This window comes from Williamsoniiplasma luminosum (assembly GCF_002803985.1).
GTDB classification, from domain to species: domain Bacteria; phylum Bacillota_I; class Bacilli_A; order Mycoplasmatales; family Mycoplasmataceae; genus Williamsoniiplasma; species Williamsoniiplasma luminosum.
In genome coordinates this window covers 461,371-519,041 of the sequence record NZ_CP024963.1, presented here as the reverse complement: position 1 = coordinate 519,041, position 57,671 = coordinate 461,371, and the positions used below count along the sequence as shown (strand labels likewise).

Sequence of the window (57,671 nt, the reverse complement as noted above, 5' to 3'; positions counted from 1 at the left end):
AGCAAGGTATTGGTAACCTTGATTAATTAAATCTTTAATAAAAGTATCTTCAAGTTGAGCTTCACTTTCATAATAATTATAGTTTTGCTTTTTAGAGACATATTCATTAACAACTGTATTAAATGTTGTTTCCATTATTATTTTTATATCTTTATTCATCTTTATTGTCCTTGTATAAATTCATATTGTCACTATCGGGTTTGTTATTTTCCATTTCTTTAATGTCTATTTCAACAAATCTAGCTTCAGAAAACGAACGTCCAGATACTAAACATTGACCAGGAGTTAATAAAGGAATTAAATTCAATTTTTGTTCATCAACATATGAATTCGCAATTTTCATTGCCCTCAAATCCGGTTCGCTAATAATTTTATGAATCATAAAATTATGCATTTGAGATAAGACACTTTGTGGAATATCGTGTAATCTTTGTGATGAAAGCGTAATAAATAATCCAAATTTTCTGCCTTCTCTAATAATCGTTTCAATAATATCAGCAATATTCGAATCTTCTTCATCAATGTTTTTGAATAAATTGTGTGCCTCATCAATTATTAAACATATGTATTCTTCTTGTTTATTTTCCCTATTTGTAATTTTTTTATGAATTAAACTCAATGAAAAAATTATGATCATATTTTTAATTTTATATTTATATTGTTGCAACGAAAAAATCGATAGTCCATTTATATTAAAGAAGTCGTTCATTTCTTTTGGATTCCTATCATCGTATACCAAATTAAAAACTTCATTAAATTCTTTAATAAATGTATTTGCTCTATAATAAATTGGCATTACTCAATCAGAATTAACATCATATTCAATAATGTAATATAGAATATAAAATATAAATATATTTAAATTTTTTATATTTTGGTTTTGTTCTTCTAAATCATTACATATATCATTTTTAATATCTTGTTTTAGTTCTTCGCTCTTTTTATCATCTAATCTAATACCGCTAAAAGTAGTTGATCCGCTTCCTCCTTGAGCTTTATTAATTTTGATTTTAGTTAATTTTTCTAAAAACTTTTTATATTCATTTGAATCATTTAAACTATAAAACAAATCAGTCAACTTAATAAGAGATTCAAAATTATTATTTTTGATTATGTTAAAAAGTATCTGTTCAATTGCGTCCTTAAAAGCTTTTGAATTTTCAAATTCTGTTTTTTGTGTTGTTGAAATAAATTTTTTTCAAGCTCTTTTTATTATTGGTGCTTGTGTTTTCTTTGTTGCATTAAAAACGTTTATTCATATATCTTCATCGAGATCAGAAAGTTTAATGTCTATTTTGATATTTTGTTCATTTTTATTTAAATAGATTTTTTTCGAATAACCTTCATCAAATGCAACAATTGCATTATTTTTATTGTATTCATTATTATAATCGAATAAAAATAATTTATTTTGCATTTTCATGTTTTTGGTTTCTTTTATAAAATCTCTATATATTTTAGCAAGTGTGACAGATTTACCCGATCCCGTATTACCAAAAATACCAATATGAGATGTAAAAAAACTGTCATAACTTGTAGTAACGTCAAAATATTGATTTTCAAGATCTTTACCAATAGTATATTTTTTCCCATCAATATGTTGATTGTATTTTATTTTTTCTAAATCATTTTTGGTTAATTCAAGAACCTCAGAATTTAATAAAATTGGTGAATTAAAAATACTAGCAGAAAATTGTTGTTTATAAGCAGAAATATAACCTAAGATGTTACATATCAGTTGTTTATACTTAATGTTGCCATCTTTATCTCTTACAATTTCCGAACTAATTATCTTTAGTATTATAGAATCAAAACCACTATAAATTTTCACCATAACATTTGGATGAGGGTTAAAATAATTAATGCTATTGTGTACTGGTTCACTAATATTTTCATAACAGTATATTGCTACTGTATTTTTTAAAATATCAATTTTATGTACATATCCTATAGGATTTTTATTTTCCATTTTCGTCTCCTAGTTTTTCTAAAATTAAACCAAATAATTCTGTTAAAAAGTTTAAAGGTTGAGATGTTTTTATAGTTAAAACGTTATTTTCTTCAACACTATTAAAATCTCCTTGTTCTTTTTCATCGTAATTAACATAAATAACTTGATTATTGTTACTTATTGTTTCACCAATTATTTGTTCAATATGCAGATCATTACCTGAATATCCTATTATAAAAACTAAATTTTTACCATGTGTATCCATTAAGAGTGTTTTCATTTTAATATAAGCTTCAAAAACTTGTTGATCCTCTAAAATATTTGCAAATTTAGTATTCGCAGGAATTATCGGTTTGTTCTTATTTCCGTGAATTTTATAAATAAAGTAAGATGGCAATATAATTTTTGTTTGATCGTTTCGAAAAGAAAAATCAATTATATTTGAATTTCAATTTTCATGGTCAATAACAAAGTGTGGCATTTTATTATTTACTAAAAGTTTTTGTAATAAATTGTCATAATTTAAGGTTCAAAAAAACACTTTTTTAATATAAGAATTATTGCCGTTACCATTAGAACTCTTTAAAACTATTTTTTTAAATTGTTTTAAAAATAAATTTATTTCTTCTAACTGTTTTGTTTTTTCTTCTTTATCTTTTTCATTATCTATTTGTTTTATTTGTTTCAGTATATCTTTATAAGTTTCATTATTGTCTAATGTCAAATCTTCTTTTAAACCTTCTAAAAAAGCTGTTTCTATATCCGTTCTCTTATTTGGATGCACTTGAATTTGTTCATTGATTCATTCTTCTATGTTATCGATTTTTTTGTCATCTTTTAAATTTAAAGTGTCTTTTATTTTTGCAATTGTATTTAATAAATCTTTTGCCAAAGGTAAGAAATTATTATTAAATCCAGCACCCAATATAAAATGGATACTTCTTGAGCTTAATAATTTCAAAAGCTTACTTATTAAATTATTTTGATCATTTTTTAATTTTTCTTTAATTGCCATTTTTTTCCTGTCCATTATTTAAAATTTTAGAAAATATTAAATTTAAATAATAATTATATTGTTTTTTACGGTAACAAATTTCATAAGGAATACCATTTTCAAATTCGTTAATAATTTGAATAAATTTCTTTATCTTTTCTGATGTATTTTTTAATAATTCAAAATTTTTATCTTGTCATTCATTATTCAATTTTATTTTTTGAGAATACAAATCTTGTAATCTATATTGTTTAGAATAATTAAAATTTTTCATACTTTTTTTAATGACTTCTATAAAAAAGTATGCTGTTTCTTCTGATAAAAATTCAGAATGCAAAACAATCACATTATCATCACAACTAAATTTATAATTTCTTCAAAATACATTCCCAAACATGTCAATAGTTATAGAGTTTTCAAAAATTTCTAAATCATTACCTATAAATTCAGCTATTCCTTCATTTTGAAAACCTGCAGTAACAAAAGGTATAAAACCATAAATTCTATGATTTTTAGTAAGTCTTTTTCCTCTCTTGTATTCAAAAACTTCTGGTAATGCCAATTCAATTTTTTTTGTTCTTAAATTTTGATCAATTAAACTGTTTGTGTAATATTTTTGTTGTATTTTTCTTTTTGTTAGTTCTGTTGTTAGTTCTGTTGTTAGTTCTGTAAATTTATCAAGTATACTAACTATTTCATTTTGAACTTCTAAAGGCGGAACAGGTATACATATATTTTTCACAACGCTGCTTTTGAGACCAGGAATACCAGCTGATTGTTTGGATTTCATAAAGTAAATTTCATTCATCTTTAAAAAATAATATAAAAATTTATTATTAATTATTTGAACATTTGGTTCAATATAAAAGCAATGTGCGTTAGCTCAAAATTTTTCTTTAATAAATTGGACATATCCTGCAGATTCACCACCTTGACTAATAATTATAGTGTTTTCCGATACATTATATTCATCAGTAAAACCTGAATGACTTTTTCCACCATTATAGGCTTTATACAAACCCTTTTTAGTCAATAAGGTTTGATTAAGTTGTTTACCTTTTTTTAAAATAGCTATTTCATCTAGTTTTTTATATTCAACACCATCAGGACATAATTCTTGAATTAACTCTTTTAATTTACTCATGTTTAATCCTCATCTGCTTCTATTTCAGCAATAATTTTGTCAATTTCTAATCTTAATTTTGCTGAACGTTCTGAAATTTCTTTAATTTCTTGATTTAAAACTTTAATATCAATAATTTCTGTATCCTCTTTTTCTTGAACATATGTATTTACAGATAAGTTATAGTCTTCATTCGCAATTTCATTGGCATCGACTAATTTAGACATATGTAAAACTTCTTTTTGATTTTTAAAAATTTCTAAAATCTTTTCAATATGTTCAGGATCTAATTTGTTTGCATTGTTTACTTTTCTAAATAGGTTTGAAGCATCAATAAATAAAACATTGCTATCTTTTTTAGATTTTTTTAAAACCATAATACAAGTTGAAATACTTGTTCCGAAAAATAAGTTGGGTGGTAATTGAATAATTGCATCAACATAATTATTATCAACTAAATATTTACGGATTTTAGCCTCAGCACCTCCTCTGTATAAAGTTCCTGGGAATGAAACAATAGCAGCCACCCCATCATTTGATAACATACTTAAAATATGCATTACAAATGCTAAATCTGCTTTTGATTTGGGTGCTAAAACTCCAGCTGGTGAAAAACGTGGATCATTAATTAAAACTGGGTCTGCATCTCCATCTCATTTAGTTGAATATGGTGGATTAGAAACAATCGCATCAAATGGTGCATCATCTAAATGTTGGGGATTTGTTAAAGTGTTTTGTCTTGCGATATCAAATTTATCAAAACCAACATTATGTAAAAACATGTTCATTCTCGCTAAGTTATAAGTTGTTAAATTTAATTCTTGCCCATAAAAACCATGAATTATATTGTCTTCTCCGATAATTTTAGAAAATTGTAATAATAAAGACCCAGATCCACATGCAGGATCATAAACTTTATTAATTTTATCTTTACCCACTAAAGTAATTTTTGCAATTAGTTCAGAAACTTCTTGTGGTGTGAAGAATTCACCCCCTGATTTTCCAGCATTAGAAGCATACATTGTCATTAAAAACTCATATGCATCACCAAAAGCATCAATTGAATTGTTAGTAAAATCACCTAAATCAAGATTAGCAATTCCTGTTAAAATTTGGATTAATCTTTTGTTGATTTCATTAACAGTATCACCTAATTTTTTATTGTTTGTATCAAAATCATCAAATAGACCTTTGAATTTCTTTTCACTATTGGTTCCAATACTTGTTGATTCAATCGCTTTAAAAGTTTTTTCAAGTGTTTCATTTAAATTCTCATCTTTAATTGCATTTTTAACAACGTTGTTAAATAGTTGAGTCGGATAAATGAAAAATCCTTTCGATTTTACTATTTCTTCTTTTATTGTTTTTGCTTGTTCATCTGTTAGTAATGAATAATCAAATGCTTTATTTCCTGAATTTCATTCATTTTGATTAATGTAGTTTGAAATATTTTCAGAAATAAAACGGTAAAAGATTGTTCCTAAGATATATTGTTTAAAATCTCAACCATCAACACTCCCTCTTAAATCATTGGCAATTTTTCAAATTGCATTGTGTAATGCTTCACGCTCTTGCGAACTTTTATTTTTTGTAGTCATAATTGACCTCCTTCTTTGTGTGCTTAAAATTTCATATAGAAATTTTTCATAAGCTATTTTATTTTTTGTTTGTTGGCAACATTAAGTCTAAGAAATATTGTTTTTGTCGCTCTCTTTTGTTTATATATTCATTATTGAGTGTTCTTTCTTGGTCAAATAATGAATTTAGTTTTATAACTTTTTCTTGAATATCTATTTCAGGTATATTTATTTCTAATTCTTGCAATAATGGAATTCTTAATATTCAAAATTGCATTGCAGAATTTCTCATTTTTTTAATTTTGCTTTTTATATGTTCACTATTTAAAACAATGGCTAAAAAACGCGGATCAATTGTTTTGTCTGTGACCCTTATAATTATAAATTGAGATGGAATTATGATGCCCTCTAAATCTTTATTTATATAAACAACAGAGTGTGGGGATGTTAATCCCATCAAAATATCCCCTTCTTTAGACATAAATTTTTCATTAATTTTTTCTTCTAAGAAAACATCATTAAATTTATCTTTAATAATTTCTACTTCTTTTGCCGAAGCTAAAGTAAAATATTTATAATGAATTGTATTTTTATTGGTAGATTCAGATGTTCCTATTCGTGAAATAATCACGCCTAGTTGCATATTTGTTATTTTTTGAATTTTTTTCAAATTTATCACCTTCTTTCTTGTAATATGCCCTAATAAAAATTTAACACAAAAAAAAGGAAAAAATATTTTTTTCTGAAATATATTTTAATTACAATAAAGCATTAACATTTATTTTTTATTAAATTGGCATCTAAAATAAACTAATCCAAAAATAAATAATAAAAAAGAAAGTAAAAACTTTCGAATTTAATATATGAATAATTAATTAAGTAGAAAAGTCATCAACAATTGTTTTAATCGAACAGAAATCAGCAATTTCTTTTTGTGCTGTTATAATTTTTCTAAAACTTCCTTCATCAATTTTAAAAAATTTTGATAAAACTCGACAAAATGAACAAGATCCTTAATCACCATAATAAATATTAAAAAAATCTTCAATTAAAATTTTATTACATTTATCAGATATATAAATATTGCATCTTGCTTTTGTTTTATTTGCCACAATTGTTACAGGCATTTTTCATGAAAAAACATTCAATTCTGACATAGCATATAAAATATTTCGCATTTTACTTGATGATATGCCTCCATTAAAGAAAATTGTAGCTTTATCCCTGTTAAATGGTGTTTCGAAATGTTTGCCAATGCGTTCTTCTGAATGAGATATTGCATATTCCATATTTTTTTCTTTTTCATAGATTTTATCAATATATCATTACTGAATTTTTAAAATAGCAAAATTCATATAATTATCATGCAATAAAAACATTTTTAGTCTTTGATTGTAATTCCAGCAGATTTTATATTTTGCCTCAGCTTTTCAAAGGCCCCACTATTTTTAATAGAATTGTCATATGCAATATAAATTAATCCATCAGTATCGCTTGGTTGTTCAATTTCACTCTTTTTTAAAATGGTTACATTATTTCTTCCTAATCTAGAAATAATCATTCCCATTTCTAAAATAACATTTTGCCTAGCTCTTGGTTTTGGTATAGGGTTAATACCATTGGTTGAAGCATATCCAACGTCATCTGGTGTTAACAACACTATTCCATAATGAGCCCCTTCTATATCATCAAGAACTCCTTCAATAATTGTTTTACCATTGGGGGGTTTATCTTGACTAACTATAGTTTCTAGGCCTCATTCCATTAAAATTACTTTCAATTCATTTTTGGAGTTTACATCATGACCATGTACAACATAAATTTTGTTTTTCTTTGAATTTTCTATTGCATTCGATAGATCCATAGAATTAATAATTTCTTCAAAATTATTACTATCTTCATCATTTGTTTTACCTTGTGATTGAACTTTTCCTGTTTTGAATACATTAAAAATTGCCCCTTTAATTGTTGTAATTTTTAAAGAAATTGACCCAACATTCATTTGAGTGATTCAACCAATACTTTCAACCTTTTTTTTCAAATTTGTTATATCACCATGATAATTCATTTATTTTGCCTTTCTTGAATCTATTAAAAATTCTTTCTTTTTAATCATTTAAACATATTTATTAATAAAAATGTGATGTATTTTTAAATAAATATATTTTTTCTTGTGATGTAGTACTTCTTTTTTTGAGACATATATATTTTACAACATCGATATTCTAAACACGGAAAAATAAATTCTACAATTTAAGAATTAATAGCGCTAGCGGAAGCTGGCGTTTTTCAATTCAATATTTTTTGTTTTCTTTTAAAATTATATCACTCTATATATTCTGATATACACTTATAAATTTCATCAAATTTCATTTTTGTAGTAGCTAGATGATTTAAATATTCTCCTTTTAAACAACCAAAGAAATATTCAGCTTCTCGGTTATCTAATGAATTCCCAACCCTTCCCATCGAGGTTTTGGCATTAATAGCTTTTAATCTATCAAGAACTTTATAACTAGAATATTGAAAACCATGATCAGAATGAAAGATAAAGTTTTTTCTTTTTAAACCATCAATTGTATCTAAAACGAGTTGGACGTTATTTGATTGAGACAATTTTCATGATTCAATCATTTTAGTTTTATGACTAATAGTAATCGATAAATAAGCAAAATTTTCAGCTGCATCAGCAGGAATATAGCTAACATCAGTTGCTATTATGTTGTCTTCTTCAGGATTAAAGTTTCTTCTTACAAGATCCTCAAATTTAACATCAGTATTTTTATTTTCCATTTTTTTTCTTTTTTTGCCTTGTTAAGCAAACTAAATTTCATCTAACCATGTAGTTTCTAAGGGTTCTTTCGTCAATAATGATACCTTCTTCCGCTAATTCGACTGTTATTCTTTTGCTGCCTAAAATTTTCTTGTTCTTCTTGAAAATGTCAGTGACTTTCTCTCTTAAATAGTCAAACTTATATTTTCTAACAATAAACACGGAAAAATAAATTCTACACTTTATAATTTCAAAGCACTGGCATGAGCCAGTGTTTTTCAATTCAGGGAGTTTATAGATTTTTGTGTAAATTCATTTTTACTCATTATTAAATTGCAACTGTCTTCATCATATTTTAGATAAAATGAGCTAAGCAAATCCTCATATTAGAGTATGTTAAAATGAACAATGAAATTTTAGTAATTATTTGATTTTCTTCTATTGCAAGATATACACAATATTTGTCCATTGGATATAATTGTTTTGCCACCTTTTGAGTGTGGCTTAATATGATCTGGTTCATAGTCATTAATATCATTAAGAACTTTATTACATATTTTGCATTCATGTTTGTCATTATTTCAAATAGTTAATTTTTCATCATAAGAAAAATTACGTTTGGAATCTAAATTATATGGCAATAAAACATATTCAACTTTTTCTATTCTTTTAGATACAAAATCATAACTATCAAATTTTATTCCACCACCCATTTGATCAGATAATAATTCAGCTTGTAAAATTACTATTTCTTTTTTAATTTCATTTTTAGATTCTATATAAGACTTAAAATTTTCAGTATTATTATAAAAAGCGCAAAATATAGATTCAAATATTGTATTAAAAGATTTTGTTGGAATAGTATCATTGCCTAAAATTTCAAACATTCAATCAATTACTAAATTGAACTTTTCTTGGATATTTGCAATATCATTTGTAAATTCTTGTTGTAAAATTTTGTTGGTAAAACTTCTTACATCTTTTCCCTTAGTTTTTTCTATGTGCAAAATTGCAAGACATCTTGTGATTAAATTTTCTACCTTGAATCTGGAATCATTTATTTTATTGTTTACCAATTCATTTATGTTTCTATTGTGAGATATATTTTTAACTAATTCTCTGTTTTCTGGAAGTGCTTTAGCCATCATTAATTCAGCTTTGTTCAGTTTTATACTTCCTTCATTTATTCTAATGAAGGTTTCTAACACCTTTTCATTTGTCATATCACCCAAATCGGTTATGAGTATATCTCTATTATCAAACGCAATTTTTTCTTGAGTGGACAAATCGGAATATTTTTTACCCTTAGTTGTTAAATTTGATAAATCATGTCATTCATATTCATTATTCATGTATTTTTCTATCGCAACAATTCTTTGTTTACCGTCAATCACTTCACCATTTGTCACTATTATAGGTGGTATATGATATCCATTCATTATAGAGTCAATCAATAAATCTCAATTTTTTTTCTTTCAAGCAACATTGCGTTGATATTTAGTTTCGTATTTATATTTTTTTTGAATTAAATCTTTTATTTTCATTTCCATGGGAACCCCTTATTCATTATTCATGCACATTGAAACGATTTGATATCTCCCAATGGTGTGTTAAATTTTATATTTCTTTGTATGAAGATAAACTCACATCTGTTCAATGTATTTCCCATTGATTGACTAAAAATAGTTGCACCGTACAATAAGCAAAATGGTTTTTTAAATGATTCACATCTTTCAATTAAAATTCTTTTTCCTGAAAAGGGTGGATTTGAAAGTATCATATCTCATTCTTCGTTTGGCTCATATTCATAAAAATCTTTTCCGTTTTCGATATGAGAAGAAATAATTTTATAACCTCTATGTTTTAATTGTTTAACAAATTCACTATCTTCTGTATCAAAAGGACATCATATAATTTTACTTTTGGGTATATTTAAGAAATTATCAAGTAGATCAATAATAGGTTCTTCTGGTGTGTAAAATTCATTATTAGATTTTTGCAAACCCAAAATATTTCTTATATTATATTTTTCTTTATTATTCATTTAACGAACCTCAACTAAAATGAATTTATCAAAAAAAAAAAAAAAACAAATTTTGCAGTCATATAGTCCTTATAACTGCAAAATTTTAGCAAAATGACTGATTATTTTCATAAATTAATGATTTTTCAAATTTATAACACATTCAAAACCAATAGAATTTTATTTTAAGACAATGCCTGAAGTGTACTAGCAGATGATCATAAATATTCATTAAATAACATATTATTAATATTCCCTTATCAAAAATGAACTATAATAAAAGCAAGGTTATTTTGGAGATAACAACAAAATCTATTCAATTTACGAAGATCATTTTTAATTAATTGAAAACTTGTTGAAATTTTCTTCTTTCTATATTCATATCACCAAAAACATTAATTTTAAAAATATAGAAAATAATTAATAATAAGAACCAAAAATATAAACTATGCAATTTAATAATCGGATTTAAGATCATTTATTTAAAATTAAACATTTTAAATAAACGCTTAACAATCTAATAATTTAAAACAATTTTAGAACATCTAAAATTGTTTTAAAAATTTTGCATTCACATAACTAATACCGATTTTCAAATCATATATCTCAATAAAATAATAGAATGCATTTTTTGTTGTATATCTTCACTTAGCCCAGATTTTGAAAATTAACATCAAATAAATTATTAGATTTCAGGACATAAATTAAGTTCTCAAATTTAATTTATTTTAAAAGAAATGAGAGGATATTTTAAAATATGAAAAAATTATTAACCCTACTTGCAAGTGTTGGAGTTGTTGCGAGGAACAACTGCTTCGGTTTTTGCTTGTACGAAAAAAAACCAAAAAATAAATATTAATACTAGAATTCACAACACAAATTTAGGTGAATTAGATAACAACAACGAACAAACGATTAGAAGAGCAATTATGGATAAAAACCCAGATCCTAATTCAACATTTACATTTAACATTAAAGACATTACAACCACAACTGCTAAAGTTGAGGGAACTGGAGATTACACTGGAACAGTTGATGTTACATTTACATTGAAAAATGATATTAGTACATTCATTAAAGTGAAAGCATTAGGTGAATTGGAAAACGATCAAGAAGCAACCATTAGGAACGCGATTAAAGCCAAAAATCCCGGGATTGAAACCGTTACTTTTGATCTAAAAGACATCACAATCTCGACTGCAAAAGTCGAAGGGACTGGAGAATACACAGGAACAGTTGATGTCACATTTACAATTAAAAAAGATCTTAGTTCGTTCATTAAAATTAAAGAATTAGGTAAAATCAATAATAATCAGGAAACAACAATTACAGATGCGATTATTAGTAAAAACCCCACTGCTCAACAAGCAACTTTTACCATTACAAATATTCAACCAACCACTGCCAAAGTAACAGGGACTGGAGATTTTATTGGTGAAGTTGATGTCACATATAGTATTGCCAAAGATATTTCAACACTTGAAAAGACTTTGCAAAACATTTTAAATCAACATGATGAAACACTTCTGACGGTTGCTGAAATCCAAACTTTGATGAAAACAGCAATTCCTGATTCCGATGGAATTGGGGTTGTTCAAACCCAAGTTGACCCCACGATTGGGGCAGTTGGGTTTGAATTTAATGGCGAAAAAAGCGTAAATTATTTTGGAAAATTAGATTTATACCAAGTTTTGCATAAAAATACTAACAACAAAACAATTTATCTGGATCCTAGCACAGGCAAAATTAGTCAAACTGAAGACGTTGCCCAACTTGCTAATGCAAAACAAATTTTAAATATTGGATGAGATATAACTAGTAAGGCCTCAATTTATAATTTACCAACAACAATTGTAAAAGTGCCAAATTACATCAGTACAAACATCCAAAGTATTGCCAGCTTGTTTAAAGGTTTAGGCCAAATTAGTGATATTTCTGGTTGAAATACTTCAAATATTACTAATATGTCACATTTGTTTGAAAAAAATCAAGCCTTTAATGGGGATATTTCAAAATGGGATACATCAAATGTCTTTGAAATGGAATCGATGTTTCATGAAGCAAAAAGCTTTAATGGGGATATTTCAAAATGGAATACTGCTAAATTAACTAGTATGAACGATATTTTTGGATCTGCGAGTGCTTTCAACCAAAATATTAGTGCTTGAAATACTACTTTAGTCACTGATATGTCATATGCCTTCGCTGATGCAACTGCCTTTAATCAAGACATCTCTAAATGAAACACTGCAAAAGTCACTGATATGTCTTACATGTTTTCAAACGCTAATGCGTTTAATCAAGATTTGTCTAAATGAAATGTAGCTGCTGTTACATCTCATGATAACTTTGCGACTAACCCAAATTGACCAAAAGAAAAACAACCAAAGTTTAAATAAATAACTTAGGTGTGTGATTGTCAATTCAATTGATAAAAAAGCGATAATTTAATTAAAAACTCATTCACATTTTGAATGAGTTTTTAATTGATTTCAAAATGAACACACATAATTAAAACCCAATAATCACCAAGTATCTTAATTAAATCAAAATTATTAAATTTATTTACAATTCTGTGTCGTAAATAAAGAATTCTTATTTTGAAGTTGTAGAATATACGCAAGGCTATATGGGAAGGGTGTAACCCCAAGGAGAATATATGAAAGCATTAGTAATTTGCAGCGCACTCGGAACAGTATCCAGGAGCACAAGCAGCTACAGCACCAATCAGTAATTTAATTGTTCAACCAACAAAAATAAATTACAAGAATATAAACCAATATAGAGATGAGTTAATGAATGTGTTCAATAAAGAAATTAATAACTTGAACGAAAACATCATTAAACAACAATTTTTAGCAGCAATTAGCATGAAAAATGAAACATTTTTTATCAATCAAGATCAATTGCAAAACATTAATAATATTAGAATTATTAATGTTTTAAAGGATGTCAGAATCAATGAAGTTTTAAATAATTTATATCAAAATAAAACACTTGTTTTTGAAAACAATCAAGCAAGGTTTAATTTAATTAAACCATCAGTACTTAAGGCTACTCCTGGTTTTTCAAGAGAAGACCACTGGTATTGATTTGGGTACACCAAATGATTCTTTGATGATATATTAACAAAGAATATTGCACACACAATTACAGGTAGTACCTATAATACGATTACTGTTGATTTAGAAAAATTAGTTCCAGAATTAGGTTCATGAGTATCTTCAAAATTAGGTTTTACCATCATGACTAATGGCGGATCCAAATACCTTAAATCTGTAGATGCAGGGAATAATGGTATCTGATTTAGTACTTTTTGAGGTGTTCAATATGGTCCTTGAGGACAATAATCAAAACATATAAAACAGACAAAAAATAATAGAAAAACCAATTCACAAAAGCAGTTTAAACTGTACAAATTAAAAATGGAAGTGCAACACTTATGAGACATTTGTCTCGTGAGGTGCACTTCATTTTTAATTTGTACTAGGCTAATATTTCTAAAGTGTTGTTTTTTGAATAGTTACAAACATTTTTTTAATTAAAATAACAAAATAAATTTTACACAAAAATATATAAATTTCTGTTTTGAAATTTACACAAAAATATTTAAAAACCGTACTTTTAAAATAGTGCCCTTAAGTTAACACATTCTTTATTTTTTTAAAAGTTTTGTTGCTTTTTTTTATTTTTTAAAAGATAATGAAACTGAAATATTTTTAATGAGAACAATTAATCAAATAGATTAAGGATAATATAGATGGAAAAACTTTTTAATGAAAGTTTTGTTTTTTTAGATACAAAAATTAAAGATATTAATGATTTATTTAATACCTTTTCTCAAATTGCATTAGACAACAAAATTTGTCATGATAAAAATTTATTAATAAAAGAGTTTAAAAATAGAGAGAGCCTTTCTTCAACAGGACTTGAAGATGGGATAGCAATACCGCACGCCAGAACCAACGCCGTTGATAAAGCTGCTATTTTTTTTATTCGCTTAGAAAAAGGAATTGAATGAGAAACATTCGATAAATCAAATGTAAATATAATTATTATGCTTTTCATTCCAGAAACGCAAGGTAATTATTTAGATATTTTAGCTAATATCTCTCAAAAATTAATGCAAGAAAATTTTAGAGACGAGTTAAAAGCAGCTAAAACTAAGAAGAAAGTTATAGAACTTTTATCTTCTAATAACTTAAAAGAAACTGAAATTCAAGAAATTTCAGACCCTGAAATAAATGTAGAACAAAAATTAATTGTAGGTGTTTCTGCTTGTCCAACTGGGGTTGCTCACACTTACATGACTCGAAAAGCTTTGATTAAAGCTGCTAATAAATTGGGGTATGCGATAAAAATTGAAACCCAAGGACAAAAAGGGATTGAAAATCATTTAAGTGATGAGGATATCGAAAAGGCTAGTGCAATTATTTTAGCAACTGATATTTCTATCGATGATGATCGATTTAATGGTAAAAAAGTTTATCAATCTTCAACTAAAAAAGCATTAATGAATCCGGAACAAGAATTAAAAAATGCTTTAAAAACCGAAAATACACTAGACAAAGGTTTTACCATTGATAAGAAAAAAATCAAAAAAGAAAAACAAAGTTGAGTACAACACTTGTTATCAGGGATTTCATATATGATTCCTTTTATTGTATTTGCCGGACTTGTTTCAGCAATTCTTGCTGGAATTGCTAATGCTGCTCATTTAACTATTTCTGATGGTGCCAAACCAGATGCTAGTGGTACATTAAAATTTATGTATACATTAAATGAAATTGCAAACATCGGATTCTCGGTTATGATGGCAATAGCTGGTGCTTATATTGCTAACTCTATTTCTGGAAGAGCGGGAATTGCTCCAGCATTTATTTTAACAATGTTAGGAAACAACCCAAAATTAGTTTGACAAGGATATTTTGAAAATGTTATGGTTCCTAGTCAAAATGTTCCTAATACCCTTGTGTCAATTAATGAAGTTATGCAACCATTAAACATTTTTGGAGCTGTAATGTTTGGTTTGGCAGTTGGGTATACAATTAAATGAATCAATACAAAATGAAAAATTCACAACGTGATCCAACCAATTATGCCAATTATTATTATCCCTGTGTTTTTAACTTTAATATTTGCAATTATTTTTATTTTTACAATTGGTCCGGTTATTGGAATTACAATTGGTTATTTATACCAAGGATTATATATTGTAGAAACATCAAGTGTTGGAATGCCAATTGTTGGATTGCTTCTAGGACTCTTGGCAGGTGTTGATATGGGAGGACCAATTAACAAAATCGCTTCTTTTGGAGCGACTGCTATGATGAGTGTTGATGGAGGTAGTGCAATGGGAGCATCAGCTGCTGCATTTGCTGTAGCTCCACTTGGAGCTGGATTAGCTACATTTATTTTTAGAAAAACATTCAAAGATGATAAAGAAAAAGGGATTAATGCCACAATCTTGGGAGTAATGGGTGTTAGTGAAAGTGCAATACCATACGCTATTAAATACAAATGAGCAGCAATCATCCCAAACATTATTTGTAGTGGAATTGCTGGTATGTTTGCCGGAATTTTCTTAGTACAAGGTCATGTTGGTGCATGAGGTGGACCAATTATTGCAATTTTTGCTGGAGTAACTACATCAAGCGGAAGTTTTGTAGGCATTCCACTGTATCTTGCAGCAATCGGAATTGGTGTTGCTTGTCACATTATATTGTTTAGAATTTTGGTTGAGTTACAAATTAAAGGTAAATTAACTAAAAATGACTTTAAATCTATTTTTTCTAAAAAAAAGAAAAGTGAGAAAAATAGAAAAATAGAAAAAATTTAAATTAAAAATAAATTATAGGATTAGAGTATGTTAAGGGCACCACCTGAAAAAAGGGCAGTGCCTTTTTACGTGCGGAGGAAAAACGAGAATTAGAAAAACATATTCAAAAGAATTTAAAAAAAGAATAACCCATGAATACTTCGATGATCAAAAAGCTTTGGATCTTACGAAGGAACATGAATTAAGTTGTGGAGTTCAACTAGTGTATCGTTGATTTAGAAAATTTTACCCAGATGTTTATTATAATATGAACAAAGATAAGCAATGGGTTCAAGATATGAAAAAGAAGTAGGCAACTATACACGCTCAATGTCAAAAGCGGGTTTCAAACACAACCCCTGAACTGAGTCCCTAAACCGATGAGTTGAGCACTCATTTATTGAACAATTTGGTAAACATTTTAATTCATTAGAGCAATTTAAAAACACATTCCAAGAATTCGTAAATTCATGAAATGTGTTTAAAATATCAATGTATAATTTAGTTAATGTAAATAGTTTTTGTCACTTTTAAAGTAGCGTCCTTAAGTCAACACATTCTTATTGCTTTAATCTTATTTTTTATTTATGTGTTTTTCAATTTTTTGGAAAATATTGTTTACTTCAAAACCATTTTCTTTCAATAGAAGACCACCATCACCAGATTTACCAAATTTACCTACTGTAAATAATAATCCTTTTTTACCAACATATTTGTATCACATTGAAGAAGCGCCCGCTTCAATAGCTACAATGTTTTCAAAATCGCTTGGTATGATAGATTCCTTGTAAGCTTCCGGTTGTTCATCAAATAGCTCAATACATGGCATAGAAACAACTCTTACACCAAAGCCTTTTTCAATTAATTTGTTTGCACTTTCTACAGCTAACTCAACTTCACTTCCGGTCGCTAGAATAATTACATCTAATTTTTGTTTGTTTTCTAAAATTACATAACCACCAAGTTTAGTTCTATTTCAGCAAGTTCCTTCTAATTGATTTATATCTTGTCTACAAAAGATAAGTGTTGAAGGGCTATTTTTAATTTTATGCGCTTTAACATAAGCACCAATAGTTTCTTTCATATCAGCCGGTCTAAAGTTATATAAATTAGGTGTTGCTCTAAATCCTGCTAGTTGTTCAACTGGTTGATGAGTTGGACCATCAAAACCAGCTGCAATTGAATCGTGTGTATAAATGAACATTGTTGGAATTTCTTGTAATGCGGCCATTCTAACTGAGTTTTTTTGATAATCAGAGAAAACTAAAAATGTTGAATTAAAGCTTCTTAAACCACCATGAATTTGAACCCCGTTAGAGATTGCTCCCATTGCAAATTCCCTAACTCCAAAAAGCATGTTGTTACCTTTAGGGTTTTGATCAGAAAATGTTCCATTATTTCCCTCGACTTTTGTTGCAGCTACTAAATCAGCAGAACCGCCAATCATGTTATTTGTTAATTCTTGTAATCTTTTTAATGCTTTTGAAGAAGAAAGTCTTGTTGCCTCCTTTTTATCATGTAATAAGTCTTCAAAAGCTTCAACCTTGATTTCTTTTTCAACAAATAACTCTTTTCACAATTCTGGGTGTTTAGCTTTGTATTGTTCTTCTAGGAGTAATCAATTTTTATAAGCTTCTTTCCCACGTTTAATGAAATGATTTGATCAAAGCTCTTTTACATCTGGATTGACTGAAAAGTCAGGTTCATGTCAATTAAATTTGTCACGTAATTTTGTAAGATCATCTTTTGAAAATGGATTTCCATGCATCGCTGGTGTTCCCTGTTTTTCGTGACCATAACCAATAATTGTTTTACATTCAATTAAAGTTGGTTTGTCAAAATGATTTGCTTTTTCAATTGCAGCATTAACAGCATCAAGATCAAAACCATTTTCAACCTTAATATAATTTCAATTTAATGATTCAATTCATTCTTTTGTTTTTGTTTGTTGAACTAATTTAACTTCCGTATCTAATTGCACGCTGTTTGAATCATATAAAACAACTAGTTTATTTAGTTTTCAAACACCAGCTAATTGGATCGCCTCTTGAGCAACACCTTCTTGTAAATCGCCATCTCCACATAAAACAAATGTTTTGTGATTAATTAGATTTAGATCTTGTTGATTATATTTTGCAGCTAAGTGTTTTTCAGCCAATGCCAAACCAACACCCATTGCAAAACCTTGACCCAAAGGTCCTGTTGAAACATCAACTCCAGGAGTTACTCCTAATTCAGGGTGACCAGGTGTGATTGAATTAAGTGTTCTAAAATTTTTTAATTCAGAAACCTTAATATCAAAACCAGCAATATGTAACATTGAATATAGCAATGCACTTCCATGCCCCGCTGATAATACAAAGCGATCTCTATTAATTCATTGTGGATTATCAACATCACTTTGAATGTAATTTAAATAAATTTCATGAATAAGTGGTGCAGCACTCATAACAATGCCTGGGTGACCTAAATTAACATTTGCAATTTGTTCAATTCCCAAAATCCTTAAATTCGTTAAAGATTTTTCTTTTATTTTTTTTATTTCTTTCATTTTATTCCTTTTTAATGTTATAAATTTTCTATTTTTTTCATAACTTTTTTGTAGTCGGATTCACCAAATAATAGCGAACCAACAACAATTAAATCTACCTTTTTATCAATTAGTTTTTTAATGTTATTTCATCGAACTCCACCATCGATTTGTGTTTTTATGTTGGGGTGGTATTTATGACAATAATTCACTACATCAGAAATTATATTTCATGCTGCATCTTCAAATTTTTGACCACCAAAACCCGGTTTAATACTCATAATTGTTATTAAATCAACTTTGTGAAGAAGCGGTTTAATATCTTCTATTGTGTTGTCTAAACATATAGCAATACCAACTTTACAATTATTTTTTTCAATTTCAGAGATTAAAGATTCAAATCCTTTAGACTGAATAGAATTGATATGAAATGTAATATAGTCAGCATTTTTAAGTTGAACTACATTTTTTTCTAATTCATTAGCCATGACGTGAGCATCAATAGTTATCTCAGGAAAGTGTTTTTTAATATCATCTAAATGCTTGGGTCCTAATGCATAGTTAGGAACAAAATGTCCGTCCATTACATCTAGATGTAATCAATCAATACCAACTTCTTTTAGTTTTAAAATTTCATCATAAAATTTTGTTGTGTCACAAATATAAATTGAGGGTGTTATTTTACTCATAAACTTCCATAAATTTTGAAATTTTTTCTTTAATTTCTTCTTTATCGAACAAATTTTGTAAGATGATTTTATTTGGATGTTCAATTGAATCAGCTAGATCCGATCCACATATAACTGCTGTTATAGATGAATCATTTGCAATGAATGAGTTTAAATTTGTATGACCAACTTCACAATCAATATCTAACTGTTCAGTCACATCTTTTATATTCATTTCAATTATTAACGATGAACCAAGACCCATCCCACAAACTGCCATTAATTTCATATTTTTTTCTTTCTATTTAACCAAAATAATTTCTTCTATTTTAGGGTTCCTAATGCTGTCTACCATTTTTTCTAAATCACGATCAGCCTTTTTCATTTTTTTATCGTGTTCTGCTTTTACAGATTCAATTTTTTCTTTTATTTCTTTTTTAGATATTTGTTCAAGTTTAATTGATTCAATCAAGTTTTTTAATTCTGATTTTTCATTTTTTGACATAATGCTAAATTTTTTTCTTACATCATTAACTGCAATATATTTTTCTTTGTATTCTGCATTTTTTTTCAATTTGTTTTGGTGTAAAAAGTATCCAATCGCAGGAATTGTGCCTCATAATAGGATTGTTAATCCAAGCAATACATATTGACCACCCATATATTTAATGATAAATCATGGGATGATTCCTAAAATAAAGTCCGCATCTCCTCAAACAATTCCTTGTCCCCCAATTTCTGGTTGGATCATTTGTAATCCAACAAAAATTCAAGGCACTAATGAAATAAGGAATCCATTAACAAATGAACCAAGTCAGCAACCTAAAATCCCACCTTTAGCATTACCGAAAACTCCTGATGTCGCTCCTGTAAAGAAATGAGGAACAATTGATGGAATAATAATCGCTGCTCAAATTGATGCACTTCCTTCAGCACCAATAGCAGCTGAAATACCGATATTCATACCAAATGCTACAAATCCACCAATAACTGATGCAATGAATCCCATAATAACTGCGTTTGGTGCATATGGGAATACAATTGGACAATCAATTCCAGGTTTTGCATCTCTAACTAATTTGTCAGAAATACCTTTAAATGCTGGAGTAATTTCAGCAATAAACATTCTAACTCCAATTAACAATACTTCAACTCCAGCTGCAAAAGTGAATGCTTGTAACATACCTTGAACAAAGATTGAATCATTTGCTCCAACAATTCCTTTATTAATCATTGCTTGATCGCCACGAACTGCTCAAGCAGAGAAGTAAACAACCATAAATAAAATTAACATTGTTAAGGCAATTGAAACGTTAGTATTTCTTAAGAAATTTAACCCTTTCGGAAAGTTAACGTTTTCAGTTGATCGTACTTTTCCTTTTCTTGCTTTGTATACAGCTTCTCCAATGTATCCACTTAATGCATAAGTAAGTGAACCAGTGTGTGCTAAACCAAGTTTATTTCCTTTGGTGATAACCATCATGTGTCTATTTAAAATAGCTGGTGAAATAATCATTCAAACTGAAGCTAACATAGCGCCAATAATAACAACCAATCACATATCAGCTTTTTGCATTCCAGCCATAGCCATTACTGAAGCTAACATTGTTGAAAAATATCAAGCTGAGTGACCAGTCAAATAAACAAATTTAACTTGTGAAATTCTTGCAATAACCAAGTTCAACAACATTCCAAATATTAATATTAATGAACCCGCTGTTGCTATTCATTGTAGTTGCTCAAAACTCATTAATAGCCCAGGCATAACATCGTTATTAGCAACATAACCCTGTCTGCTGAATAACAATTCGAATGCTTTACCAAATTTGCCAATTGCTCCAGATACTATTCCAGCTCCTCCACCAATAATTAAGAATCCAATTACGGTTTTAAATACTGAAGTTATAATTTCTGTAATTTTTTTTCGTTGAATAATTGTCCCTATTAATGCAAATAGACCAATTAATAACGCAGGTGTACCAAAGAATCCAGATATAAAATTTATAAAATATTCCGAAAAATCTCTACCGGTACTTTCTGCTGCGAAAAATAATATATTTCCCATAGAAATACCTCCTTCTTATTTTTTAACTTTAAGATGTTTTTCCACTAATTTCTTAATGTCAGCATAATTTTTAACATTATAGAATTCTTTATAAAAATCACTATTACCAAATGCTAAAGCCAATTCTTTCAATAAGTTCAAGTGTGAATCTTGATCAGTGGTGCTTAGTATAAATAAAAACTTAACATCACCTGTTCCATCATTCTTAAATGGCACAACCTGTTCTAAAAACAATAAACTAAGTCCTTCTTTCAAACAAGAACCATCTGGCGAAATATGACCTAATGCTAAATTTGGGGCCAAAATATAATATGGACCCAATCTCTTTGTTTCCGATATTAAATTCGGAACAAAATTTTCATTAATATAACCGTTTTTTAATAATGGTTTTGAAGCAATCTTGATAGCATTTTTTCAATCAGTTGCTTTTTTATTAAATTGAATTAACTCCTCTTTAAAAATTTGCATACATCTCCTAGCAAGAACAAAATTAATTGCCCTTGTTTACATTATGCTTTTTTTTATTAAACGGATATTTTTTTTCCAATATTTTCTAAAAAAAAAAAAAAAATGTTAGACTTTTTATAATAGGATTAAATCATGAATACGTTAATAAATGATTCAAATAAAAAAATTTCAAGAGGCGATAAAATTATTTTGGATATTGTGAATAAAGATCCATTGAATTTTATTGATATTTCAATAGTCGATTTTGGTAAAAGAACAAATTCTACAACTTCAACAATTAGTAAATTTGTTAGACATTTGGGTTTTGAAAATTATAAAACTTTTCAACATTATATTTCGAAAAGTTTTTATATAATGAAGGAAAGCGAATTAACAGACCCTCAGCTTGAGGAAACTAGAGATATTATCACTAATAAAAATTATGCATTTTATGCAATTGATCAAACAGCAAGAATAATAGATAATCCAGAAACACAGAAATTAGTTGATTGTATTATTTCATCAAAAAAAGTTTGGTGCATTGGAATGGGAAACAGCTTTTTAGCAGCCAGAGACTTGAGTAGTTCTTTAAATACACAAGGAATTGTTTCATTTGCGACAAATGATATATTTGGTGAAATCCGAAGATTACAACAAGTGACAGAAGAAGATCTTATAATAATTATTTCAGAGCGTTTGGGCCAAAAAGAATATGAAAAATTGATAGATATGGCTAGCAAAAGGGGCGTAAAAATTGCAACAATAACTTCTATTAATCCCTTTTTCATCAATGATAAAGTTGACTATAAAATTAGTTTTTTTGCATTTCCAAGGGAAACGAGACCAGACGTTGTAAGAAATACTAAGATGCAACAAATATTTGTTAATAATTTCATAATCTCATCACTAATAAGAAAAAAAGGCATTGATCTTTCAAAGCAAGATAAAATTATTTGAGAAAGATAAGATTCATTTATTGTTTTAACAAAAGGGTCAGATTAGAGTATGTTAAGGACACCGCCTTAAACTGGAAAAAAATGGGCTGTGTTTTAAAATACTCTAATTTTAAGTTTATAAAATGGAATTTTAAATTTTATATCTTATTATAACTTTGGATAAACATATTCACCAATTCAAGTGTCGGAATTGAAGATTGTGCTCCAGATTTTGTCACAGTTAAAGCTGATGCGTATGTAGCAAATTCGATCGCTTCTTGAATTGATTTTTCATGTGCTAGCATATGTGCGAACGCACCAATGAATGTATCTCCAGCTGCAGTTGGATCAATCGCATTCACCTTGACAGCATTGAATTTCTTGATTGTATCTGGTCCAACATATAGTGAACCGTTCTCACCAAGGGTTACAATCACATGTTTGTTTGAAATTTTTTGAAGTCTAATTGCTTGATTTTTAATTGTTTCAAAATCATCAGATACTTCTTCACCAAGCACAATTGCGATTTCTGTTTCATTTGGAATAATAAAATCACAACTTTTGATCTCTTCAGGAGTTAATTTAATGGCTGGTCCAGGATTCAAAATTGTTGTTTTTCCTAATTTTTTAGCTTGTTTTAAAAATTCAAAAGTGAATTCTCTGGTAGTTTCTAGTTGAGTTAAAACAAGATCGCTTTTTTCAATTTCTTTAAGATAATTTTGAACTTCTTGAGCTTTAAATTCTTTGTCAGCTCCTAGATCAGTGATTATGATATTGTTTGCGTGTTCATCAACAACAACTCAACCAACTCCAGTTGCAACACCTTTAACTTTACTAATCAAATCAACATTGATTTGATTAGTAATTAAATTTTCAATTGTTTTATCTCCATTGGCATCATCACCAACTTTACCGATCATGGTTAGATCAGTTCCCATTCTACGAATGGCAACAGCTTGATTAGCACCTTTTCCACCAAAAAATGTTTCAAATTTTTTGGATACCACAGTTTGTCCTTTTAAAGGTAATTCCTTGACACTATAAACTAAATCTATATGTATTGATCCGAATGTTAATATTATTTTCATGTTATTTTATCCTTTTTATTTTTTTTATTTTGATTGATTGGTATGAGTTTAAGAAATTCGAGTTCCAGTACAAGACTTTAAAATTATTATTCTGGGGTGTTGTTTTTTTAAAAAAAAGAATACTCTCTCATTAAAAACATGAGGAGTATTCACAAACAGTTATAAACTTATTTCTAATTAAACTATCAAAAATTAAATTTAGATTTTATAAATTTAATTTTCTATTTTGTTAATTTGTGTTTTTAATTCGTTATTGGGAACATTGACAAATGCTCCAACTACCAAAACTTCAGCTCCACTTTGTTTTAATTTAAGATATGTGTTTTCTCTAACTCCCCCATCAACTTGAATGAAGAAATTTAAATTATTTACTTTTTTATATTCAGCAAGTCAGATGATATTGTCATAAACCATATCATTAAGTTGTTGGCCATTAAATCCTGGTTTAATCGACATACACATCACTCCATCAACTTGATCTAAAAATGGTTTTAATACTTGCGGATTAGTTTCTGGATTAATAGCAATGACTGCTTTCATCTTGTTTGCTTTGATGTCTTGAATAATTTGTAAAATATTAGCTTCATTTTTATTTGTGACAGCTTCATAATGAAAATTGAAGTTGTCAGTTTTAGCGTTTGCAAAAGATTCAATATATCTTTGTGGTTCAATGCACATAAGATGTGCATCGATTAAAATATTTGGATATTTAGCTTTAATGTCCTGACAAAATTTTTGGCACAAAGCATAATTATTGACAAAATTCCCATCCATAATATCAACATGGATTCAATCAACCCCGGCTTGAACTAATTCTTCTATTTTGTTGCCAACTTCTAAAAAATTGAAAACATAAATTGATACTGCGACTTTACTTTTCATGATTTTGATCCTTCTTTATTTTTCTTATCTTTTTTGATTTTATCACACTCAAAATGATAAATTTGGATTAAAAAGGGCAAAAAAGTGATATTTTTGATTAAACACAAAAAAAGGAAACCGAAGTTTCCTTTTTGTTTGAACTGGCGTCGTGCTACTTTCTCACAATGCAATATCATCGCCGCAGTAGAGCTTAACTTCTGTGTTCGGTATGGGAACAGGTGTGACCTCTACGCCATAAACACCAGATCAGGGTTTTGTGAATTGTTCTTTGAAAACTGAATACTAGATTGAAATATTTATATTTATAAGCGTTGTTAAATAGATTTTTATTCTAAAAGTCTCTCGAATTATTAGTATTGGTTAGCTCAATGCCTCGCAGCACTTACACACCCAACCTATCAACCATGTGGTCTACATGGATTCTTACTTCTTACGAATGGGAAAATTCATCTTAAAGGAGGCTTCTCGCTTAGATGCCTTCAGCGATTATCCTTTCCACATATAGCTACCCAGCTGTGCCCTTGGCAGGACAACTGGAGCACCAGGGATGTGTCCAACTCGGTCCTCTCGTACTAGAGTCAGCTCTCTTCAATTTTCCTACGCCCACAACAGATAGGGACCAAACTGTCTCACGACGTTCTGAACCCAGCTCACGTACCGCTTTAATGGGCGAACAGCCCAACCCTTGGAACCGACTACAGCTCCAGGATGCGATGAGCCGACATCGAGGTGCCAAACCTCCCCGTCGATATGAACTCTTGGGGGAGATCAGCCTGTTATCCCCGGGGTAACTTTTATCCGTTGAGCGACGGCCCTTCCACTCGGGACCGCCGGATCACTAAGTCCTTCTTTCGAATCTGTTCGACTTGTAAGTCTCGCAGTTAAGCATTCTTCTACCTTTGCGCTCTATGTATGATTTCCAACCATACTGAGAATACCTTTGAGCGCCTCCGTTACATTTTAGGAGGCGACCGCCCCAGTCAAACTACCCACCAGACACTGTCCCTGACCCAGATAATGGGCCGAGGTTAGAAATTCAAAGTAACAAGGGTGGTATTCCAAGGTTGACTCCACAAGAACTAGCGTTCCTGCTTCATAGTCTCCCACCTATCCTCTACATGTTACACCAAATTTCAATATCAAGTTATAGTAAAGCTCCACGGGGTCTTTCCGTCTAGTTGCGGGTAACCAGCATCTTCACTGGTACTAAAATTTCACCGAGTCTATAGCCGAGACAGCGAAGGGATCATTACACCTTTCGTGCGGGTCAGAACTTACCTGACAAGGAATTTCGCTACCTTAGGACCGTTATAGTTACGGCCGCCGTTCACCGGGGCTTCAATTCAAAGCTTCGCTTGCGCTGACTTCTCCTTTTAACCTTCCGGCACTGGGCAGGTGTCACCCCCTATACATCGTCTTACGACTTAGCAGAGAGCTGTGTTTTTGTTAAACAGTTGCCCCTCCCTCTTCACTGCGGCTCACATAAAGTGAGCACTCCTTCTTCCGAAGTTACGGAGTTATTTTGCAGAGTTCCTTAGCTATAGTTTTCTCGCTTGCCTTAGGATTTTCTCCTTGAATACGTGTGTTCGTTCTAGGTACAGGTAAATAGTTCTTAAGTTAGAAGCTTTTCTTGGAAGCATGGAGTCATGGTCTTCGTTACTAAGCGTACTGTTCACTCCCCATAACGCTTCAGAGTTAAAGTATGCGGATTTGCCAACATACACCCCTTTGCGCTTAGCCCGCAATCCATTAAGCGGGATCCACTATCCTTCTCCGTCACTCCATCACAAACTATTCAGTACAGGAATATCAACCTGTTGTCCATCGACTACGCCTTTCGGCCTCGCCTTAGGTCCTGACTAACCCTGGGTGGACGAACCTTGCCCAGGAAACCTTATTCAAATAGCATGAGAGATTCTCACTCTCAAACGTTACTCATGCCGGCATAATCACTTCTAAGCGCTCCATTAGTCCTCACGGTCTAACTTCATTGCCCTTAGAACGCTCCCCTACCACTGTACAAATTGTACAATCCGTAGCTTCGGTAGTATGCTTAAGCCCCGGTACATTTTCGGCGCAGAATCACTCGACTAGTGAGCTGTTACGCACTCTTTAAATGATGGCTGCTTCTGAGCCAACATCCTAGCTGTCTATGCAATTCCACATCCTTACACACTTAGCATACATTTTGGGACCTTAGCTGACGATCTGGGCTGTTTCCCTCACGAGCATGGACCTTATCACCCATGTTCTGACTGCCGCATAATTGGCTATGGCATTCGGAGTTTAATTTTATTCAGTACCGCTAGGTGCGGCCATCATAAATTCAGTGCTCTACCTCCATAGCTGTACGTGCGACGCTATCCTTAAAGATATATCGGGGAGAACTAGCTATCTCCGGGTTCGATTGGAATTTCACCGCTAGCCACAAGTCATCCACGGTCTTTTCAACGAACGTTGGTTCGGTCCTCCATTAGGTTTTACCCTAACTTCAACCTGCTCATGGCTAGATCACCCGGTTTCGTGTCTACTGCTGCATACTATCGCCCTATTAAGGCTCGCTTTCACTACGGCTCCGCATTTATCTGCTTAACCTTGCATGCAACAGTAACTCGCCGGCTCTTTCTACAAAAAGCACGGTGTCACCCCTTAACGGGCTCCACCTTCTTGTAGGCATATGGTTTCAGGAACTATTTCACTCCCCTCTCGGGGTACTTTTCACCTTTCCCTCACGGTACTGGTTCACTATCGGTAAAATGGTAGTATTTAGGCTTGCCGAGTGGTCTCGGCGGATTCCGACAAAGTTTCACGTGCTTCGCCGTACTCAGGATACTTCTTCGAGATTAACGCATTTCGTATACGGGAGTATCACCCTCTGTGCTCAGATTTCCCAATCTGTTCTACTATACGTTAATTTTGTAACTCTAACAAAAGTCCTACAACCCCATCCCGTAGGATGGTTTGGCCTTTTCCCCGTTCGCTCGCCGCTACTAGGGGAATCATTTTTATTTTCTTTTCCTCTTGGTACTAAGATGTTTCAGTTCCCAAGGTTCCCGTCATGTCAGCTATGTATTCACTGATCAGACAACATGTAAACATGTTAGGTTTCCCCATTCAGTCATCACCGGATCAAAGCTCACTTCCAGCTCCCCGATGCTTTTCGCAGGTAGTCACGACTTTCTTCGGCTCCATTTTCCAAGGCATTCACCATACGCCCTTACTATTTTTTAGAAAAAATCTATTTGGCATATAAATATATTATATTTATTTTTAATTTTGTAATTTTAGTTTATTACTGATGTCTTTAAGATCATTGCCTTACAGCAATGATCAAAAATTTGTTTTTTAATTGTTATTATTACTAATAACAAGTAAGAAAATTATATTTCATCTAATATTCAGTTTTCAAAGAACAATTCTGATTTTTTCAGAGATTATAAAAATAACCTCTGAAAACTAAATAGAACCAAACAGTCACACATAGACACTACTATGTGTTTTAATAAATTATCTCCATAGAAAGGAGGTGATCCATCCCCACGTTCCCGTAGGGATACCTTGTTACGACTTAACCCCAATCGCTAGTCCTACCTTGGGAAGCGCTCTCCTTACGGTTAAGCTACCTACTTCTGGTATTACCAACTCTCGTGGTTTGACGGGCGGTGTGTACAAGACCCGAGAACGTATTCACCGCGACATAGCTGATTCGCGATTACTAGTGATTCCGGCTTCATGGAGTCGAGTTGCAGACTCCAATCCGAACTAAGACCGACTTTTTGAGATTAGCTAGCCTTCGCAGGTTTGCAGCTCTTTGTATCGGCCATTGTAGCACGTGTGTAGCCCAGGACATAAGGGGCATGATGATTTGACGTCATCCCCACCTTCCTCTAGCTTACGCTAGCAGTCTTGTTAGAGTCCTCAACTTAATGGTAGTAACTAACAACAAGGGTTGCGTTCGTTGCGGGACTTAACCCAACACCTCACGGCACGAACTGACGACAACCATGCACCACCTGTCTCAATGTTAACCTCCACTATATCTCTATAGCTTCGCACTGGATGTCAAGCCCTGGTAAGGTTCTTCGTGTTGCTTCGAATTAAACCACATGCTCCACCACTTGTGCGGGTCCCCGTCAATTCCTTTGAGTTTCACTCTTGCGAGCATACTACTCAGGCGGAGTACTTAATGCGTTAGCTGCAGCACCGAGGAAATCCCCGACACTTAGTACTCATCGTTTACGGCGTGGACTACTAGGGTATCTAATCCTATTTGCTCCCCACGCTTTCGTGCCTCAGCGTCAATAACAAGCCAGTAAGCCGCTTTCGCCACAGGTGTTCTTCCATATATCTACGCATTTCACCGCTACACATGGAATTCCGCTTACCTCTCTTGTATTCTAGTGATGTAGTTTTCAAGGCGAACCGGAGTTGAGCTCCGGACTTTAACCTCAAACTTACAAAACCGCCTACGCACCCTATACGCCCAATAATTCCGGATAACGCTCGCCACCTATGTATTACCGCGGCTGCTGGCACATAGTTAGCCGTGGCTTTCTGGTAAGGTACCGTCAGCTTAAGAGCATTTCCTCTCCTAAGTTTTCTTCCCTTACAACAGAGCTTTACAATCCGAAGACCGTCATCACTCACGCGGCATTGCTTCATCAGACTTTCGTCCATTGTGAAAAATTCCCTACTGCTGCCTCCCGTAGGAGTCTGGGCCGTATCTCAGTCCCAATGTGGCCGATCAACCTCTCAGTTCGGCTACGTATCATCGCCTAGGTGGGCCTTTACCCCGCCTACTAGCTAATACGCCGCATCCTCATCTTAAAGTGTTCCAAACGGAACTTTCAACTTCAACTGATGCCAGTTGAAGTTCACATGCGGTATTATCCTTCGTTTCCAAAGGTTATCCCCCGCTTTAAGGTAGATTAGATACGTGTTACTCACCCGTTCGCCACTGGGGTGCAAGCACCCCCGTTCGACTTGCATGTATTAGGCATGCCGCCAGCGTTTATCCTGAGCCAGGATCAAACTCTCATTTTAAATTAATGTGTTTTGATTCTGACTGTTTGTTTATTTTTGTATAAAAGTATTTGTTTTTTATTTACTCAATTTAATTGAATTAACAAGTTTGTACAATAATTGTTCTATTTAGTTTTCAAAGATCATTTGTGCTGATTTTAGGCCTTTTTTCTTGCGATTTTTTGGCTTCCTCAATGAGCAACAAAGAGATAATAACATATTGAGAACACTTTGCAATACGTTTTTTAAAAAAGTTTTAAAAAAATGTATTTTTTTTATTTTTTTCAACATTTTCAGGTTTTTTGACCAAAAAATGCCGTTTTTACTTATTAAAGTTAATAAATGTTTTTAAATTGATTTATTTTCTGAAAATAAGCTTGAAAAGTTGCAAAGTGTTGATGTAACATCCGTTTATTGCCTTTCATATTGTACCAATATTTTGGTTTTAAAATGAAACAATCGTCATTTTTTTATTTTTTCTTTATTTTTATGGTTTTTTTGCTGAAAAAAGCATAAAAAAATCTCGAATTCTGTTGAACTAAACTAGTTCAAAGGATTCGAGATCTTTAATTTTAAAGTTCATGAACTTTTAAATTGAATTTACAAATAAGTTTATAGGCATTGCCTACATTTTACCTAATTTATATTTTCATTGATGAAAATATTTTTTTGGTTTGATTATTTAAATTTTGCAACTAAAACTTTAAGCGTTTTCGTTCATAAAGTTTTTAATGTTTAGTTTTAAAATTTGATTATTTTTTAATTCTTATTGAGCGGTAGTTACAGTAATTGTAAATGTTCCAGTAACTTTTGTATTATCTGCTTTTGCAGTTACAGTCAATGCTCCAGCTGCTAAGTTATTACCTACAGTAGTTCAAGCAATTCCTGTTCAGTCAAGATCACCAACAACAACATCTGTCATAGTTCCTTTAGCAGTTAATGCATTAATTAAAGCTAAAAGTTCTGTTTGAGCTACTGTTTTAACTTTTGCAGTAGTCAATGGTGGTTTTGTAATTCCTGAAATGTCTAATTTAAGGTTAATTGTAGATGCTCCTGTTAAGTATTGTGATGTTCCTTTTGCAGTTGCAATAAATGTTCCGGCTGTTAGAGCTGTGGTTTCAGTTGCGCTTGCTGGAATAGCAGTTCCAGTAAATGCTATATCATTTGCTTCTGTTACTAATCCTAAGTTTGCTAATGCGTTAATTGCAGTAAGCACTTTTTCTTTAGCTGTTGCTAATTTTACACCTGGTGCAAGTGCTAATTTAGTTTTAATTACATCAGTTATTGCTGTTGATAGATCAATTTTAGCAATTGCTGTTAATTCAATTTCACCTGTCAACAATTTTGATGTTGTTGTTGCTGTAATTTTAACTTTAGCATTTGCTGCTAAAGTTCCAGTAATTGTTCCCACTGTATAATCCTCGTCGATTACAGCTTTTGGTTGGAATACTTTCATTGCTGCTTCAACAGCTGCATCAGCTTGGGTTTGATCCATTCCAACGAATAATTTTGGTTTTTCACCAGCTGTCATGTTTGCTAGGTTTTTGTGCCCTGCACATGAAACTACAGTTAATGCAGCTCCAGCAGTGGTGGCCATAACTCCAACACCACTTAATAATGTTAATATTTTTTTCATAATTTGATTCCTCTCACTTAATCATCATTATTCATTCTTCAATTCGTAAAACAACAAAACAAATATATTGCTTGTCCAATATTTTTTGCTATTTTTCGTTTTCTTTTTAAAATTGCTTATTATAAGTTATGGGTTTGCAACTTTAATTATTCATTCTATTTTTTTACCTAATTGTCGAACTCAACATTAACATTATGGTTTTTTTATATATTGTCAAGCAGATATATCTAAAAGTGAAAATTTGTTCAAAATTCATTTTTTTGCCTGAAAAACACTTTTTTTAATAAAATTTCATAAAACAATTCATTTCAATAAAAAAAATGAATTTTGACATTCATTTTTACATTTTTTTGAAGTTTTTGTTTTTGCTTAATAATTAATGACAATTCCTTTTAAGCGTGTGACGCTTAAAAGTGTTTCACCAATTCCTTGGGTTCCAACTCCAGAATCTTTAATTCCAATAAACGGAAATGAGTCTGGTCCACGTTGTGATTTTCCATTAATATTGACAGTTCCGGTTTCGATGCGTTTAGCTACATGCAAGGCTTGATTTAAATCTTGACAATAAATTGAGGCTTGAAGTCCATAATTTGATGCATTGGCAATCTTGATCATTTCTTCCACATCATTAATTCTAATAATGGGTAGGACTGGTCCAAAGGGTTCTGTTCATGCTAAATCCATTTTAGTTGTGACATGATCAATTAAAGTTGGTCAGATTAAGTTTTTCTCGTGTTTGTCACCAGTTACAATTTGAGCACCTTTAGTTTTAGCGTCATCAATTAGTTTTAAAACAAAATCAGCTGATCCTTGATCAATTAATGGGGTAATATCAGCATTATCCATTGGCAGTCCAACTTTTAGTTTTTCAATTTTGTCTTTCAAAATTGAAACTAATTTGTCAGCTATCGCATCAGTTGTAATCACTCTTTTAATCGCTGTACAGCGTTGTCCAGAATATGAAAAAGCCCCACTAATAATTTCTTTGGCATACATTTCAAGTTTTAGATCATCTAAAACAATTGCTGGGTCTTTTCCTCCTAATTCTAAAACAATGTCTTTTGTTGAAGCATTTTTTAAAATTCGGTGGCCAATTTCAGTTGATCCAGTAAAAGAAATAAAGTTTAATTGGACATTATTGGTTAAATCATCACCAATGTCTCTTCCTCTTCCAGTTACAACATTTAAAACTCCAGCCGGAATTTGTGCTTGATGCGCTAATTCACTTAATTTAGCTCCAATTAAACTTCCAGCTGTGGCTGGTTTAAAAACTAAGGTATTTCCCATCACTAAAGCAGGGGCAATTTTTGAAAGCGCTAAGTTAATTGGGTAATTAAAAGGCGAAATTGCTAGACCCACACCTTTAGCTACACGTTCAAAAATTCCGTATTTGTTTTTAACACCCATTCCGGCCCCAGTTAAAGCCAACGGTTCAAGACGCATCGCTTCTTGGAAGGTATAATCCATATATTCAACAGTTCGTTCAACTTCACTTAAAGCATCTTTATAAGCTTTGGCAACTTCAGTCATAATAATTGTGGCCAATTCTTCTTTATTTGCTAAAATTAAATCTCTTCAACGGTTTAGAATTTTAATTCTTTCAAGAATTTGCAGATTTTCTCAGTTTTTTTGCGCATTTCTGGCTGCTAAATAAGCATTATTAATATCATTTGCTTTTAAAGCTGGCACAACTCCAGCAACTTCAAAAGTTGTTGGATTTAAAATTTCCACCACTTCATCAGTTTGAATCATCTCTCCATTAATTAAAACTTTCATTTTGTACATCACACACCTCAATTGTTGCTTTTTATTTTGAACATGTTGTTCAAAATAAAAAGCAATCTTTTCCTATAGATTTAATTATAACAAATCCTAAATCGCAAACCCCTAAGCATTATCAACATAAATTTTATGCATAATAATTGAACCAGCAATTGCAGCATTTAATGACTCAACTTGATCATCCATTTCCACATTAATGTTGATATCAATCATGTCTAATAATTCAAAAGAAATTCCCTTGGCTTCATTGCCAATAATTAAAGCGTACTTGTCTTTGTCATTGAATCGAACTTTTTCCAGTTTCTTCGAATTTTGATGTAAGTTAGTGCCTAAAATCACATATCCAGCTTGTTTAAGATCATTAATGGTTTTAATTAAATATTCATTAATCAAATTAACTTGAAAGAAATTCCCTTGCGTTGCACGTAAAACTTTATCATTGTAAAAACTCACAGCGTTGGCTGAACCAATGATCGTTTTAAAATCAAAACTGGCAGCGCTACGAATTAAAGTTCCTAAATTACCTGGATCTTGGAGTTGGTCTAAAAGCAAAATATTATGTTCATAATCAATTTTTTGTTCTTTCATTGAACAAACTGCAAAAATATGTTGACTAGTCACAACATCACTTAGTTTTTGGGCCACATTAGCACTAATTTCATAAACTTCGTCAACTGTATGTAAATGTTTTTGAACGACATTATGTTGTAAAGCTAACTCAGTTCCTAAAATGGTTAACACAATGCCTTTTTTTAGTGCTTCTAAAACTAAGTGTTGCCCTTCAACAAGAAATTGTTGGCGTTCTAAACGCACATGTTTTTCTTTTAATTTTAAGATTTCTTTAATTTTGTAATTTGTTGATGATGATAACTTTTGCATATAATCCTTTGTAATATTTTATTCCATTAAATTAATAATTGGAATCTTGGCGCTCAAAATTGACCTTGTTTTTAATTTTATAAGCGTCAATGACCGCTGTTTCTGAATAATCATTAATTTGGGCAATGGTTAAAAAAGCATTTAAAAGCTTTTGGTAATTATTTGCATCTTGAATTTGACTAAAAGCATTTAATTTATCTAAAATCACAAAATAGCTTTCAAGATTAGTTTTAACATCAAATTGTTTAAATTTGAAATCCTTAAAATTAAAATTAAGATCATTGCCTAAACTAATTAAAAAATGCAAACCATCAATATATTCATCTAATTGAATTGTTAGATCACTGGCCTTTTTTTTCGACCAAAATTTAAAACTACGTTCTTCGTTGGCGTATTCTCCCAATTCAACAAAAAAAGCAATGATTTTTTTGTTGATGTAAAGTTGGTCTGTTTGCACATCAAGATTTTTTAAAATATAGGCATCAAGTTTTTGTTGTTGTTCACTTAATCAAATAAGTGCTTGGGATGAAATCATTTCAATTCTCCTTTGAAAAATAAATTAATTATATTTTAACAAACAACCTGAGCTTTAAAAAACAAAAAACCAAATTTATGAATCATGCCATAAATTTGGTTTAATTTTGTTGACTAATTATTTAGTCAATAGTTCATAGACTTGGGTGTTATCTTTTGTAATCACAGGGTTTTTACTTGGAATATAACCTTCAGTTTTCACATATTTAGGAACAATATGTTCATGGTAATGAAACACGACTTGAAAAGCTTCAGCCCCATTATTAGAAATAAAATTAAAGCCTTTGGGTTTTAATTTTGCATCCAATAATCTTACAACATGTTTTTTAGTAGCATTGACAAAGGCAATGTTTTCTAAAGTTGTGGAAATAAAGTCTTCTGAGTGTTCTTTAGGAATTACCAAAGTGTGACCCTCACTATCTGGATGTAAATCCAGAAAAGCTAAAGTGTGGTTATCTTCATAAATAATGTGTGCTGGTAATTCACGGTTAATAATTTTACAAAATATACAATCTTTCATTAGTCTGATGATCCTCCTTTAGATTTATCTTCTAGATATTCTTTTAAAGCTTCATATAATGGTTTGTACAAGATTTTATCGTTTTTCAAGAATAGAGGGTAAATAACTGCTTCAGCATTTTTTGACATTCCATCTTTTTTCGAAACGATATATTCAACTTGTTCTAATAGTTCACGTTTTTTAGTTTTATTTAAATTTGTGACATCTAAACTAGTTTGACCATTTAAATAGAAGTTAAATGGACCATCAACTACCATATCATTTGGATGATCTGAACCAGAACCTAAATTAATTTTATAAGAAACTGTTCTTCCGTTTTCGTGAATTTCGTCCCTTGTATAAACGTTTCCAGTTGAACCTTTATCAAAAGATAATGAAACTGTTCCGAAGTTTTGCACAGTTCCAATTAATGAAGGGTCATTTGGTGTGGAAACAGATAATTTTTTACCTTCAAGTGTGAATTTAATTTTATCAGTATCAGTTGGTTTAAGACCCTCAAAGTTTTCTGTTAAAACAACTTTGTCTTGGCCAATTGCAACGTTTCCAAAAGTATTTGCAGTTGGTAATGTATTTTTAATATTTGCTTGGAAACCTTTTAACCCTTCAACTGTTTCATGACTTCAAATATTTTCTGGGGTTATTTTATCTGTTTTGCCTTTGTTTCATTCATCTAATGTAAGTGTTGCGTTATTCTTATCAACCAATAAAATATTTGTAATATTTCCATTTTGATGTTGGTTAATTCAATCTTTTTTGGAATCTGAAATTTTACCTTGGGCATTTTTGTTATTAGCATCATCTAAAGAAGTTCAAAGTTCATCAACTCCTCAAGCTTTATAAAGTGTAGTTGATTGTCCATAATCAAAAGTTTTATCTTTATCACTGAATAAGTCAACAGCATAAATTGGTAAAACTAAAGCAATATCAAATTTTCCGACTTGTTTAGATTCATATCCTTGTCCATTATTGGCAAAAATCGCAGGACTATTAGCTTTGGCAATTAAAGTTTTTGTGCTATCTGCTAGTGCAAAAGTACCATCAACAGATTTAACTGAATCACCATCATTTTGCACAAAACCATTAAATCCTTTCATTCCAAGGAACGGATCTGTTCCAATGTTTGTTTTATTATCAGCTTTAATTAATTCATACGCTTCTTTTAATGCGTGTTTATTTGAGTCAATGAATGATCCATCTGAATTTAGCAATGATTCAACACGACCGTAAGCTTCTTGAGCCTTTTCTTTTGTATCGAATGTTGCTGATCAAACCATTTTTAAGTTAGATTTATATCCATCATTTTTGTTTCATGATTGAACATATTTTAAAAGATCTGATGAAGATTTATAGTATAAATCTTGATTTAGTTCAATTAAATCACTAATTTTAGTTGGCTCTGTATATTTTGTAGTAAATGTATCATTTGCTAAGAATGTTGATGTTAATAAATTTTGGAATGTAGTTGTTTTAATTTTGGCATTAAAGTATTGTTGGAATCTATATTCTAAAGCTGTTTTACCATTCATAACAAAGACTGTTTGACCATCTTTATCTTTTGAATAAATTCCATTCTTTGGATTAATTTGTTTACCTTGTGCATCAATATAAAATCTATCTTTGTCTTTAACGATATCTGCATTAATCACAGCTTCTGTACCATCATTGGTGATAACAAATTGTGATGTTTCAAGTTGTTCAATACTTGGAATAGAATCTTGGGCATTTTTATTTTCACCATAAAAATTTCATCTATATCACTTGTCTTTCACTCCAGGAGCTGAATTATAATAAATATAGTAATCATCATTCGGATCTATTTCATCTTTTGTTTTTATTAAATCTTGAGGATTTAATAAAAACAAGTTGTCAGTTGAACCTGAAAGTTCACTATCTAAAGACACCTTGCTATCAGCCAACAATCTAGTTGTATATTGAATATAAAATTCATTTTGAGCAATTTTACTTAAACGATCTTTTGTTTGTTGAAATGATTCATCTTTACTGATTGGTTTTGATTTCAAACTTTTTGATCATTGTTCATTGTAATGGTTGTTAGCTAATTTAGATGTTGTTTCTTGAACCATTTTTAATACAACATCTTTAAAATCAATGCTGTTGAAATATTTCCCATTAGTGATTGAACCAAATTCGGGATCTTGTAATAATTCCATAATCATTTGATCTCTAAGTTTTTCTTCTAAAGTTGGAGTATCAAAACGTTTAACTTCATTATTTGTACATGCAACAACTGTTAAACTGGTTGTTGCTAATAATCCTATTGAAGATAGGAGTGCTAAAATCTTTTTCATAATTAATTAACTCCTTTTCTATTTTGACTAGGCAAAACAATATTTTTAACATTATCAAAATTAAAACGTGTTGCTTGTAATGACCCATTTGTAGTTGTAGTTGTAAAAGGGTCAAATAATTTCGAACTAGGAATTGTAGATCATGTTTTTTCTCCATCTGTCAATTTAGCTTTTGGGGCATTTTTTTTGTCAGTAGGATTAGTCATTGCATTGAAAACATTATCAATATCTTGATCTCATTTTTGCTTACCTGTATTATATGCATTTGTTGAATTAGTTGTAGGTAATTCATCAAGTTTTTTAAGTAACTGCGTTAAATCTTTTTTAGTTTGTTTACTAATATTATCATCGCCAAATTTGAACATTGCTTGCATTAAGTCCTTATGGGTTTTCCCGGTTAACTTTATAATATAATCTCATAATCAAATATTGTTTTTACTCAATTTATTTGCATCTTTATCGTTTTCGGTCATTTCTTTTTTCATTTCTGCAATAACGTTAAAACCATAAAATGATTTAGTTGTATCACTAGTTCCGTTTAAGATTGAATTGTTCACTAAGAATTTTTCATATTGATTAGAAATAGCAGAATTTATCGAAGCATAATCAACTCCAATATCCTTAGCTTTTAAAATATCTTTACGATCTACAAGTTTATCAATAAAATCTGGTGGAGTAACTCCATCTCTTGTTGGATTTGGATTTGATCATATTTGATCAGCATAATCTTGAAAAACCAAACGTCTTAATCCTAATGGTTCATCTTTTAATGAGTTCAAACGTTTTAATTTTGAAACTTCTTCCATGTAAGTTTTTTTATCGACTGTAAATCCAAATGATTTTTGGGCTGTTATTTTATTTTGTTTAAGTAATTCAAAACCATTGATTTTAGTTATGTGTAAACCATCTTTATCAATAAAAGCAATAATTCCTTGCTCAGCATTTAAGACTTGATACACTTTTTTAGCCTCTGCATTAGTTGGGGGTTGTACCCCTTCTCTAGCTACGGTGGTGCTTTCACGACGATTAAGTGATTTAATTAAATTTAATGTTTTGAATAAACTTTGTTTAACTTCGTCTTGAGTGGTTTTATCCCCAATATTGGTAAGTGATTGTTTAATAGCATCAAGTACTGGAGTAGTTATGAATTCATACTCTGTACTCAATTTTTCAGCAATTTTATCAATAGTGGTTTTAGAACCAGTAGGATCTAATGATTCACTTTTGGTAGTTTCAGAAGCCAAAAAATCATAAACAGCATATTTTTGCATACTTGATGAACCAGGGTTATTCATACTAATAAGTGTATCTGGTGCTTTAACTTCAAAATTTGCAGCATCTCATTCTTCTGGCAAGATAGTTTGTGTGGTTTCTTTATTGGTCCAAATATGTCCTTTTTTAGTTGGGTTTGTATTTGCGAAAATTGTATCGAATTTATATAAACTTGAACCTTCGATTTTTTTATTATTATCGTTTGTTGCACCAGCTTTTGATTCTGCTCCCAATACATAGTTTTCTAAAAAGTTTACTAATCCATAATATTGTTGTCAATTTTTAGCATCTGGAGTTGTTGAATTTAAGAATGCAGGACCATTAATATTTTTTGTCAAATCACCATTGGTTGATTTGAAAACAACTTCACTAACAGAAATTGGTTTTTCATTTTTAAAATAAGTATCCATTAAATATCTTTGTGAATTAGTTAATAATCCATATACTTCATTATCAGAATCGGTTTTGATATCACTTGGATCTAAATTAGGGTATTCAGAAACTAAGTCAAAATACGAAGAATTACTATTTAATTGTCTACCTTGGCTACTCATATAAGTTCAATGTTCATGGACACCTGTTCCACGTCCTTGACCAAAATCTTCATCAGTTATTTCAGAAACTTTTTTATCAGCAAATTTTGTTCCAAATAATCTATTCTTTAGATCTTTAGCAAGTTCTTGAGTAATTATAGTACCTGGGTTTGCTGGAGTACCCGGGGTTCCTTCTATTGCTGGAATATCTTTTGTTGCTCATTCAACATTATTTAAAGATCAAGAAGTTTTTTCTTTTTCTGTTCCTGTTGTAATTGGTTTAACCCCACCAGTCATATTGATTAGATTTAAAGCAATATTTTTTTTATCTTCTGTCGCTTTTACAAGTTCGGCTGCTAAGTCACTAACTTTTATTCCACCAAATGCGCTTCTAAATTTACCTCATTCAGTTTGAATAGCATTTGGACTATTTTGATTCATAATAACATTTTTAGAATTTCCATCAATCAATTTTTTAGTTAACATCCCATATGCACTATATTCAGAATTTGTTAAGCGTTCATTATTTTTTCAAGCTTTAACTAATGTGTCATAGTCATTTTTCACTCAAGGAAATTGTTTGTGTAATTCTTTTTTTAAAACGTCTTTGTATTTTTTTTCACCATTATCTTCTTTTGATTTGTCTGCTTTTTGTCTTCAAGCTTGTTCAACTTTTCCATTGACTGTGGTGTTGTCAACTTCTCCTGGTTTTCCTCAAAGTTTTGTTAATTGCGCACGTAAATCTTCTAAAGCATATTGATTTGATGTTTTAGTTGGAACAATATCTTTTAAAATATCCTTATCTTTATCAGCCGGTGGATTCATAATTGCAACTCCAAAAAATTGAAAGAATTCCTTCATTTTAGCAATATTATTCAATCCAATTGAGTTTTCTCGCACTCAATTCAATAATGTTTCAGAAGTAATATTTAAATCTCCTGTATCATCAATAAATTTCGATCCTGTTGATTCATCTTCATCTTTGTTTGTACAAGCAACAACAGTTAAACCTGTTGTGGCCACCATACCCAATCCTCCTAAGATAGTTAACAATTTTTTCATTCATGTCCTCCAAAAAATACAATATAAGTTATTATAAACAATTTATTGATTTATAACTACTAAAAAATATATAATTTCACTAGAAAGGCAGATAAAAAATGCTTGATAAAAAAAACTTTCCTGTCTTAAGAAACAATCCTCGTTTAATTTATTTAGATAGTGCTTCAACAACTTTAAAACCAGATTTAGTGATTGCAGCAGAGGCTGAGTTTTTAACTAAAAATGGGGCCAATCCACATACGGATGCTTTTGAAAATGCCCTTTTAGCGAGTGAAATGATTGAAAGCACAAGAAAAACCATCGCCAATTTTATTGGCGTGGAAAATGTGCAAGAAATTGTTTTTACAACTGGGGCCACCATGTCGATTAATCAAATTACGCATGGTTTAAAGCATTTAATCCAACCAGGGGACGAAATTTTAGTCACTGATTTAGAACATGCTGCGAATTTACTTCCATGAATCGTTTTAGCCAAAGAAACTGGGGCTCTAATTAAAACTTTAAGTTTAAACCCCCAAACAATGGGAATTGATCTTTTTAAGTTAAAAAGATCAATTACTGACAAAACTAAAATTGTGACTTTTGCTCATGCCACTAATACCATTGGTTATTTAAATGATGTTGGTTTAATTTCTTTAGAAATTAAACAAATTAATCCAAATGTCATTATTTGTGTTGATGCTGCTCAATCAATTGGGCATACCGAAGTCAAAATTGACCAATGAGCGATTGATTTTTTAGCATTTTCAGCCCATAAAATTTATGGTCCATTTGGAATTGGGGTTTTATGAGGAAAAATGAAGTTATTAAAACAAATGCCACCTTTAATTTATGGTGGAGGGATGAGTAGTTATATCGCTGAAGATTATTCAGGATATGAATTAACTGCTGTGCCACATAAATTTGAAGCAGGCACACCAAATTTAAGTGCCATTCAAAGTTTTCAAAAAGCGGTCCAATGAGTGAGTGAAATTGGGATGAACAAGATTCAAACCTATGAACAAGAATTAAAAACTTATGCTATTGCCCAAATTAACAAGCTGAATTTAGCAAAAAAAATCACTTTTTATAATTTAAATAATCATGCACCAATCTTAACTTTTAATGTTAATGGATGAAATGCTCAGGATGTGGCTAATTATCTTGATGTCAAGCACAATATTGCTGTGCGAACTGGGGAGCATTGTGCGAGATTAACTGGGAAAATGTTTGCCAAAAATTCTATTCGTGCCAGTTTTGGAATTTACACAACAAAAAGTGATATTGATCTTTTGTTAAATGCTTTAACAAAAGAAGACGAATTTTTAGATGTCTTTTTTACATAGGAGGGTTATGAAACAATATACAGAACAAGAAATGCGAAAAATTATTGTTGAACGTTATTCAAAACCACAAAATTTTTCCGAACAAAAACCAAATCTATACATCGAAGCAAAATTAAAATTAGACACCTGTTCTGATCAATTAAATTTGTTCATTAAAACTGCTAATAATTTAATTATTGATGTTAAATTTAATGGCACAGGATGCGCGATTGCCACAGCTAGTGCTGATATTTTATGTGAGATGATGAAAAATCAAAGCTTTGAAAAAGCTGGTGAACTTTTAAATGAATACACCCATTTAATTGAACATGACCAAGAAGTTGATACAAATCTTTTAAATGATTTAATCGTCTTTCAAAATGTGCACAAACAACGTGCGAGAAAAAAATGTGCCACATTATTTAGTAATGGAATATTTGCAATCATTAAAGGAGAAAACAATGAAAAATAATAAAACGCAATTGCGTGAAAGTTACTTGCAAATTCGAAATATGCTGTCTGATGAATTCGTCCAATTTGCCAATCAAAATTTAACCAGAAAAGTCATTTGATTTATTAATAAATATCAATTGAAAAAGATTGGAATTTATTTAGGAACCCAAAATGAAGTTGATACCAAGGAAATTATTCAATTTTGTTTACTAAACAAAATTGAGGTTTATGTGCCAAAATCGGAATTAGATAGTAATCAAATGCAGTTTAAAAGAATTAAAAATTTGACAACTGACCTTCTGAAAAATGAAAAATGAGACATCCTCGAACCACTGGCAAATAAACCAGATTTAGTCGATTCAAATGATTTAGACGTCTTATTTATGCCACTTGTGGTTTTTGACAAAGACTTGAACAGAATTGGGATGGGCAAGGGTTATTATGATCGTTGAATTAAAGAACATGATTTTCATAAATACAAAATCGGGTTAGCTCAATCAAGTCAATTTACAAATAAAATTATTGACACCAATGAACATGATGTGAAATTGAATTTTGTGATTAGTGAAAAACAAATTCATATTCCGTTACAAGAAACAGAAGAGTTAGACGAAACTTTAGATGTCACTTATTGAAGATTAAATGAAGATGAATTAGATTAACGGTTGAAAAGTGCCGAGCGCAAGCATAAAATTAAAAATGAAATGGAGTTACAATGATTAAAGTAAATTTAGAATATACAGGCTTAAATGATCTATCACAAGAAGTAAAAGATAGTGAAATTATTAAAGTTGATGCAATGATTAGAAATAGAACTGGGGCTGGGGCTGATTTTTTAGGATGAGTTGATTGACCAGTTAATTTTGATTCAACTGAATACAAAGCAATGAAAAAAGTGGCGAAAAATCTTCGCTCAAAAATCGATACATTAATCGTGATTGGAATTGGGGGTTCTTATTTAGGAACCCGTGCTGCTGATGAAATGATTCGTGGATTAAATCACAGTGATAAAGTGGAAGTCATTTATGCTGGGCATACAATGAGTTCAAGTTATACTGACCAATTAACAAAATATTTAAAAAATAAACATTTTGGAATTGCTGTTGTTTCTAAATCAGGAACAACAACTGAACCAGGAATTGCTTTTCGAATTTTAGAAGGTCAATTAGTGCAACAAGTTGGGGCTGAAGCTGCCAAAGAATTGATTGTGGCAATTACTGATAAATCAAAAGGAGCTTTAAAAGCTTTAGCAGATCAAAAAGGATATCAAACATTTGAGATTCCTGATGATATTGGTGGACGTTTTTCAGTTCTAACACCTGTCGGAATTTTCCCGTTGTTAGTGGCTGGGGTGAATACTGACAACATCTTTGATGGAGCAAAAAAAGCAAGAAAACAATTATCAAAACATGATCTTGCTAATTCAGCATACCAGTATGCAGCAGCACGTTATGTTTTAAATACTAAGTATGGTTACAAAACAGAAGCATTAGTTTCATATGAATCACAAATGCAATTATTAACTGAATGATGAAAACAATTATTTGGTGAATCAGAAGGAAAAGACGGTAAAGGATTATTACCAACATCAATGGTTTTTTCAACAGACTTGCACTCATTAGGACAATGAGTGCAAGAAGGAACAAGAAACGTGATGTTTGAAACAGTCATTCGTGTTAAAAAACCACTTGCAAATGTTAAAGTTCCAAAAAATAAAGATAACTTAGATGAATTAAATTATTTAACAAGTAAAACATTACATGAAATTAATTCAACAGCCATTGAAGGAGTTTTAGATGCTCACTTTAATGTTGGTAAAATGCCAAATATCGTTTTAGAATTTGACAAGATGGATGATGAAATGTTCGGATATTTAGTTTACTGATTTGAAATGGCAGTTGCAATGAGTGCTTATTTATTAGAAGTCAATCCTTTCAACCAACCTGGAGTTGATATTTATAAAAAGAATATGTTTAAACTTTTAGGAAAACCTGAATAAACAATAAAAAATGAAGCTTATAAGCATTTACTTATAAGCTTCATTTTTTTCTTTTTTAAAGATTAGTGCGAATTTTATTAAGCATTAATTTTTATTACAACAGTCTTCATGTAGACAATAAGTTCTTTTTTAGTCATATTACGAAGATTTGCATCTTTTAATTTAATGTCTAATTCTTTGGCTTGTTCACGTAAAGATGATGCATGTTTTTGTAATTCACTTCGTGGTTCAGATATCGCATCTGATCCATCGATTTTAGTTCTTTCTTGAATTGACATTTGGGCTTTTTTAGCTTTTGCTTCTTCACGAGCTTTGATCATTTTTTCTTGTTCAGCTTTTTCGTTAGTTGCTGCCAATGCTTTTTCATGTGCTTCACGTTCTAACTTGTCTGCTTCTTCATGTTTTTTTAATTCAGCAGCATATTTTTCAATTAAATCTTTAGTTAAAATATGTGCATTATTATTTGATTCTTTTGCTGGTTTTAGGTTTGTTGATTTGACAACTTTTTTGACAGTCGATTTTTTCACTTCAGCTTTTAGTTGCTTTGGTTTTTCAGTTTTTTCAACTTTTTTTGCAGTTGGTTTTTTAACTTCGGTTTTTGGTTGTGTTGGTTTTGGTTTTTCAGTTGTTGGTTGTTCTTTGATAACCTCATCATTTTTATTATCAGATTTTGGTTCAACCGGATTAGGTTTAATTTCAATTTCAACTTTTGGTTGACATTGACCAGTGCTGGTTGGAGCACATAGAATCATAATTCCGCCAATAATTCCTAAAATTCCACCAAATATAATTGCTAAAACGGCGATTAAAACTTTCTTATCAGTCGCTTTATTTTTGATACTTTGACTTGCAAAAATCAAATTAATAATATTCGGAATTAAAACTATCATATAGAAAATAAATGAAATTTTCTTCACAAGAGCCATTTCCGGATTTGTTGTTGTAATCAATTCAAAGTCACCTGTTTGTGCGCTATTCATAAAACTAGCGTAAAGACCAACATTGGCCAATGAAAAGAAAAACATAACACTTGCCACAACAGCCATCGCCAATGTGATAGCAGCACCAACGATGATTAGTATAATTCCCGTCCTATAGTTTCCCTCAAATTTTGTTTGTTGCATTTTCTCTCCTTGCTTTCAAATAAATATTATAGGATTCTAAATAAAATAAAATAAATTTTTTGCTTTTCTAAAAATTAAACATCATTAGCAGGAGTGCAAATTTTATTGTAATGACTTTTTGCATTGATGTTCTCTTTTTTGATGTGGTTATGATAATGTTTTAAAAACTGATTTATCATACAGATAAATCAGTAAAAAATTTAAATAAAAAAAGACAAATAAATTGTCTTTAGTAATCAATTTCGTTGTCAATACTTTCAAGTACTTTGATGGTTTTTTTTGTCAACTCTAAGAATTTATCTCTTTGTGCAAAATCATTGTTTTGAATTAAATCAACAAAAACTTGAGTTTCATAAATCATGCTATTAATGCTTTGGTCGTTGGTAAAGATTTCTTCTACTGTCGATTTATATTTTTGATCTCATTTACAAATAGCAATTTTTTTCAAACTGTTTGGATTGTCAAAAATTAAATTCACTCGATCTTCAGTCGCTAATTCATTATTAATTCCTGAAAAAGACATTTTAGAATTATTAATTGTGGTCAAAATTCCATTTTCATGTTCTAATAAAACATTATTAATGATTGAAACACCATTTGGCAATTTTCTCTTCATTGATTTAACATGTTTAATATCACCTAATAAATCAATTGCGAATTGAACTGGATAAACTAACATATCATATGTTGTTCCACGTCCAAGATTGGGTTCAAAACTAGATGGGTTTTGACCACTTTTTAATTCTGGCATAAATCTTGAATAACTTGATTGAGTCAAATTAACTGTCACAATATCATATTGATTTTTAAAGTCTTTTAATAATTGATATTGGGGATAATGGATGGGTTTAAATGCTTCCATTAAAATTAAATTTTTTGCTTTGGCAATTTTCATCAATTCTTCAAATTCTTGAACTTTAAAAGTTGCTGTTTTTTCAACAAAAACGTGTTTGTTGTTTTCTAACAAATATTTAGCAATTTCATAATGGGTTCCGTTAGGCGTCCCAATATAAACACAATCAACAAAAGCAATTAATTCTTTTCAATCCTCAACAATTTTTGTGTTTTCACTTAAATTAGCTCTTTCGATCAATTGCCTTGCTGTTTGTTCTTTTCGCGAACTAACAGCAGTTACTTCTAAATTTTCAATTTGTTTTGCTGCATGAATAAACATATCAGCAATATATGATGTTCCAATAGTTCCTATTTTTATCACAATTAGACCTCGTTCTATACTTTCAATTGTAATCCTTAATTATCAGTTTTTATTTCATAATTAAAAAATATTTATCCTAAACATGATTTTTTCGTAATTTTTTTCTTGTTTTTCTAAAAATAAGAAAAAAAATCAATCTCTAATTCAACTTTTTAAAGCTGAATTAGAGATTGATAAGGTTACTTTTTAAAAACTCAATTATTTTTTATGTTTTAAAAACATTTTACCTTCTTCGCTTGGCAAACGATTGGTTCAGCTATCTAAATCTACTTTACCAATTTCATCATTAATGCGATAAATTCTGGCATCTAAACTATCAAAGGTTGATAGAATTACAGCTTCAATAATCACTGGTTCAGTTGGTGAACCATATTCATTTTTACCATGACTTGCAAGCACCATGTGTTGGAGTAATGTGACATATTTATTTGTTAAATTATTTTCTAAATCAAGATAATTTAAATCTTTGGCAACTTGGGCAATCTCAGCATTTCCAATTGAAATATGTCCAATTAATTTTCCTTCTAAAGAATAATCGCTGCCATTAACATCAAGTAATTCAATGATTTTTCCAATATCATGCAAAATTGAACCAGCGATTAATAACTCTCAATCAATATTGGCATATGTATAAAAAGGTTTAATTGCTAAAGCATTTTTCACTAAAGTATAACTATGTCAAAATAATCCTGATTCCACATTATGATGAATATTCATCGCAGCTGGATAAGTTTTAAATTCATGTTCATATTTTTTGATTAAAGCCAAAGTAATATTTTTATATACTTCATTTTCAAGTGAATTTAAAATCTTCATTAAATCGAGAAAATCTTTTTCAATATCAATTGGGGCAATAATCACAAATTCTTTCACATCAATCCCAAGTTTTAATAAATCTTCTTGTTCTAAAATGTTATAACCATTAATTTTGGCTTGTAATTGACCTCTAAATTCTGATGTTGTGGCATCAATTAGTTCAATAATATTATTTGGTTTAATCTTGGTTTTGTCAGCTTCAGTGACAATTCACTTTCTTGCCTCTAGTCTTCCTGTGTTATCAACTAAGTGAACGATCATGTAATTTTGACCATTAGCCCCAGTTAAAACATTAACTTTTTCAATTCTCGCGATTAAATTAACGTTTTTATTGTCCGCTGTTATTTCTTTTATTTTTTGCATTTCTTGTCTCCATTATTTTAATTTTATCTTTTTTATTCTCTTGATTACAATAACAAGTAAAATATATTCATAGAAACAGGTAAAAAATGAAAACATTATTAATTGATGCTGGTAATACAACTGTTGATTTTCGCGTTTATAACGCCGAAAATAAAACCTTGACCAAAAAACATCGCTTTTACACATACACAAATGAATGAAAGGATCCAAGTTTATTTAACGACTCTGAATATGATCAGATTATCTTTGCCAGTGTCGTGCCCGATTTTACAAGTTATGTAAATGAGTTAAATCTTCATGCAATTGATTTAAAAGATACTAAACATTGAAGTCCTGAAGCAGTTGGGATTGACAATGTTGAAGAATTGGGAGCAGATTTTATTGCTAATTTACATGCAATTAGACAACCAAATACAATTATTGTAAGCCTTGGGACAACAACCACTTTTATGAAAGTGACTAACTATAAATTTGATGGTGTGATCATTGCTCCTGGAATTAGAAACAGTTTAAAAACAATGATTAGATCTGCTGCCCAATTAAAAAATAGCAAATTTGAATGAAGTGATAAAAAAATTGGTTTCAATACGCTAACAGCAATTAATATTGGTGCTATTAATGGCCATTTTGAAATGATTAAAGGTTTGATTCGTCAATTAGAAATTGATGAATCATACAAAGTGATTGTGACTGGTGGAAATGCTAATTTAATTAAACAAGGGATCACAAACGAAAATTGAATTTACAATGAAAAATTAATTTTTGATGGCATGATCAAAATGTTATAATCCATAAAACAATTTAAAAAAGGAACTATATGATTTGTATAAAAAAAGATTGCAATAACCAAGCAAGTGCAAAAGTTTGCGAAGATGTTTTAGATGTGAATTCTTCTGAAAATAAATGAGTAACAGAAGAACCGACTTATAAAAAGGTTTCATTATATTATTGCAAAAAACATTTCCAAGAAGTAATTGATGTTTTAACAACTAGCAAAAATTAATATTTTTGAATATCAATTGATGTATAATAGATTTAGTTAAAGTTATCTTTAGCAATTAAGTATGGGGACATGTGTCACGCTAAAAAAGAACTTCGGTTCTTTTTTTGGTTTTACGTAACATTTCACCACCATCGTTTTTATAAATATTGATTATGACTTTTTTTGAATTTCTATTGCTTTTTTTGCTCAAAAATTCAATTTTTTGTTATTTTTATGGCAAAAAAAGCAAAAAACCTGAGAAAGTTTCTGACCCTAAATGTATTAATAATGTTTTAGGAATAAAATCAAAGTGTCTAGAAAACATTATTAACACTAAAAATACTTTTTTTGCTTTAGTTTGATTAATTTCATCAAGAAATTAAACAACTAACAAAAACAATCAGACTTAAAAAAACTAGACATTTTTTATAAGGTACACTGAAAAAATTACTTTTCAACAACTAAGAGCCTAAGCATTTTTAGAAGTTAAACGGGAGGAAAAGTATGGACAAAATATTTGATAAAAAAATCGACAGGAGCAAAAACGAGGAGAAGAAATGATCTGTGGAATACTTAAAAACAGTTTTTCCAGTTGATTATTCTAAAAAAGTGCACAATTTATCAATTGCTGACATTGATTTTGAAACACCAGAATCAATTGTCAAAGCAATCGCAGAACGTGCAAATAAAAAAACTTATAGCTATGGTTATGTGCAAAATGCAGCGATTGACGCGATCTATGATTGATATAAAAAATTACACAATATCACTATAGAAAAAGACATGATTAAAATTGTTGATGGAATTATTAATTCAATGATGGAAATCATTAAGGTATATGCCAAAGTTGGGGAAAGTGTTTTAATCCAAACCCCAGTTTATAAACCTTTTCAAGAAGTTGTTGAAAATACTCAACGTAAATTAATTGTCAACAAATTAATTTACAAAAATAATCAATATGAAATTGATTTTGATGATTTCGAAAAACAAATCGCCTTGAATGATGTCAAAATCTTTATTTGATGCAATCCCCATAATCCAGGTGGAAGAGTTTGACATGATGACGAAGTCATCAAAATTATTGAAATTTGCAATAAATATAATGTTTTAATTTTATCTGATGAAGTGCATGGGGATTTAGTTTTAAAAGGTGAACATAATTCAATTTTAAAATGAAGAGATAAAGCTAAAAACTTTGTTGTCGTCAATTCTCCCAACAAAGGTTTCAATCTTGCTGGATTATATGGCTCATATATGATTTTTTCTAATCAAAAAATCTTAGATCAAGTGATGGAAATGTATAAACACAATCGAGTAATGACCCCAAACGTCTTCTTTCAACCAGCCATGATTGCAGCTTACACTAATCAAGATGCATTTGATTGATTGAAAGCGATGAAGAATTATGTTTATGATAACTATCTATTGATTAAAAGTGAGTTAAGCAAAATTAGTTGCTTACATCCAATGAACATGGACGCTTCATATATTATTTGAGTTAAAATTAGTGCCAATCTTGATTGAGTCGAACTGAAAAAAATCTTCTTTAAACATGGGGTGATTGTCAATTTTTCTGATGCTTTTGCATATGCAGAACCTGGTTGATTTAGAATTAATATCGGTCTATCTAGACCTGAATTAATCAAAGCAATTGATGAAATCAAAGCTATTTTTAAAGAATTAAATCTTTACTAAAAATTACAAAGTTACAAAAATTAACTTTGTAATTTTATTTTTGAGGATCCAAATTTGCTGAAAAAACAAATTTGGATCAACATTAAAAAATCAAAATATGAAAGGATTTTTAAATTTTATGGACAAAAAAGAAAAAATTAAAAATATGCTTATGTTCAAACGCAAGCCAGATTCTGGTGAAGAAAAAATTGGTTTAAAACAAATGATTTGGTTGGGATTTGATTACACTGTCTCAATGAGTTTTGTTTTAATCTTAACTAATGCTTTTAGCGGGGAAAAAGGAGTGGGTTACCATCTCTTTTGAATCATCCTTTTAGGAGCATTTGTCGCCGGGATTGCTGGGATGGCGTTTGCTAAATGTGCAAATATATTTTCCTCTAAAAGTGGAGGACCATTTGAATACTCAAGAAGAACATTTGGTCATTTCGGGGGATGAATGATTGGAATTTATCAATATATTTTACTGCCGATTTCTGCTAGTGCAAACCTTTTAGTTTTACTATCAATCGCGTTAGAAGGTTTGTATTCGACCACAATGTGAGGCACTGTTGAACAAACACAGTTATACTTGAATTTAATTTCAATTGGAATTTATGTTGTGATTGCTTTAACTGTTTTATTAGGAACTAAAATTTTTAAATTAGCAACCAATGTCACAAGTATTGTTAAATGAGCTGTGATGGTGATGGTTTATATTGGAGCAATCATCATCATGGCAAGAACTAGTGGAGGAAAATTTAACGAAGCACAAAATGCTGGAAGCTTAACATTGGGCAATTTCAACACAGCTTTCACCGCCTTCTTTTATGCTTTTACTGGTTTTGAAACATTTTCAACAATTGGGGAAAATGTTAAAAATCCGAAAAAAACAATCCCCAAAACCATCATGATTGTTTTGGGGATTGCGGTAGTATTTTATATGGTGGGACTAGTCTTTTTCATCGGAGCACTTGGAAGTGTCTTTCCTAAAAACCCCAATAATGAAATCATCCAAATGGTGATGGGAACTGGAGCATTAGTTTTTGTTGGCATCTCTTTGATTGCCCAAAACTTAAACAACTTTATGCAAGGAACTTATTATAGTGGTGGAGCACTTCAACCATTAGCTCAACACAAAATGATTTCTGCCAAACTGGCAGCCAAAGACAAAACTGGTTTAGCGATTCGTGCGATTTTTATCAATATTATTTTTACGGTTTTATTCGCGACAATCTGGTTGGTATTGCCATTTATTTTAAAAGATAACTCTGTGGATTTTGCCACAATTGTTGGTTTTAAATCAGTTGTCCTGTTCATTATTTATGGAACCGTGATTGTGATTGCTTTATGGCTAAGCATTAAAAAGAAAACTAAAACTAATCTTGTGTTAATGGTACTTTGAGTTTTTGGTTTAGTTTTCTTTATCTATCAAAGTGTCGTTTATTTCGTTGATTGAGATGCTCATAAATGACAAACTTTAACTTTTATTGTTGTTACTGCTTTAGCAATTGGCTGGTACTTTGTTGGAATTTATCCCAAATACAAAAAACGAATAGCGAGTGGTGAACTCAAAAAGGAAAGTATTAACGATCTACCAAATTGATTAGATTCAGAAGAGTTTTTGGAACTATCAACATTGAAAGCTAAGCAACTTGAAATGAAAATGCGTAGTTTAAAAGATGGAAGTGATGGTATTTCTACTCCGAGATTAATTCTTCAAAACAAAGTTAAAAATAAATACAAAAAAGCTGATGTGAAATTAGATATTAGTGCTTGAACTAAAATTGAATTACTAAATAAATTAAATGAATAATCAATAAAATCCAGTTAAAATATTAGAAAATAATTTAGAAGGAAAAAATAAATGAAAAAAATAAACACCGATAAAGCCCCAAAAGCACTTGGTCCATATTCACAAGCGATTTTGACAAATGATCAAACACTATACCTCTCTGGACAGCTTGGAATTGATCCGATTAGTGGAAAATTAGAAAGTGGAATTGAAGCACAAACCAAAAGAGTTTTAAACAATATTAATGCGATTTTAGAAGAAGCAAATTTCAATAAAAATCATGTTGTTAAAACCACAATCTTTTTAAACAGTATGGATGATTTTCAAATTGTAAACAGCATTTATGAACATTATTTTGGCGACCACAAACCAGCTAGAAGTACCATTCAAGTTGCAAAATTACCAAAAAATGGTTTAGTTGAAATTGAAGTAATTGCTAAAAATTAACATCTAATATTTATATTAGAAAACGCAACATTTAGGTTAAACCTAAATGTTGCGTTTTTGAATTTTAAATTTAAATAATTATTTTTTTCTCTTTTTATAAGGACGTTTATATCAAGGTGTATATTGATCGTCGTGAAGTTTTTCACTTAACAGATTTGGATTTTGACGCACTGCCAAAACTTCACGTAAGAATCTTAATCTTGCTTCTTTTAATAAAAGTTTGTCATAATCCATATTAAACAATCCCATAAAAGTACCAATAATTAACGCTCCAACAAAGTTTCCTAAAACCGCTGGAATGATATTTAAAGAAAGATACAACCAAGCTGAATTTACATTGAACAAATAATCATGTCCTGGACTAGTTTGAATATTACCAGCCACATTTGGATCAATTGCTAAGATGATTAAAACTCAAGCACCATATCAATTAGCAACACAATGTTGATAACCTCCAATGGCAAAAAAGAATAAAACCACAATATACATAATCATTGTAGCAACTGTATTTCCTTTAGTTGATTTAGCTCCTTGGGTCGCTAAACAAATTAAGAAATTACATAAAATCCCACTAAAAAAGACTCATGAAATGGTTTGTCAAACATCTCCATTGGTAAATGTTTGACCAGTTTTAATTGCTGTTCCAACACTGTAAAGTTTACCTAAACCAAATGATTCATAAGCATAAATCAACAGTTTATCATTCCCATTAAAAGCCCCAGATAAGAACAAAATCCCTAAAAAGATTCCGATTCCAGCAATATTTCCAAGATAAACTAGACCACACGCTTTTAAGAAAATCGATCACTTTTCAACTCTTCGAAACATTGTGCGGTTATATCACATGTGAGCAGTGACAAAACCACCACCCAAAAAGGCAATTAATAAAATCACTCCCGAAAATAAAAGACCTGTTAATAATTTCACAACCGAAGCATTTTCCATTTTGTATGTTGCATACAAAATGGCAGTATAAGCAACCCCAATTCAAATCCCGGCTAACAAACCACCAAAAAATTGTTTGATTGAGCTTAAGCGTAAACCATCAGAAATTACTCTAAAAGTATGGATATATCCATAATTGTGGTATGCCACATCTTTGTTGTATAAAGGTGTGTAATCAACTTTTTCTAATGTATGAATTTCTTCTTGAATTTCATCATTTGTCATTGACCTTGTTAATTTTTTCATTTTTAAAAATTTATTTTGTTCCATTTTTCCATTTATCTTCCGTTTAAATATAACCTTATGATTATAGAGTATTTTTTATGTTTTGAAAGGATTTTAAAACATAAAAAATAAAAAGTAGTTGACACTACTTTTTGATTCAAGAAACCAAGATTTTCATCTCTCCAGTTGCTGTGATTTGTTCAATCGACCCTAGTGTGATCGCTGATTCACCAAGTTGAAAATCTTGGTTGTTAATTGTCCCTTGACCAGATAAAACCGTTAATTGTAATCAATATGGTTGTTCATCAATTTCAAGTTTTAAATTATTTTTTGTATCTCAAATATTAATTGAAAAATATTGGCTTGAAAAAATCTGTCCCGTTTGTTGTCTGACAATCACATCTTGTGAATCTGGAATTAAAGTACAATTAATTGAATCCTCAAGATCTAATCTTCGTGGTTGACCATGGTCATCCAAACGTTTGTAATCATAAAAACGATAAGTGATATCACTCGATCTTTGCACTTCACAAACAACAACTCCTGGAGTGATCGCATGCACTTTACCAGGTTCAACATATAAAAAATCACCAACTTGCACTTTCACTTTTTTTAATAATTTATCTCATTGATCATGTTCAACCATTGACTCTAATTCTTGTTTTGTTTTTGCATGATGTCCATAAATTAAATGAGCATCAACTGGGGCATCCAAAACCAATCAAGATTCTGGTTTTCCTAAACAATGGTGTTTTTTTAAAGCATATTCATCATCGGGATGCACTTGCACAGATAAATAATCATTGGGTGAAATTATTTTTACCAACAAGGGAAACTCACCTTGGTAATCACCAAATAATTGACGATTATCTTCAAAAACATTTTTTAAAGCTTGATCTTTAAATTTTCCTGTGGTTAAAAAACTCATTCCATTATCATGGGCTGAAATAATTCAAGCCTCACCAATATTTTTATTTAAAGGAATATCAAATCCCATTTTTTTCAATCCATTTCCACCTCAGATTTTTTCTGAAAAGAAAGGTTTTAATTTAATTATTTCCATATTTAACCTCTTATTTATTTTTAAATTCAATAATTCCTTTTATTGAATTTAAATAATTTTCCAACTCCATTTTTGATTTGGAAAAATAACTTTCTCCATTTCCTTCATCAAAAGCTTTTTGCATAATTCCTAAATTTGCTTTCATCGGTTTTAAATGTTTAATTTTTTCATTCGTCACATAATTATGTAATGCTCCCATCACTGTTGTTGAAGGAAATTTAGGTAATTTTTGGTTTGTCAGCGAAGCAATAATTCCTAAGCTAGCAATAATTCCGCTCATACTTGATTCAACATAACCTTCAACACCAGTGATTTGACCAGCGAAATACACATTTTTTCTGCGCATTACTTGAAGTTTATTATTTAAAATTTTAGGTGAATTAATATAATAATTTTTATGCATCACTCCGTACCTAACAATTTTCATATCCCCCATTCCTGGTAGTTGTGATAAGACTCTTAATTGTTCTGGTCATTTTAAATTGGTTTGAAAACCAACAAAATTATAAAGTGTATCAATTGCATCATCTTGTCTTAATTGAACAACTGCATATGGTTGAGTTTGATCTGGTTTTAAAAGGTTATTGGGTGACATTGGCCCATGCAATAAAATCTTTTTACTTTCTTTGGCCATCACCTCAATTGGTTGACAACCTTTAAAATAAATTTCTTTTTCAAAGTCTTTTGTTTGAACAGTTTCAGCTTGCTTTAACTGTTTAACAAAAGCATCAAATTCAGCTTCATTTAAAGGAATACAAATGTAATCTCCTTGATCTTGATTATGTCTTGAAGCTTGATAAACATAACTAAAATCAATACTATCTTTGGCAATAATGGGGGCTGATGCATCTAGATAAAAGAGTTTTTGTTTGCCAATTAAACGTTCAATTTCACTTTTCATTTTTTCACTTGTTAAAGGTCCGGTTGTAATTAAAGTAATGTCATTAACATCATCAATTGCATCCACTTCTTTGTAAATAACTTCAATGTTTGGGTGATTTTGGATTTTGTCAGTCACATAATCTGAAAATTTAACGCGATCAACAGCTAAAGCATCATCACTTGGAATACAAGTTTGATAGGCTGCTTCAATAATTAAAGAATTAAACATTTGCATTTCTGCTTTTAAAATTCCAACAGCATTTTTTAAGGATTTAGATCTTAATGTATTCGAGCAAACTAATTCGGCAAAAGAATCCAATTTTTGAATTGGATTCTTTTGCATAGTTTTAGATTCATAAAGTTCAACTTTAAATCCATGTTCTGCTAATTGATATGCAGCTTCACATCCAGCTAATCCAGCTCCAATAATTTTAATTTTCATAACATTAATATTATATTATGATTTAAGATTTGCAATTAGATTAATTGAAGTAATTTTAAATGATGGAACGAGATTAACCTTCAATATAGATAGTCATGATGTTAATATGAATTTATATTACTAAAATCTTGAAAAAATCAGGAATTAATGGGCATTTTTAAGTTTTTTTGTTAAAACAAGCAATAATATAAATATAAATCGATAAAAATAACTTATGCAAAAAGTTTATGTATTTTAAAAAATGAATAAAGAAAAACAACAATTAAGAAATACATTCTTTCATAAAAGTTAGTTAATGGTATTGTGAAAAGAGGTTAATTTATGAATAAAAATGCAAAAGGCATAACTGTTTCAAGATCTGTTTGAATTGGTATTGTTGCTTTTTTAACATTGACACAAATCTATTTGATTGTATTGAGTGCAATTGATGATCAATTCGGTTTATGAGGCATAATTGAATTTAGCATCTTTCTTGTGATTGGGGTTGCTTATTTAATTAGTTTTGTTTTATATCACAAAGATATTATTAAAGGTAAGATTTGAAAATATTTATTTCCTAATAAAAAACCAGTAATTTATAAAGACGTGTTCAAATTAAATTGAATAAATTTTTTTACTAGCCAATTGTGAATCGCCTTAGGAATTGCGTGTTCATTTATATTACCATTCGATAAAAATGGACCAGCATGATATCAAGGAGCTCATCTTCTTTGAAGTTTGGTTATTACATGGTTTATACTTGGTGGATTAGGGATGATTGGGGCAATTGGGGCAATTATTACAAACTATAGCCAACGTGATTGGAAAAAATATACAAAATATTTTGCTTTGCTAGGTTTAGTTCCTGGAATTGCATATACAGTTTATGAATTTTGTAATCGAAATAATAGTGAAGAAAATGAATTAAATCTGTTAAACATAAATGATAGTAATTAAGAAAAACAAGAAGGAGGTAATTATGAATAAAAAAGGCATAAGTATTTTAGGTGCTGTTTGAATCGGTTTTGTTGCAAGTTATACATTTGCATGATTTTTGCCACTAACGATGAGTCTCATTCCGGATGGATGAGGGTCAGAAGGAGTGATAGTATCTAGTGTTGTGTTAATGTTAGGGACCATCTATTTAGTAGGTTTTGTTTTATATCACAAAAATATTATTAAGGGTAAAATCTGAAAATATTTATTTCCCAATAAAAAACCATTAATTTATAAAGACATGTTTAAATTAAACTGAATAAGTTTATTCCTTAGCATCAGTTGACTTATTTTGGCTTTTGCTTTATTTCAATTATTGTGAAGTTTTGGGGATAATATAAGCGATTGACCAATTCCATTATTGGTTATTGTTATTGTATGATTTGTCATTGGATTCTTAGGTTTTATTGGTTCTATGGGGGCAATTTTGACAAATTATAATCCGGATAATTTGTCAAAATTAGGAAAATATTTTTCCTAATTAGGTTGAATGTTTGGAATTGTCTATGGAGTTTATGAGCTATGCAATCAAGAAGAAAGTGAATT

At 30.3% G+C, this 57,671-nt stretch carries 47 protein-coding genes and 3 rRNA genes (2 of these 50 only partly in view); 16 read left to right on the top strand and 34 right to left on the bottom strand.

Annotation, left to right across the window (positions count from 1 at the left end; translation table 4 throughout):
* The 11 genes from ELUMI_RS02205 to ELUMI_RS02155 all read right to left on the bottom strand — a co-directional run.
* A protein-coding gene (locus tag ELUMI_RS02205; RefSeq protein WP_025734377.1) for a type I restriction endonuclease subunit R crosses the window boundary here: on the bottom strand, positions 1-159 show its beginning. 2,844 nt of this gene lie to the left of the window's left edge; 159 of the gene's 3,003 nt are visible here — the first part of the coding sequence; the start codon lies at positions 157-159; its stop codon lies off the left edge, out of view.
* Positions 152-1,969, bottom strand: a complete 1,818-nt coding sequence (locus ELUMI_RS02200; RefSeq protein WP_025734378.1) for an ATP-binding protein — start codon at positions 1,967-1,969, stop codon at positions 152-154. Before ELUMI_RS02200 ends, ELUMI_RS02205 begins: the two co-directional genes overlap by 8 nt.
* Positions 1,959-2,966, bottom strand: coding sequence for an SIR2 family protein (locus ELUMI_RS02195; protein WP_025734379.1), 1,008 nt, complete (start codon positions 2,964-2,966; stop codon positions 1,959-1,961). The genes ELUMI_RS02200 and ELUMI_RS02195 overlap by 11 nt, the downstream gene beginning before the upstream one ends.
* On the bottom strand, positions 2,956-4,089 hold the full coding sequence (locus ELUMI_RS02190; protein ID WP_025734380.1) for a restriction endonuclease subunit S: 1,134 nt from the start codon (positions 4,087-4,089) through the stop codon (positions 2,956-2,958). The genes ELUMI_RS02195 and ELUMI_RS02190 overlap by 11 nt, the downstream gene beginning before the upstream one ends.
* A 2-nt stretch (positions 4,090-4,091) precedes the next feature.
* The gene (locus ELUMI_RS02185; protein WP_025734381.1) at positions 4,092-5,666 is read right to left on the bottom strand and encodes a type I restriction-modification system subunit M; all 1,575 of its coding nucleotides are present in this window, start codon (positions 5,664-5,666) and stop codon (positions 4,092-4,094) included.
* Positions 5,667-5,724: 58 nt separating this feature from the next.
* Positions 5,725-6,315 (bottom strand): restriction endonuclease subunit S domain-containing protein, encoded by a 591-nt coding sequence (locus tag ELUMI_RS02180; RefSeq protein ID WP_025734382.1) that lies wholly within the window; start codon positions 6,313-6,315, stop codon positions 5,725-5,727.
* 343 nt (positions 6,316-6,658) lie between these two features.
* A complete protein-coding gene (locus tag ELUMI_RS02175; protein WP_025734383.1) occupies positions 6,659-6,934 on the bottom strand; it encodes a hypothetical protein in 276 nt (91 codons plus the stop codon).
* 92 nt (positions 6,935-7,026) lie between these two features.
* The gene (locus ELUMI_RS02170) at positions 7,027-7,686 is read right to left on the bottom strand and encodes a TIR domain-containing protein (RefSeq protein WP_198514034.1); all 660 of its coding nucleotides are present in this window, start codon (positions 7,684-7,686) and stop codon (positions 7,027-7,029) included.
* 212 nt (positions 7,687-7,898) lie between these two features.
* Positions 7,899-8,438: a DDE-type integrase/transposase/recombinase gene (locus ELUMI_RS02165; protein WP_100618540.1), complete on the bottom strand. Its 540-nt coding sequence runs from the start codon at positions 8,436-8,438 to the stop codon at positions 7,899-7,901.
* A gap of 396 nt (positions 8,439-8,834) precedes the next feature.
* Positions 8,835-9,968, bottom strand: coding sequence for an HNH endonuclease family protein (locus ELUMI_RS02160; protein ID WP_025734864.1), 1,134 nt, complete (start codon positions 9,966-9,968; stop codon positions 8,835-8,837).
* Positions 9,953-10,462 (bottom strand): hypothetical protein, encoded by a 510-nt coding sequence (locus ELUMI_RS02155; RefSeq protein WP_025734865.1) that lies wholly within the window; start codon positions 10,460-10,462, stop codon positions 9,953-9,955. The genes ELUMI_RS02160 and ELUMI_RS02155 overlap by 16 nt, the downstream gene beginning before the upstream one ends.
* 764 nt (positions 10,463-11,226) lie before the next feature.
* On the opposite strand from ELUMI_RS02155, the gene ELUMI_RS02150 reads away from it, so the two are divergent.
* The 3 genes from ELUMI_RS02150 (at position 11,227) to ELUMI_RS02140 (ending at position 16,280) form a co-directional block, all read left to right on the top strand.
* Positions 11,227-12,840 (top strand): BspA family leucine-rich repeat surface protein, encoded by a 1,614-nt coding sequence (locus ELUMI_RS02150; protein WP_198514032.1) that lies wholly within the window; start codon positions 11,227-11,229, stop codon positions 12,838-12,840.
* A 396-nt stretch (positions 12,841-13,236) separates the two neighbouring features.
* The gene (locus tag ELUMI_RS02145; protein WP_025734813.1) at positions 13,237-13,791 is read left to right on the top strand and encodes a hypothetical protein; all 555 of its coding nucleotides are present in this window, start codon (positions 13,237-13,239) and stop codon (positions 13,789-13,791) included.
* 410 nt (positions 13,792-14,201) lie between these two features.
* Positions 14,202-16,280: a fructose PTS transporter subunit IIA gene (locus tag ELUMI_RS02140; RefSeq protein WP_025734814.1), complete on the top strand. Its 2,079-nt coding sequence runs from the start codon at positions 14,202-14,204 to the stop codon at positions 16,278-16,280.
* A gap of 553 nt (positions 16,281-16,833) precedes the next feature.
* Here ELUMI_RS02140 and tkt read toward each other — a convergent pair.
* Genes tkt through ELUMI_RS02115 form a run of 5 tightly spaced genes read right to left on the bottom strand, consistent with a single transcriptional unit; the run spans position 16,834 to position 21,990 of the window.
* The gene (tkt, locus tag ELUMI_RS02135) at positions 16,834-18,810 is read right to left on the bottom strand and encodes a transketolase (RefSeq protein WP_035019147.1); all 1,977 of its coding nucleotides are present in this window, start codon (positions 18,808-18,810) and stop codon (positions 16,834-16,836) included.
* A 17-nt stretch (positions 18,811-18,827) separates the two neighbouring features.
* Positions 18,828-19,478 carry a ribulose-phosphate 3-epimerase gene (locus ELUMI_RS02130; RefSeq protein WP_025734816.1) on the bottom strand — a complete coding sequence of 217 codons (651 nt, stop codon included), beginning with the start codon at positions 19,476-19,478 and terminating at the stop codon, positions 18,828-18,830.
* Entirely contained in the window at positions 19,471-19,746 is a 276-nt protein-coding gene (locus ELUMI_RS02125; protein WP_025734817.1) for a PTS sugar transporter subunit IIB, read from the bottom strand. Before ELUMI_RS02125 ends, ELUMI_RS02130 begins: the two co-directional genes overlap by 8 nt.
* Positions 19,747-19,758: 12 nt before the next feature.
* Entirely contained in the window at positions 19,759-21,522 is a 1,764-nt protein-coding gene (locus ELUMI_RS02120) for a PTS ascorbate transporter subunit IIC (RefSeq protein WP_025734818.1), read from the bottom strand.
* Positions 21,523-21,537: 15 nt separating this feature from the next.
* A complete protein-coding gene (locus ELUMI_RS02115) occupies positions 21,538-21,990 on the bottom strand; it encodes a PTS sugar transporter subunit IIA (RefSeq protein WP_025734819.1) in 453 nt (150 codons plus the stop codon).
* Between the two features lie 132 nt (positions 21,991-22,122).
* Here ELUMI_RS02115 and ELUMI_RS02110 point away from each other — a divergent pair, with 132 nt between their 5' ends.
* Positions 22,123-22,935 carry a MurR/RpiR family transcriptional regulator gene (locus ELUMI_RS02110; protein ID WP_025734156.1) on the top strand — a complete coding sequence of 271 codons (813 nt, stop codon included), beginning with the start codon at positions 22,123-22,125 and terminating at the stop codon, positions 22,933-22,935.
* A gap of 127 nt (positions 22,936-23,062) precedes the next feature.
* Here ELUMI_RS02110 and rbsK read toward each other — a convergent pair whose 3' ends face one another.
* From rbsK to ELUMI_RS02050, 12 genes are all read right to left on the bottom strand, one after another.
* A complete protein-coding gene (gene rbsK / locus ELUMI_RS02105) occupies positions 23,063-23,992 on the bottom strand; it encodes a ribokinase (protein ID WP_025734155.1) in 930 nt (309 codons plus the stop codon).
* 213 nt (positions 23,993-24,205) lie between these two features.
* The gene (locus tag ELUMI_RS02100) at positions 24,206-24,874 is read right to left on the bottom strand and encodes a ribulose-phosphate 3-epimerase (RefSeq protein WP_025734154.1); all 669 of its coding nucleotides are present in this window, start codon (positions 24,872-24,874) and stop codon (positions 24,206-24,208) included.
* Positions 24,875-25,012: 138 nt separating this feature from the next.
* Positions 25,013-25,120 (bottom strand): 5S ribosomal RNA (gene rrf / locus ELUMI_RS02095).
* An 83-nt stretch (positions 25,121-25,203) separates the two neighbouring features.
* Positions 25,204-28,105, bottom strand: a 23S ribosomal RNA gene (locus tag ELUMI_RS02090).
* 288 nt (positions 28,106-28,393) lie between these two features.
* Positions 28,394-29,917, bottom strand: a 16S ribosomal RNA gene (locus ELUMI_RS02085).
* The 16S, 23S and 5S rRNA genes sit together here, the layout of an rRNA operon.
* Positions 29,918-30,662: 745 nt before the next feature.
* The gene (locus ELUMI_RS02080; protein WP_025734153.1) at positions 30,663-31,532 is read right to left on the bottom strand and encodes a hypothetical protein; all 870 of its coding nucleotides are present in this window, start codon (positions 31,530-31,532) and stop codon (positions 30,663-30,665) included.
* Positions 31,533-31,901: 369 nt separating this feature from the next.
* A complete protein-coding gene (locus ELUMI_RS02075; protein WP_025734152.1) occupies positions 31,902-33,317 on the bottom strand; it encodes an NADP-dependent glyceraldehyde-3-phosphate dehydrogenase in 1,416 nt (471 codons plus the stop codon).
* Between the two features lie 102 nt (positions 33,318-33,419).
* Positions 33,420-34,193 carry a TrmH family RNA methyltransferase gene (locus tag ELUMI_RS02070; protein ID WP_025734151.1) on the bottom strand — a complete coding sequence of 258 codons (774 nt, stop codon included), beginning with the start codon at positions 34,191-34,193 and terminating at the stop codon, positions 33,420-33,422.
* 31 nt (positions 34,194-34,224) lie between these two features.
* A complete protein-coding gene (locus ELUMI_RS02065; protein WP_025734150.1) occupies positions 34,225-34,728 on the bottom strand; it encodes a dUTP diphosphatase in 504 nt (167 codons plus the stop codon).
* Positions 34,729-34,845: 117 nt separating this feature from the next.
* A complete protein-coding gene (locus tag ELUMI_RS02060) occupies positions 34,846-35,247 on the bottom strand; it encodes an HIT family protein (protein ID WP_025734149.1) in 402 nt (133 codons plus the stop codon).
* Positions 35,247-37,556, bottom strand: a complete 2,310-nt coding sequence (locus ELUMI_RS02055) for a lipoprotein (RefSeq protein WP_025734148.1) — start codon at positions 37,554-37,556, stop codon at positions 35,247-35,249. The genes ELUMI_RS02060 and ELUMI_RS02055 overlap by 1 nt, the downstream gene beginning before the upstream one ends.
* A gap of 2 nt (positions 37,557-37,558) precedes the next feature.
* Complete coding sequence (locus ELUMI_RS02050) at positions 37,559-40,423, bottom strand: lipoprotein (protein ID WP_025734147.1); 2,865 nt, start codon at positions 40,421-40,423, stop codon at positions 37,559-37,561.
* 98 nt (positions 40,424-40,521) lie between these two features.
* Here ELUMI_RS02050 and ELUMI_RS02045 point away from each other — a divergent pair, with 98 nt between their 5' ends.
* From ELUMI_RS02045 to ELUMI_RS02030, 4 genes are read left to right on the top strand one after another with little or no spacing between them, the layout of a single operon-like run.
* Positions 40,522-41,748 carry an aminotransferase class V-fold PLP-dependent enzyme gene (locus ELUMI_RS02045; protein ID WP_025734146.1) on the top strand — a complete coding sequence of 409 codons (1,227 nt, stop codon included), beginning with the start codon at positions 40,522-40,524 and terminating at the stop codon, positions 41,746-41,748.
* Positions 41,749-41,755: 7 nt separating this feature from the next.
* A complete protein-coding gene (sufU, locus tag ELUMI_RS02040; protein ID WP_025734145.1) occupies positions 41,756-42,199 on the top strand; it encodes a Fe-S cluster assembly sulfur transfer protein SufU in 444 nt (147 codons plus the stop codon).
* Positions 42,189-42,842 carry a 5-formyltetrahydrofolate cyclo-ligase gene (locus ELUMI_RS02035; RefSeq protein ID WP_025734144.1) on the top strand — a complete coding sequence of 218 codons (654 nt, stop codon included), beginning with the start codon at positions 42,189-42,191 and terminating at the stop codon, positions 42,840-42,842. The genes sufU and ELUMI_RS02035 overlap by 11 nt, the downstream gene beginning before the upstream one ends.
* A gap of 53 nt (positions 42,843-42,895) precedes the next feature.
* Positions 42,896-44,179: a glucose-6-phosphate isomerase gene (locus tag ELUMI_RS02030; RefSeq protein WP_025734143.1), complete on the top strand. Its 1,284-nt coding sequence runs from the start codon at positions 42,896-42,898 to the stop codon at positions 44,177-44,179.
* A 77-nt stretch (positions 44,180-44,256) separates the two neighbouring features.
* Here ELUMI_RS02030 and ELUMI_RS02025 read toward each other — a convergent pair whose 3' ends face one another.
* From ELUMI_RS02025 to ELUMI_RS02015, 3 genes are all read right to left on the bottom strand, one after another.
* On the bottom strand, positions 44,257-45,303 hold the full coding sequence (locus ELUMI_RS02025) for a hypothetical protein (RefSeq protein WP_025734142.1): 1,047 nt from the start codon (positions 45,301-45,303) through the stop codon (positions 44,257-44,259).
* A gap of 229 nt (positions 45,304-45,532) precedes the next feature.
* Positions 45,533-46,519 (bottom strand): Gfo/Idh/MocA family protein, encoded by a 987-nt coding sequence (locus ELUMI_RS02020; protein WP_025734141.1) that lies wholly within the window; start codon positions 46,517-46,519, stop codon positions 45,533-45,535.
* 198 nt (positions 46,520-46,717) lie between these two features.
* Positions 46,718-47,698, bottom strand: a complete 981-nt coding sequence (locus ELUMI_RS02015; protein ID WP_025734140.1) for a 3'-5' exoribonuclease YhaM family protein — start codon at positions 47,696-47,698, stop codon at positions 46,718-46,720.
* Between the two features lie 86 nt (positions 47,699-47,784).
* On the opposite strand from ELUMI_RS02015, the gene ELUMI_RS02010 reads away from it, so the two are divergent.
* The 5 genes from ELUMI_RS02010 (at position 47,785) to ELUMI_RS01990 (ending at position 52,593) form a co-directional block, all read left to right on the top strand.
* Positions 47,785-48,486 (top strand): type III pantothenate kinase, encoded by a 702-nt coding sequence (locus ELUMI_RS02010; RefSeq protein ID WP_025734139.1) that lies wholly within the window; start codon positions 47,785-47,787, stop codon positions 48,484-48,486.
* Positions 48,487-48,515: 29 nt separating this feature from the next.
* Positions 48,516-48,701 carry a hypothetical protein gene (locus ELUMI_RS02005; RefSeq protein WP_025734138.1) on the top strand — a complete coding sequence of 62 codons (186 nt, stop codon included), beginning with the start codon at positions 48,516-48,518 and terminating at the stop codon, positions 48,699-48,701.
* A gap of 483 nt (positions 48,702-49,184) precedes the next feature.
* On the top strand, positions 49,185-50,375 hold the full coding sequence (locus ELUMI_RS02000) for a MalY/PatB family protein (protein WP_025734137.1): 1,191 nt from the start codon (positions 49,185-49,187) through the stop codon (positions 50,373-50,375).
* Between the two features lie 118 nt (positions 50,376-50,493).
* Positions 50,494-52,167: an APC family permease gene (locus ELUMI_RS01995; protein ID WP_025734136.1), complete on the top strand. Its 1,674-nt coding sequence runs from the start codon at positions 50,494-50,496 to the stop codon at positions 52,165-52,167.
* Positions 52,168-52,218: 51 nt separating this feature from the next.
* Positions 52,219-52,593: a RidA family protein gene (locus ELUMI_RS01990; protein WP_025734135.1), complete on the top strand. Its 375-nt coding sequence runs from the start codon at positions 52,219-52,221 to the stop codon at positions 52,591-52,593.
* A 78-nt stretch (positions 52,594-52,671) separates the two neighbouring features.
* Here ELUMI_RS01990 and ELUMI_RS01985 read toward each other — a convergent pair whose 3' ends face one another.
* The 3 genes from ELUMI_RS01985 to trmFO all read right to left on the bottom strand — a co-directional run bounded on the left by ELUMI_RS01985 (position 52,672) and on the right by trmFO (position 56,150).
* Complete coding sequence (locus ELUMI_RS01985; RefSeq protein ID WP_100618568.1) at positions 52,672-53,784, bottom strand: formate/nitrite transporter family protein; 1,113 nt, start codon at positions 53,782-53,784, stop codon at positions 52,672-52,674.
* A gap of 124 nt (positions 53,785-53,908) precedes the next feature.
* Entirely contained in the window at positions 53,909-54,826 is a 918-nt protein-coding gene (locus ELUMI_RS01980; RefSeq protein ID WP_025734133.1) for a type I phosphomannose isomerase catalytic subunit, read from the bottom strand.
* 10 nt (positions 54,827-54,836) lie between these two features.
* On the bottom strand, positions 54,837-56,150 hold the full coding sequence (gene trmFO, locus ELUMI_RS01975; protein ID WP_198514030.1) for a methylenetetrahydrofolate--tRNA-(uracil(54)-C(5))-methyltransferase (FADH(2)-oxidizing) TrmFO: 1,314 nt from the start codon (positions 56,148-56,150) through the stop codon (positions 54,837-54,839).
* 321 nt (positions 56,151-56,471) lie between these two features.
* On the opposite strand from trmFO, the gene ELUMI_RS01970 reads away from it, so the two are divergent.
* The 3 genes in view from ELUMI_RS01970 to ELUMI_RS01960 are tightly spaced (at most 22 nt apart) and all read left to right on the top strand, a layout consistent with a single transcriptional unit that may run on beyond the window.
* On the top strand, positions 56,472-57,086 hold the full coding sequence (locus ELUMI_RS01970) for a hypothetical protein (RefSeq protein ID WP_025734131.1): 615 nt from the start codon (positions 56,472-56,474) through the stop codon (positions 57,084-57,086).
* Between the two features lie 22 nt (positions 57,087-57,108).
* Positions 57,109-57,606 carry a hypothetical protein gene (locus tag ELUMI_RS01965; RefSeq protein ID WP_025734130.1) on the top strand — a complete coding sequence of 166 codons (498 nt, stop codon included), beginning with the start codon at positions 57,109-57,111 and terminating at the stop codon, positions 57,604-57,606.
* A gap of 9 nt (positions 57,607-57,615) precedes the next feature.
* Positions 57,616-57,671, top strand: the beginning of a protein-coding gene (locus tag ELUMI_RS01960; protein WP_025734129.1) for a hypothetical protein. The gene runs 616 nt beyond the window's last position; 56 of the gene's 672 nt are visible here — the first part of the coding sequence; the start codon lies at positions 57,616-57,618; its stop codon lies off the right edge, out of view.